This window comes from Burkholderia sp. AU17457 (assembly GCF_002223255.1).
Classification (GTDB): Bacteria; Pseudomonadota; Gammaproteobacteria; order Burkholderiales; family Burkholderiaceae; genus Burkholderia; species Burkholderia sola.
The window spans coordinates 170519-226883 of the sequence record NZ_NKFB01000001.1; the positions used below are offsets into that span (position 1 = coordinate 170519).

54 protein-coding genes and 1 riboswitch (2 of these 55 cut by a window edge) are annotated in these 56365 nt (G+C 67.9%); of the genes, 40 read left to right on the top strand and 14 right to left on the bottom strand.

The genetic code is table 11. From position 1 onward, the window contains the following. Positions 1-1918: the 3' portion of a tetratricopeptide repeat protein gene (locus tag CFB49_RS00775; protein WP_089490545.1), read on the top strand. The gene continues 569 nt to the left of window position 1, outside the view; only the last 1918 of its 2487 coding nucleotides appear in the window; its start codon lies beyond the left edge, outside the window; it ends in the stop codon at positions 1916-1918. A gap of 241 nt (positions 1919-2159) precedes the next feature. Here CFB49_RS00775 and CFB49_RS00780 read toward each other — a convergent pair whose 3' ends face one another. The 3 genes from CFB49_RS00780 to CFB49_RS00790 form a co-directional block, all read right to left on the bottom strand. After that, positions 2160-2456 (bottom strand): flagellar protein FliT, encoded by a 297-nt coding sequence (locus tag CFB49_RS00780; RefSeq protein ID WP_069618713.1) that lies wholly within the window; start codon positions 2454-2456, stop codon positions 2160-2162. A 30-nt stretch (positions 2457-2486) separates the two neighbouring features. Further along, positions 2487-3905, bottom strand: a complete 1419-nt coding sequence (gene fliD / locus CFB49_RS00785) for a flagellar filament capping protein FliD (protein WP_069618712.1) — start codon at positions 3903-3905, stop codon at positions 2487-2489. Positions 3906-4098: 193 nt separating this feature from the next. Beyond that, entirely contained in the window at positions 4099-4917 is an 819-nt protein-coding gene (locus CFB49_RS00790; RefSeq protein WP_027783219.1) for a flagellin domain-containing protein, read from the bottom strand. A 521-nt stretch (positions 4918-5438) separates the two neighbouring features. Here CFB49_RS00790 and rpsU point away from each other — a divergent pair. Next, complete coding sequence (rpsU, locus tag CFB49_RS00795) at positions 5439-5651, top strand: 30S ribosomal protein S21 (protein WP_006401410.1); 213 nt, start codon at positions 5439-5441, stop codon at positions 5649-5651. A 163-nt stretch (positions 5652-5814) separates the two neighbouring features. Here rpsU and CFB49_RS00800 read toward each other — a convergent pair whose 3' ends face one another. Continuing rightward, positions 5815-7938 (bottom strand): TonB-dependent siderophore receptor, encoded by a 2124-nt coding sequence (locus CFB49_RS00800; RefSeq protein ID WP_089490546.1) that lies wholly within the window; start codon positions 7936-7938, stop codon positions 5815-5817. Positions 7939-8168: 230 nt separating this feature from the next. On the opposite strand from CFB49_RS00800, the gene CFB49_RS00810 reads away from it, so the two are divergent. Beyond that, positions 8169-9410, top strand: coding sequence for a PepSY-associated TM helix domain-containing protein (locus CFB49_RS00810; protein ID WP_089490582.1), 1242 nt, complete (start codon positions 8169-8171; stop codon positions 9408-9410). 84 nt (positions 9411-9494) lie between these two features. Here the strand turns inward: CFB49_RS00810 and CFB49_RS00815 are convergent, their stop codons facing one another. Continuing rightward, entirely contained in the window at positions 9495-10097 is a 603-nt protein-coding gene (locus CFB49_RS00815) for a DNA-3-methyladenine glycosylase I (RefSeq protein WP_069618710.1), read from the bottom strand. 142 nt (positions 10098-10239) lie between these two features. On the opposite strand from CFB49_RS00815, the gene CFB49_RS00820 reads away from it, so the two are divergent. Together CFB49_RS00820 and CFB49_RS00825 are read left to right on the top strand one after the other, a co-directional pair. Then, the gene (locus CFB49_RS00820; RefSeq protein ID WP_089490547.1) at positions 10240-11121 is read left to right on the top strand and encodes a BadF/BadG/BcrA/BcrD ATPase family protein; all 882 of its coding nucleotides are present in this window, start codon (positions 10240-10242) and stop codon (positions 11119-11121) included. A 134-nt stretch (positions 11122-11255) separates the two neighbouring features. Beyond that, entirely contained in the window at positions 11256-12080 is an 825-nt protein-coding gene (locus CFB49_RS00825) for a Cof-type HAD-IIB family hydrolase (RefSeq protein ID WP_089434379.1), read from the top strand. Between the two features lie 133 nt (positions 12081-12213). Here the strand turns inward: CFB49_RS00825 and aqpZ are convergent, their stop codons facing one another. Further along, positions 12214-12957: an aquaporin Z gene (gene aqpZ, locus CFB49_RS00830; RefSeq protein WP_006489324.1), complete on the bottom strand. Its 744-nt coding sequence runs from the start codon at positions 12955-12957 to the stop codon at positions 12214-12216. A gap of 299 nt (positions 12958-13256) precedes the next feature. Between aqpZ and CFB49_RS00835 the strand changes: the two genes are divergently transcribed. Continuing rightward, positions 13257-13553 (top strand): H-NS histone family protein, encoded by a 297-nt coding sequence (locus tag CFB49_RS00835; protein ID WP_006489320.1) that lies wholly within the window; start codon positions 13257-13259, stop codon positions 13551-13553. Between the two features lie 102 nt (positions 13554-13655). On the opposite strand, the gene CFB49_RS00840 is transcribed toward CFB49_RS00835, so the two are convergent. Beyond that, positions 13656-14720 carry a glycosyltransferase family 4 protein gene (locus tag CFB49_RS00840; RefSeq protein WP_089490548.1) on the bottom strand — a complete coding sequence of 355 codons (1065 nt, stop codon included), beginning with the start codon at positions 14718-14720 and terminating at the stop codon, positions 13656-13658. A gap of 666 nt (positions 14721-15386) precedes the next feature. Here CFB49_RS00840 and flhD point away from each other — a divergent pair. The 25 genes from flhD to metF all read left to right on the top strand — a co-directional run bounded on the left by flhD (position 15387) and on the right by metF (position 41294). Next, on the top strand, positions 15387-15707 hold the full coding sequence (gene flhD / locus CFB49_RS00850; RefSeq protein WP_011350590.1) for a flagellar transcriptional regulator FlhD: 321 nt from the start codon (positions 15387-15389) through the stop codon (positions 15705-15707). A 92-nt stretch (positions 15708-15799) separates the two neighbouring features. After that, positions 15800-16354: a flagellar transcriptional regulator FlhC gene (flhC, locus tag CFB49_RS00855; protein WP_069618705.1), complete on the top strand. Its 555-nt coding sequence runs from the start codon at positions 15800-15802 to the stop codon at positions 16352-16354. A gap of 190 nt (positions 16355-16544) precedes the next feature. After that, on the top strand, positions 16545-17405 hold the full coding sequence (gene motA, locus CFB49_RS00860) for a flagellar motor stator protein MotA (protein ID WP_050015994.1): 861 nt from the start codon (positions 16545-16547) through the stop codon (positions 17403-17405). A 13-nt stretch (positions 17406-17418) separates the two neighbouring features. Next, positions 17419-18438: a flagellar motor protein MotB gene (gene motB / locus CFB49_RS00865; RefSeq protein ID WP_069618704.1), complete on the top strand. Its 1020-nt coding sequence runs from the start codon at positions 17419-17421 to the stop codon at positions 18436-18438. Positions 18439-18454: 16 nt separating this feature from the next. Beyond that, on the top strand, positions 18455-18832 hold the full coding sequence (locus tag CFB49_RS00870) for a response regulator (protein WP_050016002.1): 378 nt from the start codon (positions 18455-18457) through the stop codon (positions 18830-18832). 33 nt (positions 18833-18865) lie between these two features. Beyond that, positions 18866-21145, top strand: coding sequence for a chemotaxis protein CheA (cheA, locus tag CFB49_RS00875; protein WP_089490549.1), 2280 nt, complete (start codon positions 18866-18868; stop codon positions 21143-21145). 48 nt (positions 21146-21193) lie between these two features. Continuing rightward, positions 21194-21712 (top strand): chemotaxis protein CheW, encoded by a 519-nt coding sequence (gene cheW, locus CFB49_RS00880; protein ID WP_050016005.1) that lies wholly within the window; start codon positions 21194-21196, stop codon positions 21710-21712. Positions 21713-21749: 37 nt separating this feature from the next. Further along, positions 21750-23717, top strand: coding sequence for a methyl-accepting chemotaxis protein (locus tag CFB49_RS00885; protein ID WP_089490550.1), 1968 nt, complete (start codon positions 21750-21752; stop codon positions 23715-23717). Positions 23718-23720: 3 nt separating this feature from the next. Continuing rightward, entirely contained in the window at positions 23721-24713 is a 993-nt protein-coding gene (locus tag CFB49_RS00890) for a CheR family methyltransferase (RefSeq protein WP_069618701.1), read from the top strand. After that, entirely contained in the window at positions 24710-25447 is a 738-nt protein-coding gene (cheD, locus tag CFB49_RS00895; RefSeq protein WP_089490551.1) for a chemoreceptor glutamine deamidase CheD, read from the top strand. The genes CFB49_RS00890 and cheD overlap by 4 nt, the downstream gene beginning before the upstream one ends. Continuing rightward, a complete protein-coding gene (locus tag CFB49_RS00900; protein ID WP_069618699.1) occupies positions 25444-26535 on the top strand; it encodes a protein-glutamate methylesterase/protein-glutamine glutaminase in 1092 nt (363 codons plus the stop codon). The genes cheD and CFB49_RS00900 overlap by 4 nt, the downstream gene beginning before the upstream one ends. Before the next feature lie 67 nt (positions 26536-26602). Beyond that, entirely contained in the window at positions 26603-26998 is a 396-nt protein-coding gene (gene cheY / locus CFB49_RS00905) for a chemotaxis response regulator CheY (protein ID WP_006754880.1), read from the top strand. A 2-nt stretch (positions 26999-27000) separates the two neighbouring features. Then, positions 27001-27732: a protein phosphatase CheZ gene (gene cheZ / locus CFB49_RS00910; RefSeq protein ID WP_069618698.1), complete on the top strand. Its 732-nt coding sequence runs from the start codon at positions 27001-27003 to the stop codon at positions 27730-27732. A gap of 286 nt (positions 27733-28018) precedes the next feature. Then, the gene (locus tag CFB49_RS00915) at positions 28019-28522 is read left to right on the top strand and encodes a DUF2844 domain-containing protein (RefSeq protein WP_089490552.1); all 504 of its coding nucleotides are present in this window, start codon (positions 28019-28021) and stop codon (positions 28520-28522) included. 16 nt (positions 28523-28538) lie between these two features. Beyond that, complete coding sequence (locus CFB49_RS00920; RefSeq protein ID WP_089434384.1) at positions 28539-29768, top strand: DUF3443 family protein; 1230 nt, start codon at positions 28539-28541, stop codon at positions 29766-29768. Positions 29769-29938: 170 nt separating this feature from the next. Next, entirely contained in the window at positions 29939-30436 is a 498-nt protein-coding gene (locus tag CFB49_RS00925) for a VOC family protein (RefSeq protein ID WP_069618695.1), read from the top strand. Positions 30437-30874: 438 nt separating this feature from the next. Continuing rightward, positions 30875-31255 carry a DUF805 domain-containing protein gene (locus CFB49_RS00930; RefSeq protein WP_089490553.1) on the top strand — a complete coding sequence of 127 codons (381 nt, stop codon included), beginning with the start codon at positions 30875-30877 and terminating at the stop codon, positions 31253-31255. 380 nt (positions 31256-31635) lie between these two features. Continuing rightward, entirely contained in the window at positions 31636-32835 is a 1200-nt protein-coding gene (flhB, locus tag CFB49_RS00935; protein ID WP_089434385.1) for a flagellar biosynthesis protein FlhB, read from the top strand. After that, positions 32832-34934 carry a flagellar biosynthesis protein FlhA gene (gene flhA, locus CFB49_RS00940; RefSeq protein WP_089434386.1) on the top strand — a complete coding sequence of 701 codons (2103 nt, stop codon included), beginning with the start codon at positions 32832-32834 and terminating at the stop codon, positions 34932-34934. The genes flhB and flhA overlap by 4 nt, the downstream gene beginning before the upstream one ends. After that, entirely contained in the window at positions 34931-36718 is a 1788-nt protein-coding gene (gene flhF, locus CFB49_RS00945) for a flagellar biosynthesis protein FlhF (protein ID WP_089490554.1), read from the top strand. The genes flhA and flhF overlap by 4 nt, the downstream gene beginning before the upstream one ends. Then, positions 36711-37529, top strand: a complete 819-nt coding sequence (locus CFB49_RS00950; protein ID WP_069618690.1) for a nucleotide-binding protein — start codon at positions 36711-36713, stop codon at positions 37527-37529. The genes flhF and CFB49_RS00950 overlap by 8 nt, the downstream gene beginning before the upstream one ends. A gap of 22 nt (positions 37530-37551) precedes the next feature. Beyond that, positions 37552-38286: an RNA polymerase sigma factor FliA gene (locus CFB49_RS00955; RefSeq protein ID WP_006484033.1), complete on the top strand. Its 735-nt coding sequence runs from the start codon at positions 37552-37554 to the stop codon at positions 38284-38286. Positions 38287-38399: 113 nt separating this feature from the next. Continuing rightward, positions 38400-38528, top strand: a riboswitch (S-adenosyl-L-homocysteine riboswitch). Between the two features lie 32 nt (positions 38529-38560). After that, the gene (gene ahcY, locus CFB49_RS00960; RefSeq protein WP_069618689.1) at positions 38561-39979 is read left to right on the top strand and encodes an adenosylhomocysteinase; all 1419 of its coding nucleotides are present in this window, start codon (positions 38561-38563) and stop codon (positions 39977-39979) included. A 96-nt stretch (positions 39980-40075) separates the two neighbouring features. Next, positions 40076-40429 (top strand): phage holin family protein, encoded by a 354-nt coding sequence (locus CFB49_RS00965; RefSeq protein WP_011882923.1) that lies wholly within the window; start codon positions 40076-40078, stop codon positions 40427-40429. 34 nt (positions 40430-40463) lie between these two features. Continuing rightward, positions 40464-41294, top strand: a complete 831-nt coding sequence (gene metF, locus CFB49_RS00970; protein WP_050011827.1) for a methylenetetrahydrofolate reductase [NAD(P)H] — start codon at positions 40464-40466, stop codon at positions 41292-41294. A 105-nt stretch (positions 41295-41399) separates the two neighbouring features. On the opposite strand, the gene CFB49_RS00975 is transcribed toward metF, so the two are convergent. Together CFB49_RS00975 and CFB49_RS00980 are read right to left on the bottom strand one after the other, a co-directional pair. Further along, positions 41400-42878 (bottom strand): amidase, encoded by a 1479-nt coding sequence (locus tag CFB49_RS00975; RefSeq protein WP_069618833.1) that lies wholly within the window; start codon positions 42876-42878, stop codon positions 41400-41402. Between the two features lie 81 nt (positions 42879-42959). Next, positions 42960-43652: a dienelactone hydrolase family protein gene (locus CFB49_RS00980; protein ID WP_050011828.1), complete on the bottom strand. Its 693-nt coding sequence runs from the start codon at positions 43650-43652 to the stop codon at positions 42960-42962. A gap of 221 nt (positions 43653-43873) precedes the next feature. Here CFB49_RS00980 and CFB49_RS00985 point away from each other — a divergent pair, with 221 nt between their 5' ends. Both CFB49_RS00985 and CFB49_RS00990 read left to right on the top strand, forming a co-directional pair. Then, a complete protein-coding gene (locus CFB49_RS00985; protein WP_089490555.1) occupies positions 43874-44956 on the top strand; it encodes an NAD(P)H-dependent flavin oxidoreductase in 1083 nt (360 codons plus the stop codon). A 438-nt stretch (positions 44957-45394) separates the two neighbouring features. Then, complete coding sequence (locus CFB49_RS00990) at positions 45395-46537, top strand: branched-chain amino acid ABC transporter substrate-binding protein (RefSeq protein ID WP_069618687.1); 1143 nt, start codon at positions 45395-45397, stop codon at positions 46535-46537. A gap of 89 nt (positions 46538-46626) precedes the next feature. Here CFB49_RS00990 and CFB49_RS00995 read toward each other — a convergent pair whose 3' ends face one another. Continuing rightward, a complete protein-coding gene (locus CFB49_RS00995) occupies positions 46627-47739 on the bottom strand; it encodes an MFS transporter (protein ID WP_282983355.1) in 1113 nt (370 codons plus the stop codon). 344 nt (positions 47740-48083) lie between these two features. Here CFB49_RS00995 and CFB49_RS01000 point away from each other — a divergent pair, with 344 nt between their 5' ends. The 3 genes from CFB49_RS01000 to CFB49_RS01010 all read left to right on the top strand — a co-directional run bounded on the left by CFB49_RS01000 (position 48084) and on the right by CFB49_RS01010 (position 50797). After that, the gene (locus CFB49_RS01000) at positions 48084-48743 is read left to right on the top strand and encodes a HugZ family pyridoxamine 5'-phosphate oxidase (RefSeq protein WP_089490556.1); all 660 of its coding nucleotides are present in this window, start codon (positions 48084-48086) and stop codon (positions 48741-48743) included. Positions 48744-49102: 359 nt separating this feature from the next. Then, entirely contained in the window at positions 49103-49396 is a 294-nt protein-coding gene (locus tag CFB49_RS01005) for an H-NS histone family protein (RefSeq protein WP_034209561.1), read from the top strand. A gap of 243 nt (positions 49397-49639) precedes the next feature. Beyond that, complete coding sequence (locus CFB49_RS01010) at positions 49640-50797, top strand: cation diffusion facilitator family transporter (protein ID WP_069618684.1); 1158 nt, start codon at positions 49640-49642, stop codon at positions 50795-50797. Between the two features lie 39 nt (positions 50798-50836). On the opposite strand, the gene CFB49_RS01015 is transcribed toward CFB49_RS01010, so the two are convergent. The 3 genes from CFB49_RS01015 to CFB49_RS01025 form a co-directional block, all read right to left on the bottom strand. After that, positions 50837-51307 carry an Lrp/AsnC family transcriptional regulator gene (locus tag CFB49_RS01015; protein ID WP_006477376.1) on the bottom strand — a complete coding sequence of 157 codons (471 nt, stop codon included), beginning with the start codon at positions 51305-51307 and terminating at the stop codon, positions 50837-50839. Positions 51308-51386: 79 nt separating this feature from the next. Then, positions 51387-52046, bottom strand: a complete 660-nt coding sequence (locus CFB49_RS01020) for an exonuclease (RefSeq protein WP_069618683.1) — start codon at positions 52044-52046, stop codon at positions 51387-51389. Beyond that, complete coding sequence (locus CFB49_RS01025) at positions 52043-52687, bottom strand: MBL fold metallo-hydrolase (RefSeq protein WP_069618682.1); 645 nt, start codon at positions 52685-52687, stop codon at positions 52043-52045. Before CFB49_RS01025 ends, CFB49_RS01020 begins: the two co-directional genes overlap by 4 nt. Before the next feature lie 656 nt (positions 52688-53343). Between CFB49_RS01025 and CFB49_RS01030 the strand changes: the two genes are divergently transcribed. Continuing rightward, positions 53344-53955 (top strand): septal ring lytic transglycosylase RlpA family protein, encoded by a 612-nt coding sequence (locus CFB49_RS01030; RefSeq protein WP_069618681.1) that lies wholly within the window; start codon positions 53344-53346, stop codon positions 53953-53955. Between the two features lie 102 nt (positions 53956-54057). On the opposite strand, the gene rsmI is transcribed toward CFB49_RS01030, so the two are convergent. After that, complete coding sequence (gene rsmI / locus CFB49_RS01035; protein WP_089490557.1) at positions 54058-54945, bottom strand: 16S rRNA (cytidine(1402)-2'-O)-methyltransferase; 888 nt, start codon at positions 54943-54945, stop codon at positions 54058-54060. Between the two features lie 46 nt (positions 54946-54991). On the opposite strand from rsmI, the gene CFB49_RS01040 reads away from it, so the two are divergent. The 3 genes from CFB49_RS01040 to CFB49_RS01050 all read left to right on the top strand — a co-directional run. After that, complete coding sequence (locus CFB49_RS01040; RefSeq protein ID WP_179234847.1) at positions 54992-55420, top strand: YraN family protein; 429 nt, start codon at positions 54992-54994, stop codon at positions 55418-55420. Between the two features lie 126 nt (positions 55421-55546). Next, positions 55547-56131 (top strand): SIS domain-containing protein, encoded by a 585-nt coding sequence (locus CFB49_RS01045; RefSeq protein ID WP_050011838.1) that lies wholly within the window; start codon positions 55547-55549, stop codon positions 56129-56131. Positions 56132-56148: 17 nt separating this feature from the next. After that, a protein-coding gene (locus CFB49_RS01050) for a BON domain-containing protein (protein WP_089490583.1) crosses the window boundary here: on the top strand, positions 56149-56365 show its 5' portion. Its footprint extends 584 nt past the window's final position; only the first 217 of its 801 coding nucleotides appear in the window; its start codon is at positions 56149-56151; the stop codon falls past the right edge of the window.

Sequence of the window (56365 nt, forward strand, 5' to 3'; positions counted from 1 at the left end):
CGATGCTGCGGATGCCTATCGTCGCGCCATCGCGCTGCAACCGGGCTTCCGTGTCGCGCACCGGGGGCTGAGCGCGACGCTGCGCGCGGCCGGCGATCTGCAAGGCGCGATCGACCATGCGCGCGAGGGGCTCGATCCGGGCGACGCGGACGCGCACTGCGTGCTGGCAAGGTTGCTGCAGCGCATCGGCGATTTCGACAAGGCGCTCGAACTGCTCGAGCAGGCGGTCGCGATCGACCCCGCGCATGCACAGGCATGGGCGTGGCTCGGCGATTTGCGCAACCAGCAGGGCGAATACGGGCAGGCGGTGAAGGTGTGCCGGCGTGCGATCGAGCTCGATCCCGAACTGGCCGACGCATACAACTTCCTTGGCTTCGCGTATCACAACCTCAACTTGCTGGCCGCCGCGGAGTTGAGCCACCGGCATGCGATCGACTTGAACCCGGACGATGCCGACGCGCATCACAACCTCGCCGCCGCGCTGTTTCGGCTCGAGAAGCTCGACGAGGCGATGAAGCACACCGAGATCGCGAGGGCGCTCGGCATCGATCCGCTGAAGGTCCAGATGACGCTCGGCGACATCCTGTGGGCGAAAGGGGATCTCGCCGGCGCGCTGGATGCGTTCCGCTCGGCGATCCGGCACGACCTGCATCGCGCGTACTCGCGGATGCTGTTCAACATGTCGAGCTCACCCGCGTTCGAGCCGCAGGAGTGGGTCGCTGAAGCGCGCCGCTACGGCGAGCATCTCGAGCGCGACGCGCATCCGTTCGAGCACGACCGCGCGCAGCGCGTCGCGCAGGCGCAGGGGCGGCCGCTGCGCGTCGGCTTCGTGTCGGGCGACCTGCGGCAGCACCCGGTCGGCATCTTCCTTGAAAGCGTGCTCGCGCGGATCGACCGGTCGCGCATCGAGCCGCATGCCTATGTGACCTTCGTCGGCGAGGACGACGTGACCGCGCGGCTCAGGCCGAACTTCGCGAGCTGGAAGAAGGTGGTCAGCCTGGGCCGCGAGGAGGCCGCGCAACTGATTCGCGACGACGGCATCGACATCCTGATCGATATGGCAGGCCATACCAACTGGAGCGGCTTGCCGATCTTCGGGCACAAGCCCGCGCCGGTGCAGGCGAGCTGGCTCGGTTTCTTCGCGACGACCGGTTGCCGCGCGATCGACTATTTCATCGGCGATGCGCATACGCTACCGGCCGACGAGGCGCATCACTTCACCGAGCGGCCGTGGCGGCTGCCGGACAGCTACCTTTGCTTCACGCCGCCGCCGTACGATGTCGCGGTCGGCCCGCTGCCGATGGGGGCTCATGGCGGCGTCACGTTCGGCTGCTTCGGCAAGCTGATCAAGATCAGCGACGAGGTCGTCGCGCTGTGGTCGCGCATCCTGCACGCACTGCCGGACGCACGCCTGCTGCTGAAGGCCCATGAGCTCGGTGCCGGCGACGTGAACCAGGCGACGCTCGAGCGCTTCGCGCGGCACGGCATCGGCGCGGATCGGCTGATGCTCGAAGGCGGTTCGCCGCGTGCGGAGTACTTCGCCGCGTATAACCGCATCGACATCGCGCTGAGCCCGTTTCCGTACCCGGGCGGCACGACCACGGCCGAAGCGCTGTGGATGGGCGTGCCGGTGCTCGGGATGAAGGGCAGCCGGTTCGTCACGCACATTTGCGAAAGCCTGCTGCACGCGGCGGGCATGGGCGACTGGATCGCGGAAGACGAGGATGCGTACCTCGCGAAGGCCGTCGCGTTCGCGCGCGACCGCGACGGGCTCGCGACGCTGCGTGCAACGCTGCGCGAGCGCGCGCTGGCGTCGCCGCTGTGCGATGCGTCGCGCTTCGCACGCAACCTCGAGGACGCGCTGCACGGCATGTGGGCCCGCTACGTGGCCGGCGAGACGGCACCCCGGGACGCGTGACGAGCGGGATCGCGCCACGGCTGGAAGCCGCGCTCGCGCATCGTCGGGCCGGCCGCCCGAGATGATCGACGCGGCCGTCGAGCGGGCGACGCGGGCGTAGCCGGCGCGATCCGGCGCGCGCTCCCGCCTGCAGGCGAAAAAAAAGCCGCATTGAAGCGGCTCGACGGTACGGCGACAACGGACCGCTCGACTGGCGGCGTCTTTTAATTCGAAATGCGCGGCGGGCGAGACGCCCGGCCGGTCACAGCATGCCGGCTTTCTGGTACTGGCTCGCGGCCTCGATCCGCTCCCGGGACTGCGCAAATTCCGCGGCCAGGCGGTCACGGTCCGTCTGCGCATGCTCCGTGATCGACGCGTCGATCGCCATGATCTGCCGCACCTGGTCCAGCACGTCCGGGGTCTGCTCGCCGGACAGGTTCATCAGCAGCGGCGAGCGTTCGTCGGCGAGGGCCGCGACGCGCACCCAGTCGCGCGCATCGGCCGCCGACTGCATGGCACGGGTCAGGTCGAAGGCGCGGGACAGCGTGTCGTTCGTCATGGTTCTGCTCCGAAGGGGGGCGGCCAACGCTTACTTGTTGTTGGCCATCGCGCCGGCGCTGTTCTGGCCGCCGAACAGCTGGGTCAGGTAGCGGGTGTTGTTCGCCATCGTCGCCATCAGCGTGTTCAGCGCGGTGAACTGCGCATTGTATTGCTTGGTCAACTGGTCCGAGTAGCTCTGTAGCTGCGTCGCCTGACCCTGCACACTCTTCAGGTCGGCGTTGATCGCGTTGGTGCGCTGGTCGATCAGGCCGGACGTCTGCGTGTACGAGTTGATGTTCGCATTGAGCGCCTGGGCGATGCCGTTCGTCTGGTTGAAGATCGCCGTCACCGCGGAACTGTTCGACTTGAGCGCGGTGGTCAGCGCGGCGGTGTCGACCGACATCGCGCCGGTCGAGTCCACGTTGATGCCGATGCTGCCGAGCGCATAGGTCGTGCCGCCCGTCGTGACGCCGCTGCTGAGCGTCGTCGCGAGTGTGTTCCTGATCGTGTTCAGCATCGCGTCGCCGAGCAGCGGGCCGGCGGTCTTCGCGGTCGAGTCGTAGCTCGACAGCGATTTCGCGGTATTCACGAAGTTGGTATACGCGGTCGCGAAATTGTTGATCGCGGTCGTCGCCGCGGCCGTGTCTTGCGACAGCGTGATGGTTTGCGTCGTGCCGACCGCGGCCTGCGACAGCGCCAGCGTGACACCCGTCAGCGCGCCCGACACGTTGTTCGACGCGCTCGACACCGGCGTGCCGTCGATCGTCAGCTTCGCATCGGCGGCCGGCGTGACGGTCGTGTACCCCGACGTCAGTTTCGAGTTGACGCCTGTGCCCGTGATCGAGATCGTGCTGGCTGCACCGGTGAGGTTCGACTGCATCACGAGATGCTGGCCGTCCGAACCGGTGATGACCGACGCGGTGACGCCGGCATTGCCGGACGCGGAGTTGATCGACGACGCGATGTCGGACAGCGACGCGCCGGCCGCCACGTTGACGTTGAACGCGGGGTTGCTGCCGAAGGTGATGCTCAGCGAGCCGGCCGAGATCGTGTCCGCCGACGTCACGCCGGCCGACGACAGCTTGTTGGCGGTCGCGAGCTGCGTGACATTGACCGAATACGAACCGGCCACCGCGCCGCTGCCGCTCTTGATCGTCGTCGCGATGCCCGTGCCGCTCGCCGTCGCGGCCAGGCTGCCGAGCGCGGTGCCGTCCGAGAGGCCGGTGAGCGCGGTCTGCAGCGCGGACAGCGCGCCCTTCAGCTGGCCGATCGCGGACAGCTGCGTATTGTCGTTCGTCTGCCGGGTCTGCAGGGCCTGCAATTGCCCGGCCGTCTTCGCGTTCACCAGCGTCGTGACGAGCGTATTGACGTCGAGCGTCGAATTGGTCGCGCCGCTGATGATCGATTGACCTGCATTCGCCAGGATGGTGCTGATGTCCGTGCTGCTGACGGGGGTCGTGGTGGCCATGCCGTTGCTCCGGTCGTCCGCGCAATCAACGTGCGCGATGCGGCGGGGCGCCGCGGTTCAATGCAAAGAGGGAGGCGTGCCTCCCTGAAGAATTCCGGTCCGGGCGGTTTCGGCGGCGTCGCGATGCGTCGCATGGCGACGCCGCCGTGCCCGGAGGCGGGCGGGCACGTGGCCCGCCGCGGGTGCTGCTCGATTAGCCGAGGAGCTTCAGGACTTGCTGCGGCAGCGAGTTCGCTTGCGCCAGAACCGAGATACCAGCTTGTTGCAGCACTTGCGCCTTGCTCAGGTTCGCCGTTTCCGTCGCGAAGTCCGCGTCGGTGATCTGCGAGCGAGCGGCGGTCATGTTGGTTGCCTGGGTTTGCGTCGTCGAGATCGCAGCCTGGAACGTGTTCTGTGCTGCGCCCAGCGTTGCCTGGAACGTGTTGACTTGCTTCAGTGCCGCGTCGATCGCCGTGATCGCCGATTGCGCGCCCGACTGGGTGGCGACGCTCAGGCTGTTCACGCTCATGCCCGTGCTGTTCCAGTTCGCCGTGCCGAAGTCGACGGTAACGACCTGGTTTGCTGCTGCGCCGATCTGGAACGTGACGCTGCCGGCGCCGCCCAGGATGGTCTGGCTGTTGAACGTCGTTTGCGATGCGACACGGTCGATTTCGCTGAGACGCGTCGTCACTTCAGCTTGCAGGTTCGCGCGGGCGCTCGAATCCAGCGAGCCGTCGCCCGCTTGTTGTGCCAGCGTACGGATACGCTGCAGGTTGTCGACCGTCGATTGCAGCGCGCCGTTGGCGGTCTGGATCATCGAGATGCCGTTGTTCGCGTTTGCAACACCTTGCGTCAGCGCATTGATTGCCGCCGTTTGCGACGTCGAGATCGCCAGGCCTGCTGCATCGTCAGCAGCGGTGTTGATGCGCTTGCCCGACGACAGGCGGTTGATTGCTTGCGACAGTGCGCTTTGCGAGCCCGACAGATTCGTCTGCGTCGTCAGCGAAAGGATGTTGGTGTTGATGTTCAGCATTTGCTTCCTCGTTTTGGAAAATGCCTGAGATACAGACAGGTTCTGATTTCGGCGTGGCGCTTTTTTGCGTCTGGCGCTGCCCGCCTTTCCTGGTTGACGGCGGCACCCGGCGAAAACTTTAGAGGGATGTTCGAGGAAATTCGGGACGGAAGGACCGGTTTCGCCGGGAAGGCGCACGGGGCATGGCGGGCGGCGTGGCGGCCGTGGCGCGAGAATCGCGCGGTTGGGCGGAACGCTCGCCCGCGATCGACAAAAGGGTGGTTTTGTCTGTGATTCTCTGCTATGATGGCGGGCTGAATTGAGATTTTCTGTCACGCCTTTGCCGGTTTCGGCATGTCTGCTGGCAGTCAAACGCGGCGCTGCACGCGGTTGTGAAGCGTACTCGCGGTGCTTTCCGCCTCTCTTTTCCGGCCTCCGAGGCCGTATTTCCGCTCGTTTCGCCTGTTGTGGGGACGCTCGGATGGCCGGTGCGTGGCGCTTGGCCGCTACGTTTTTGACCGTTTAAGCAATTTAGGAACGACATGACGACGATTCTTCTGAAAGAAAACGAGCCGTTCGAAGTGGCGATTCGCCGCTTTCGTCGCGCTATCGAAAAAAATGGCCTGATCGCTGAACTGCGTGAGCGCCAGTCTTACGAAAAGCCGACCGCAGTCCGCAAGCGCAAGAAGGCAGCAGCCGTCAAGCGCCTGCACAAGCGTCTGCGCAGCCAGATGCTGCCGAAGAAGCTCCACTAAGCGCGTCTGACGGTTCGCCGCGAAACGGCGGAGTGTGCCTCGACAGAGGCCGCTCCGCCGTTTTGCTTTTGCGGGCCGGGAAAGCCCCGATGTCGCGACGGCCGAGGGGCCGCGCGATGGTTTCGGCCCACGTCCGGCGGTTTTCGACCGGCGGACGCGGCGTTCAGAAGTCGATCTTCGCGCTCAGGCTCACCGTGCGCGGGTCGCCCGGCTTCACGTAGTCCGCGTACTGGTATTCCCAGTAACGGCGGTTCAGCACGTTGTCGATCGACGCGCGCAGCGTCACGTCGTGGCGGCCGACCCGCGTCAGGTAGCGCGCGCCTGCGTTGACGACGAGAAAGCCCGGCGCGTCGAGGCCGCCGGCGGCGCGCAGCGGCGTCGCGCCGGTGAATTTCGCGTCGACGCCGAGCGTCAGCCCCGGCACGCCCGGCACCGCATAGCCGACGTCGCCGGCGAGCACGAAGCGCGGCGCGCCGGCAACACGGTTGCCGTTGTTGCCGATCCCGTTCGCGTACCACGCGTCGAGCAGCATCGCGTCGACGCCCGCGCTCCAGCGCGCGCCGAATTTCGCGCGCGCGCCCACCTCGATCCCCTGAATGACCGATTCGCCGTCCTGCACGTAGACGTTCGCGGCATTCGCATATTCGGCGCTGCGCTCGATGCGAAACAGCGCGGCCGTCGCGCTCCAGCGCGCGTGCCCGCTCTTGATCCCGAGCTCGTACTGCCTGCTGCGCAGCGGCTCGAGCACCTGGCCCGCGTTCGCGTAGACGTCGTTCACGCGGCTGCCGGGCTCGAGCGATTCGGCATAGCTCGCGTACGCGGTGGCCGTCGGCGCGAGCTTGAACATCACCGCGAAGGTCGGCGTCACCACGCCGTTCTGGCGATAGCCGGGATCCTCGGCGCCGCTCGCCTGGAACGCGCGCTGCGCGTAGTTCATGTAGCGCACGCCGGCCAGCACCGACCAGCGCTCGGTCAACTGCACGGTGTCGCTCGCGAACAGCGATTTCTGCACGATCTCGCTCGTGCGGTACTGGATGAAGCCGTGCGGACTCTCGTAGCGGTACGGATTCGGCGCATAGAGGTTGCCGGCGCCGAGCGGCACGAATACGCTGTTCGCCGAATAGTCGTTCGCCTGCTTCTGCCACGACGCGCCGAGCACGATCTGGTGGCCGAACGGGCCCGTGCGCACCTTGCCCTCGACCATCGCGCGCCACTGGCTGAAACGATGATCCTCCATGCCGACGTAGCGGCTGTCGGTGTAGTTGCCGGCCGCGTCCTGCAGGTATAGCGTGCTTTCGTTGCGGCGGCGCGTCGCCTTGCTGTAGCTGTACGCGACGTCGAGCTGCCAGTCGGGGGCGAGCTGGTATTGCAGCCCGGCCGTATAGAGCTGCAGGTTCGTGTTCAGGTACTGGTCCTTGCCGCCCAGGTTCGTCGACCCGCCGCTGATCGTGGCGGGCAGCGCGCCGCCCGGATAGCTGCCGGTGAAGATCGACGGCGTCTGGCCGGTCGTGCGGCGATCCTGGTACAGCGCGCCGAACGACACCGAGAGGTCGTGCGTCAGGTTCGCCTGCAGCGCGACCGACACGCTGTCGCGGCGGATGTTGCCGTCGTTGTACGTCTTGCCTTCCTCATGCGTCGCGTTCAGCCGCGCGCCGAACATGTTGTCTGGCCCGAAGCGCTGGCCGAGATCGACATGCTCGGTCCACACGCCGGTGCTGCGGTAGCCGATGTCGACGCCGCGTACCGGTTCGGCGCCCGGCTGCTTCGTCACGTAGTTGACGACGCCGCCCGGCGTCACGAAGCCGTACAGGAAGCCGCCGAGCCCCTTCAGCAGCTCGACGCGTTCCAGTTGCTCGTACGGCATCGTGATGCCGTACGTGACGAACGGCAGTCCGTCGATCTTGTAGCCGTTCTGCCAGTCGAGCTGCATGCCGCGCACGGTCATGTAGCTGGCCCACGCGCTGTACGCGCCGCTGTTGTCGGACACCGACGCGTCGTTCGCGAACACGTCGCCGAGCTTGTACGGCTGGCGCGCCTCGAGCTCTTCCGACGTGACGATCGTCGTCGAGAACGGCGTGTCGAGCTGACGGCGTGTGCCGAGCGCACCCGTCGAGATCGTGTCGGTCAAGTGTTGCGGCGAATCGTGCGCGGCCGTGATGTCGAGGGCGGGCAGCACCGCGGCGTCGCCGGGCGAATCGTCCGCATGCGCGAGCGACGCGGCAACGCAGGCGAGGGCGGCGGCCACGCGGCGTGGACGGACAGGAGGGCGGGCGAGGCTGACGGTCATGGCGAGCGAGCAAAAATGCGAGTAAGAATCATTCGCATTGAGTTAAAATGTCGCGCATCGTATCAAAACCTGCTGATCGCGCAACAATTCCACGCCGCGTACAAGGGCATCCGGCCTCGCCTGATCGGGCCGGACGACCGCCGCGCGGCGCCCGGACATCCAATGAACTGCATCCCGTCGAATCGGGGCCGCCGCTCGTGCCGGCCCGCTTTCCGTTCGCTGCGCACGCGATGAATGCGTTCGTGCGACCGTTTCTCGTGCGCCTGCACCGCTGGTTCGGGCTCGCCATCGCGCTGTTCCTGTTCGTCGCGGGGCTCACCGGCGCGCTGATCGCGTGGGACCACGAGCTCGACGCGGCGCTGAACCCGGATTTCTATACCGCGCGCAGCGGCGGGACGCCGCTTGCGCCGCTCGAACTCGCGACGCGCATCGAGGCCGCCGATCCGCGCGTGCAGGTGACCTATCTGCCGCTCGCGGTCGAACCGGGGCACACGCTGCAGGCGGGCGTGATGCCGCGCCTCGATCCGGCGACCGGCCAGCCGTACGCACTCGGTTTCAGCCAGATCGCCATCGATCCCGCGACCGGCGCGGTGCAGGGCCGCCGCGAATGGGGGGCGCCGTCGCTCGCGCGGCTCGACCTGATGCCGTTCATCTACCGGCTGCACTACTCGCTGTTCCTGCCCGTGTATGGCGGGATCAATTTCGGGTTCTGGGTGATGGGCGTCGTCGGCATCGTGTGGGCGATCGACAGCCTGATCGCGCTCGTGCTTGCGTTTCCGAACCTGAAAAGCTGGCACAAGTCGTTCGTGTTTCGCGTGCGGCGCGGCGGCTATCCGCTCGTGTTCGACCTGCACCGCTCGGGCGGCGTGTGGGTGTGGGGGCTGCTGCTCGTCGTCGCGGTCACGTCGATCTCGATGAACCTCGCCGTTCCGGTCGTGCGCCCGCTGGTGTCGCTGGTTTCGCCGCTCGCCGAAACGCCGTATACGAATCCCGAACATTTCCCGCCGGCCCGGCCGGGCAGCCAGGTGCTGCCGCGCGAACGGATCGTCGAGATCGCGCGCTCGGCCGGCCGCGACGCGGGGATCGTCGCGCCGCCGGGCGCGCTGCTGTTCGCGCCGGCGATGAACGCCTATGCGGTCGGGTTCTTCACGCCGGGCAACGACCATGGCGACGTCGGGCTCGGCAATGCGTGGCTGTACTGGAATGCGGTGACCGGCAAGCCCGTCGCGGCACAGGTGCCGGGCCGCGGTTCGGCCGGCGACCTGTTCATGCAGGCGCAATTCCCGCTGCACTCGGGGCGCATCGCCGGGGTCGCCGGACGGGTCGCCGTCAGCATGCTCGGCATCGTGATCGCGATGCTGAGCGTGACGGGCGTCTGCATCTGGGTGAAGAAGCGCAGCGCACGCGTGCGGGCCGGGCGGAGCGCGCGACCGGTCGTGCCGGCGGCGTCTTCGTCGCGCGCCGCGCGGTAAAGGTCAGGCGGCAAGCGGCAAGCGGACGGCGCCGCCGCCGCGGGGCAGCAGCGCGGCGCCGATGCCACGTTTGGGCCGGCGCCGTCAGCCCGCCTTGCGCCGGCGTGCCGGCTGCTTGCCGCCGAGCGCCGCGCACTGCGCGTGGCACGGGCAGCCGGCTTCGTGATCGTTGACCATACCGGTTGCCTGCATCAGCGCATAGCAGATCGTCGAGCCGACGAACTTGCAACCGTACGCTTTCAGCGCCTTGCTGAGCGCGTCGGACTGCTCGGTCGATGCGGGCGCGTCGCGGTACGACTGCCACGCATTCTGGATCGGCGTGTCGCCGACGAACGACCACAGGAACGCGGCGAGCGACCCATGCTCCTCGCGAATGCGCTGCACCGCGCGCGCGTTGGTCACCGCCGATTCGACCTTCGCGCGGTTGCGTACGATGCCCGGGTTCTCCAGCAATTTCTCGATGCGCTTGGGCGTGAAGCGCGCGACGGCATCGACGTCGAAATCGGCGAACGCTTCGCGATAGCCCGCGCGCTTGTTCAGGATCGTCGACCACGACAGCCCGGCCTGCGCGCCTTCCAGGATCAGCATTTCGAACAGGTGGCGATCGTCGTGCGACGGCACGCCCCACTCGGTATCGTGGTAGTGAGCGTCCGCTTCCGTCTTCACCCAGTTGCACCGCTGCGACATCGTCTGCCTCGTTTTCAGTATCGATTCGATCGCGCCAGCATAGCGGAAGCCCTTTTGGCGGAATAGTCGGCCGAACGGCAGATGGGCGCGCGGCGCCGATCCGGTTAAGCTTGGCGCCTGTTCGAATCAGCGGGATGAAGGCATGGCGGCATTACTTTTTGCGATCGGCATCGACGGCGGCGGCACGGGCACGCGCGCGGTGCTGGCCGATCGGCACGGGCGCGAGCTCGCGCAGGGGCGCGGCGGCCCGTCCGGGCTCGGTCTCGGCATCGAGCGCGCATGGGCGTCGATCGGGGCGGCGTGCGCGGACGCGTTCATGCACGCCGGCCTCGCGTTCGACTGGTCGCAGTGCGCGCTCGGCTGCGGGCTCGCCGGCGTCAACAACGCGGCATGGCTCGCCGCATTCCGCGCGCAGGCGCCGCTCGGCGCGCTCGCGATCGAGAGCGACGCGTATACGACCGTCGTCGGTGCGCATGGCGGCGCGCCGGGGCTCATCGTCGCGCTCGGCACCGGCAGCATCGCGGCGGCGCTCGATGCGGACGGCGCGTGCCGGATCGCGGGCGGTTTCGGCTTTCCGTCCGGCGACGAGGCGAGCGGCGCGTGGCTCGGCGTGCGCGCGCTCGCCTATGCGCAACAGGCGCTCGACGGCCGCGTGCCGCGCGACGCGTTCGCCACGGCCCTGCTCGCGGAAACGGGCGCGCAGGATCGCGACGCGCTCGTCCAGTGGTCGTGCGACGCGAACCAGACGATCTACGCGCGTCTCGCGCCGATCGTGTTCGCGCACCGCACGCATCCGGTCGCGAGCGCGCTGATCGCGCAGGCCGGCGACGAGATCGGCAAGATGATCGACGCGCTCGATCCTCAGCAGGCGCTGCCGGTCGCGCTGTGCGGCGGGCTGGCGGACGCGCTTGCGCCCGCCGTGCCGGCGCGGCACGCCGCCCGGCTGCGCGCGCCGCTCGACGATTCGGCACATGGTGCGCTGCGGCTCGCGCTGCGTGCGTTGCGGACGACGGAGGGTGGCTGAGCTGAGCGCGAGCGGGATGGATGCCGCGCCGCAGCAGCACCTCGGGCCGCGTGGCCGGCAACCGTCCGGCGCGCGGCGGGGCACGACGTTAAAATGACGCTTCCTCCGTGCCGCGAGCGCCGCTCTCCCGTCCCATGTACAAAGTCATCGCCACCGATCTCGACGGTACGCTGCTGAACAGCGACCACCAGCTCGACCCGTACACGATCGACACCGTTCGCCGGCTCGACCGCGACGGCGTGCAGTTCGTGATCGCCACGGGGCGCCACTATGCGGACGTCGCCGGCATTCGCGACGTGCTGGGCATCCGGCCGTACCTGATCACGTCGAACGGCGCGCGCGTGCATGCGCCGGACGACACGACGATCCATTCGCAGGACGTCGACGCAGCGATCGTTCGCCGCCTCGTGCAGCCGGAAGTCGTTGGCGCGCATGGCCGCGTGATCGTCAACCTGTTCACCAACGACGGCTGGCTGATCGACCGCGAAGCGCCGCACCTGCTCGAATTCCACCAGGATTCGGGCTTCCGGTACGACGTGATCGACATGGCCGCGCACGACGGCGCGAATATCGCGAAGGTGCTGTATATCGGCGAACCGGCCGATCTGGCGGTCGTCGCCGAGCAGATGCGCGTGCGGTTCGGCGATACGCTGTACGTCACGTACTCGCTGCCCGACTGCCTCGAAGTGATGACCGCGAACGTGTCGAAGGGGCGCGCGCTGCGCACCGTGCTCGCGCGGCTCGGCGTCGATACCGGCCACTGCATCGCGTTCGGCGACAACATGAACGACATCGACCTGCTCGAAACCGCCGGTCATGCATTCATGATGAACAACGCGAACCCCGACCTGGTGGCGCGGCTGCCGCACGTCCCGCGGATCGGCAACAACTTCGACGCGGGCGTCGCCCGCCACCTGCGCACGCTGTTCTCGCTCGAAGACGACGTCGTCGCGTCCTGAGCGCCCGCCCCGGCGCTGTTTCCGTACGCGGAAATGAAAAACGGGCGCCGCAGGGGCGCCCGTCGAAATGACTTGCCTCGTGTTCTTCGACAGCGTGAGGCTCGCTGCTCTGCTCGCTTGACCCCGTAGTGTTTTATTCGCTTGTGCGAGCGGATGCGGGCAGCAGGTCGACGGCGTCGTCACGTCCGGCGACCAGCGGGTAGATGATTCCGGCGAGTACCGCGCCGATCAGCGGCGCGACCCAGAACAGCCAGAGCTGGCCGATCGCGTCGCCGCCGACGAACAGCGCCGGGCCGGTCGAGCGCGCCGGGTTCACCGACGTGTTGGTGACCGGGATCGAGATCAGGTGAATCAGCGTCAGGCACAGCCCGATCGCGATCGGCGCGAAGCCGGCCGGCACGCCGCGCTTGTCGGTCGCACCGAGGATCACGAACAGGAAGAAGCCCGTCATCACGACCTCGCAGATGAACGATGCGGCGAGCGAGTAGTGGCCGGGCGAGCGATCGCCGAAGCCGTTCGTCGCAAAGCCGCTGCCGACCACGTCGAAACCCGGCTTGCCGGTTGCGATCAGGTACAGCACGAATGCGCCGAGCGTGGCGCCGACGACCTGCGCGACGATGTACGGCGCGAGATCGCGTGCCGGGAAGCGGCCGGCGACCGTCAGGCCGACGCTGACCGCCGGATTCAGGTGGCAACCCGAGATGTGGCCGATTGCGAATGCCATCGTCAGCACGGTCAGGCCGAAGGCGAGTGCGACGCCGGCAAAGCCGATGCCGAGGCCCGGAAAGGCGGCGGCCAGCACGGCGCTTCCGCACCCGCCGAGCACCAGCCAGAACGTGCCGAATACCTCTGCAGCGAGACGCTGAGAAAGATTCATGTAAGGACCTCGTCCAAGTGGATTGAAGACCCGGGGCGGCGCACCGAATTTATTGCGCTACCGGGAATTGGTCTGGATTATAGGAAATGAATCGGGCGCGGGAGGGTAAACGATTGTTAAATTTGAATGGCTGACGAATGCCTTTTATTAGAATAAGTCCGCATTCTCGATATAGGCGATTCGGTTAAAGATGGCAGCATTAATTTCGAAGGGCAGGGCGGCAGTGCGGATGACGTAACGGATGTTGGTGTCCCGGCCGGATTCGCCGGGGCCGCATCATCGAAAAGGGGAGTCGAAAAATGTCTCAATACGCGAAACTCAAGGCGCAGATCGCCGATCTGCAAGCGCAGGCGGACGACGTGCGGCGCCAGGAAGTGGCGGCGGTGATCGCCGATGTCCAGCGAATGATTGCCGAATATGGCCTGACGGCCCAGGATCTGGGCTTCGCGGAGCGAGCGCGGCGCGGGCGTCCGCCGAAGAAGGCGCCGCTGCCGCCGAAATACCGCGATCCGAAGTCGGGGGCAACCTGGAGCGGGCGCGGCAAGCCGCCGAATTGGATCGTCGGCAAAAACCGCGATCGTTTCCTGATCGAGTGACGGAAAGCCAAATGGAAAGAGCCGCATCGACGATGCTGCTCTTTTGTTTTGCGCGTCGATTTCCGCGCGGATTTACCACCGATTTCCGCGCGGATTTCCGTGTCAGGCGCCCGCGACCCGGCGCAATGCCGGTTGCTTGGTTGCCGCGCAAAGCGATTCGTAGGTCTCGACGTAGCGCTGCGCCATTGCCTTCGAGCTGAACCGCGTGTCGAAACGCGCGCGGATCGCGGGGCGCGACAGGCTGTCGATCCGGTGCAGCGCGCCGACCGCGCCCTGCACGTCCTCGACGATGAAGCCGGTCACGCCGTCCTCGATCACTTCCGGCACCGAGCCGCGGTTGAACGCGACGACCGGCGTGCCGCAGGCCATCGCCTCGATCATCACCAGGCCGAACGGCTCCGGCCAGTCGATCGGGAACAGGAGCGCCTTCGCGCCGGACAGGAACGCGGGCTTTTGCGCTTCGTTGATCTCGCCGATGAATTCGACATGCGCCTGGCCGAGCAGCGGCTCGATCACTTCCTTGAAGTAGTCGGCGTCGGCCTTGTCGACCTTCGCGGCGATCTTCAGCGGCAGCCCGCTTTGCGCGGCGATCCGGATCGCGGTGTCGACACGCTTTTCGGGACAGATCCGGCCGAGGAACGCGAGGTATTCGGGCTTCACGTCCGGCTGCGGCGTGAGCAGGGTGTCGGGCAGCCCGTGGTACACGGTGCCGGCCCACGCGGCCTGCGGGAGCGGCTTGCGCTGGTTGTTCGAGATCGACACGACGGGCGAATCCGGGAACGCGTCGAACACCGGCTGCAGCTCCGGCAGGTCGAGACGGCCGTGCAGCGTCGTCACGTACGGCGTGTCGAGGCGCGACATCAGCGGGAACGGCAGGTAGTCGAGGTGGAAGTGCAGCACGTCGAATTCGTGCGCGGCCCGGGCGACCTGCTCGAGCAGCCGCATATGGGGCGCCATCGAATCGCGGACCGACGGGTCGAGCCGCAGTGCGCGCGGCCACGCCGCCTCGAGACGGGCCGACGTGACGGAGTCGCCGCTGGCGAACAGCGTCACGTCATGGCCGAGTTCGACGAGCGCCTCGGTGAGGTAGGACACGACTCGCTCGGTGCCGCCGTAGAGTTTCGGCGGAACGGCTTCGTAAAGCGGCGCGATCTGGGCAATTCGCATGGGTGTTCTCCTGTGTCGATCCGAGCGCGCGACGGCGCCGATGCGGATCCCGTACAAGGTTGCGGAACTTGCCGACGCACGCGGTTCGCGCTACGTGGCCGGGCCCTGGGCGGGGTGCGCGGAGCGCCGGACGGCAAGCTGCGGGGCGGGCCGGCACGGCTCGCGCCGCCGCCCATTGGAGTCCATTATCGATATCGCCCTGAGGGGTTCGAGTGTTTTTTCAAACACTTAAGGCTTGTTACACGATGAAATACGCAAAAACCCCGAGAAAAAGGGCACGGAATCGTGAATCGCGACAGCCATAACTATTGTTGCGCTATCGTGAAAAACCACTATAATTTTTACCGATCCGATTGCCGGCGCCTTGCCGGCAAGCCTTCCGCCACCGGCGCGGCGGCGATCGGGCTCCCCTCGCAACCGAATCCGCGTTGCACCCCGTTTTTCCGATGGCCCCTTTCAATTCGCCTTGTCGGAAAAATTCCTACACGGTTTACAGACAAATCCTGCATGGCATACGCCACTTCGCTGATACCGACATAAATCCCGTTTGGCCAAAATTCGCCCTGTAAGACTATAAACGAGCCGACTGAGCGCCCGGTGCGCGCTGATCGAGCAAACGTTTTCATAACATGAATGGCCAAAGCACAGCTTTTTAACGGGGGAATCATGAGCGCTACCAGTGAAATGCTCAGTGAGATCAAAGAGGTCAACCTGTCGTACCTCCTCCTCGCGCAGCGACTGCTGCGGGAAGACAAGGCGATGGGCATGTTTCGCATGGGCATTTCCCAGGAACTCGCCGACGTGCTCGCCAACCTCACGCTCGCGCAGACCGTGAAGCTGGCCGCGTCGAACCAGATGCTGTGCCGCTTCCGCTTCGACGATCACGCGCTGCTCTCGTCGCTCGCCGACAAGGGCCGCAGCGATGTCGTCGCGCACGCCCACTCGGCCATCCTGATGGCCGGGCAGCAGGTCGAAGGCGTCCGCTGATCCATCCCGCCTTGCGTGTGTCCCGGCGTGCCGCGCCGGCCGGCAGCGTATTGGCCATTCATTCGCATAACGTCAAGCGGACGGTTATCACCATGGCAAGCAAAAGCGTCGTGATCGAGGTGAAGGAAATCACTCTCGCCATCGAACTCATCGAACTGGGCGCCCGGCTGCAGCTGCTGGAGGCGGAGACGAGCCTGTCGCGGGACCGTCTGATCAAGCTGTACAAGGAACTGAAGGGCGTGTCGCCGCCGAAGGGGATGCTGCCGTTCTCGACCGACTGGTTCATGACGTGGCAGCCGAACATCCACTCGTCGCTGTTCTACAACATGTACCGGTTCATGCAGGACCACGGCCGCTGCGAGCCGATCCAGTCGATCGTGAAGGCGTACCGGCTGTATCTGGAGCACGTGAACCTGTCCGGCGACGAGGCCGCGCTGAGCCTCACGCGGGCATGGACGCTGGTGCGCTTCTTCGATTCGGGGATGCTGCAGATGACGCCGTGCACGCGCTGCGGCGGCCACTTCGTCGCCCACGCGCATGATCCGCATCAAGGTTTCGTGTGCGGCCTGTGCCAGCCGCCGTCGCGCGCCGGCAAGACCCGCAAGGCCGCCGCCGCGCGCGCCGAACTGGCCGCCGCCGTGGCCTGAGCGCCGGCCCGGCAGGGCCGGACGGGCCGCGAGCGGCGCGCGAGCGACGTCCGCGGGCCGCGCGAATCGTCCGCGCATTGCTGGTAAACACCGTCGGGCCGCCGCCGGGCGGCCGCGAAAGTTTTCCTGCCGACTGCCGTAAACCTGTTTAACGGCGGTCTTCCCGCCGGTCTTTCGTGAGGGACAGGCAGTGCTGATTATCGTGGGAACACTCGTGACGCTGTTGTCCGTCTTCGGCGGTTATGCGCTGGCAGGCGGGCATCTGGGCGCCCTGATCCAGCCCATCGAGATCCTGATGATCGTGGGTGCCGGCGTCGGCGCGTTCATCCTCGGCAACGGCGGCAAGACCATCAAGGCCACGCTGCGCGTGCTGCCGACGCTCTTCAAGGGCTCGAAATACACGAAGGACGTCTATATGGAGCTGATGGCGCTTCTTTACGTGCTGCTCGCGAAGGCACGCAAGGAAGGCACGCTGACGCTCGAGGCCGACATCGACGATCCGGAAAAGAGCCCGATCTTCACGCAATACCCGAAGATCCTCGCCGATCACCATATCGTCGAATTCCTGACCGACTACCTGCGACTGATGGTGGGCGGCAACATGAACGCGTTCGAGATCGAAAGCCTGATGGACGAGGAGATCGAGACGCACCACACGGAAGGCGAAGGCCCGGCGCACGCGCTGATGCGCGTCGGCGACGCGATGCCGGCGTTCGGGATCGTCGCGGCCGTGATGGGCGTCGTGCACACGATGGCCTCGGCCGACAAGCCGCCCGCGGTGCTCGGCGCGATGATCGCGCAGGCGCTGGTCGGCACGTTCCTCGGGATCCTGCTGTCGTACGGGCTGATCGGGCCGCTCGCGAGCCTCGCGGAGCAGCGCGTGGCCGAGTCGACCAAGATGTTCCAGTGCATCAAGGTGACGATCCTCGCGACGCTGAACGGCTATGCGCCGGCGATCGCGGTCGAGTTCGGCCGCAAGGTGCTGTTCTCGACCGAGCGTCCGTCGTTCTCCGAGCTCGAAGAGCACGTGCGCCGCGTGAAGGCGAAGTGATGCGGAGCCACTGATGAGCAAGAGCAAGGATCGCGCGATCGTCGTCAAGCGGGTGGCCCCGGCGAAGAAGGGCCACCACGGCGGCGCATGGAAGCTCGCGTACGCGGACTTCATGACCGCGATGATGGCGTTCTTCCTGCTGATGTGGCTGCTGAGCTCGGTCACGCCGGTGCAGCTGAAGGGGATCGCCGAATACTTCAACATGCCGCTGAAGGCCGCGATTCTCGGCAGCGGCGACCGCAGCTCGCAGGATTCCAGCATCATCAACGGCGGCGGCCGCGACCTGTCGAGCACGGATGCCGGCACGCTGCGCCGCACCGACGGCACGACGTCGCTCGCCGAGCGCCTCGCGAAGGCGGGCGACGAGCATTCGCGGTCGCAGGCACAGGGCGCGCAGGACCGGCTCGAGCAGACGCGCCTGCACGACCTGCAGATCAAGCTGATGGCCGCGATCGAGGCCAATCCGACGCTGCGCCAGTTCAAGCAGCAGATCCGCATCGATTCGACGCTGATGGGGCTGCGCATCGAGATCGTCGATTCGCAGAAGCGACCGATGTTCGCGATGTCGAGCGACCACGTCGAGCCGTACATGCGCGACATCCTGCGCGAGATCGGCAAGACGCTGAACGACGTGCCGAACCGGATCATCGTCCAGGGCCACACCGACGCCGTGCCGTACGCGGGCGGCGAGGGCGGCTACAGCAACTGGGAGCTGTCGGCCGATCGCGCGAACGCATCGCGCCGCGAACTGATCTCCGGCGGCATGGACGAGGCGAAAGTGCTGCGCGTGCTGGGCCTCGCGTCGACGCAGAACCTGAACAAGGCCGATCCGCTCGATCCGGAAAACCGCCGGATCAGCGTGATCGTGCTGAATCGCAAATCCGAAGAAGCGCTGATGCGCGACGACGCGACGACGACGACGCTGTCCGCCGACGCGGCCGGTTCGAAGCTGCTCGCGCAGCAGCTCGGCGGCCCGACGCCGGCGGCGCGTCCGGTCGTGGCGAGCGCCGTCGCCGTGGCGCCGAAACCCTGACGTTTCCGAGACAGACATGATCCGAACCATTCTCGCCATCGACGACTCCGCGACCATGCGTGCGCTGCTGCAGGCCACGCTCGCGCAGGCCGGCTACGACGTGACGGTGGCGCCGGACGGCGAAGCCGGCTTCGACATGGCGGCCACGACGCCGTACGACCTGGTCCTGACCGACCAGAACATGCCGCGCAAGAGCGGGCTCGAGGTGATCGCCGCGCTGCGCAAGCTGACCGCGTACGCGGACACGCCGATCCTCATCCTGACGACCGAAGGCAGCGACGCGTTCAAGGACGCCGCACGCGACGCGGGCGCGACCGGCTGGATCGAAAAGCCGATCGACCCGGGCGTGCTGGTCGACCTGGTCGCCACGCTGTCCGAGCCGGCTGCCTCCTGACATGAACGCGACGATTTCAACCGGTGACCGGGCATGACTCTCGACATCACTCAGTTCTACCAGACCTTTTTCGACGAAGCGGACGAGCTGCTCGCGCAGATGGAGCAGCTGCTGCTGAACCTCGACGTCGATTCGCCCGATCCCGAGGATCTGGCGGCGATCTTCCGCGCCGCGCATTCGATCAAGGGCGGCGCGGCGACGTTCGGCTTTTCCGCGCTGACCGATACGACGCACATCCTCGAATCGCTGCTCGACCGTGCGCGCAACCATGAGCTGACGCTGACCAAGGAGATGGTCGACGCGTTCCTGGAAACCAAGGACGTGCTGTCCGACCAGCTCGTCGACTACCGCGCGAGCGCCGAGCCGGACGCGGCCGCCGCCGCGGCGATCTGCGCGAAGCTCGAACGGCTGAAGGCCGAAAGCGGCGCAGGCGCGCCTGCCGCCGCCGCGCCTGCGCCGGCCGCACCTACGCCGGCCGCGCCGGTTGCCGCCGCCGTCGCGCCGGCTGCCGCGCCCGCCGTCGGCGGCGACCGTGCGCCCGACCATGTGGTCGAGCAGGCCGTCGCGGCCGCGCATCCGGCGGCCGACGCCGATGCCGATGCCGACGGCCCGCATCTGAAGATCACGCTGGTCGGCATCGACGCGAAGGACCAGGCGCTGCTCACCGAGGAACTCGGCAACCTCGGCCGGATCGTCGGCCGCGAGGAAGTGGGCGCGGACCTGACGCTGTGGGTCGAATCGGACGTGCCTTCCGACGACATCGTCGCGGTGTGCTGCTTCGTGATCGACGAAAGCCAGATCCGCGTCGCGCGCGGCACGGCGCCGGCTGCCCAGGCGGCGCCGGCCGTCGCGCCGGCCGCCGCAGCCGTGGCGGCCGAAGCTCCTGAACCGGCCGCCGCCCCGCAGCCCGCGCGCGTCGAGGTGTTCGCGCCGCAGGCAGCCGCGCCGCAACCGGCTGCCGCGGCGCCCGCCCCGGCGCCGGCCGCCGCAGCGCAGCCGCAGCCGCAACCACCCGCTCAGCCGCAGCCGGCCGAACACGCGGCGCCGGCCGCCGCCGCGCATCACGACGACAAGCGCGCGCGCCCGGCCGCCGCGGCGGCAGGCGGCGCCGAAGGCAGCTCGATCCGCGTCGGCGTCGAGAAGGTCGACCAGCTGATCAACCTCGTCGGCGAACTGGTGATCACGCAGGCGATGCTGGCCGAGACGGCCAGCGCGTTCGATCCGGCGCTGCACGACCGCCTGTTCAACGGGATGGCGCAGCTCGAGCGCAATGCGCGCGACCTGCAGGAAGCGGTGATGTCGATCCGCATGATGCCGATGGACTACGTGTTCAGCCGCTTCCCGCGGCTCGTGCGCGACCTCGCCGGCAAGCTCGGCAAGCAGGTCGAGCTCGTGACGTTCGGCCAGGCGACCGAGCTCGACAAGAGCCTGATCGAACGGATCATCGATCCGCTCACGCACCTGGTGCGCAACAGCCTCGACCACGGGATCGAAACCGTCGACAAGCGCGTCGCCGCCGGCAAGGACGCGGTCGGCCAGCTCGTGCTGTCGGCCGCGCATCACGGCGGCAACATCGTGATCGAGGTGAGCGACGACGGCGCGGGCCTGAACCGCGAGCGGATTCTCGCGAAGGCCGCGAAGCAGGGCATGCAGATCTCCGAGAACATCAGCGACGACGAAGTGTGGCAACTGATCTTCGCGCCGGGCTTCTCGACCGCCGAGACGGTGACCGACGTGTCGGGCCGCGGCGTCGGGATGGACGTCGTGAAGCGCAACATCCAGTCGATGGGCGGCCACGTCGAGATCTCGTCGCAGGCCGGCCGCGGCACGACCACGCGGATCGTGCTGCCGCTCACGCTCGCGATCCTCGACGGGATGTCCGTCAAGGTCGGCAGCGAGATCTTCATCCTGCCGCTGAACTTCGTGATGGAGTCGCTGCAGCCGTCGAACGACGACATCTACACGGTCGGCAACGGCGAGCGCGTGGTGCGCGTGCGCGGCGAATACCTGCCGCTCGTCGCGCTGCACGAGGTGTTCTCGGTCGACGACGCGCGCACCGACCCGACCCAGGGGATCGTCACGATCATGGAAACCGAGGGGCGCCGCTTCGCGATGCTGATCGACGAGCTGGTCGGCCAGCAGCAGGTGGTCGTGAAGAACCTCGAAACCAACTACCGCAAGGTGCACGGCATCTCGGCGGCGACCATCCTGGGCGACGGCAGCGTCGCGCTGATCGTCGACGTCGCGGCGCTGAACCGCGAAACCCGTGCGACGCACGGCGCCCGAGCGGGCGCCGAGCTCGCCGTCTTCTGACTCTCGCCATTCAACCGATTGGGGGCAAACGTGTCTGCTGAAGTCCAAATGATCAATACGGCCGCGGCGAACGCGGCGGCGACCAGCCGCCGTGACGCCGAACACGGCGATGCGACGGGCCAGGAATTTCTCGTCTTCACGCTTGGCGACGAGGAATACGGGATCGACATCCTGAAAGTGCAGGAAATCCGCGGCTACGACAGCGTCACGCGGATCGCGAACGCGCCCGAGTTCATCAAGGGCGTGATCAACCTGCGCGGGATCATCGTGCCGATCGTCGACATGCGGATCAAGTTCCACCTCGGCCGCGTCGAATACGACCACCAGACGGTCGTGATCATCCTGAACGTGTCGAACCGCGTGGTCGGGATGGTGGTCGACGGCGTGTCGGACGTGCTGACGCTGCAGACCGACCAGATCATGCCGGCGCCGGAATTCGGCGCGACGCTGACGACCGAGTACCTGACGGGCCTCGGCACGGTCGATGGCCGGATGCTGATCCTGATGGACATCGAGAAGCTGATGTCGAGCCGTGAAATGGCGCTGATCGAGACGCTCGGCGGGTAAGCGCGCCGCGCGCGCAGCAATTTCGGGAGAATCTGCAATGTTGCATAACTGGTCGATCCGCACGACGCTCACGGCGGTCGGACTCATCCTCGTGTGCCTGACCGCCGCGGTCGGCGGGCTCGGCCTCTACGCGCTCGATCACGCGAGCCGCTCGCTCGACGAGATCGCGCACGTCGACCTGCCGGCGATCCACACGCTCGACGACACGGCCGCGCAGCTGCTGCGCTCGCGCGTCGCGCTCGATCGCTTTCGCACGCTGACCGAAGGCGGCAATGCGGCCGACGCGACGAAGGTGCTCGACCGCGCGCAGGAGCTGTATGCGAAGTCGAACCAGAACTGGCAGGCGTTCCAGTCGACGCCGAAGCTCGGTGTCGATCAGGCGCTGCTCGACGAACTCGCCGCACGGTACACGACGATCGTGAAGGAAGGCGTCGAGCCCGAGTTCGCCGCGGCGCGCGCGGGCGACATGGCCGCGTACCACGCGGTCGCGGACACGAAGATCAGCCCGATGTTCGTCGCGTTCGACCAGACGGCGGCGGCCGTGATCGCCGCGCTGCAGAAGCGCGCGCAAGACCGTCAGACCGAGACGCAGTCGCAGATCTCGATGATGATCGCGCTGATCGCGGCCGGCATCGCGATCGCGTTCGTCGTCGTGATCGCGATCCGCTTCGTGCTGCGCGGGCTGATCGTCCAGCCGATCGAGGACGCGATCGCGCATTTCGAGCGCATTGCCGGCGGCGACCTCACGCAGCCGGTCAACGTTTCCAGCACGAACGAGATCGGCCGCCTGTTCGGCGGCATCAAGCGGATGCAGGACGCCGTCACGACGATGGTGCAGGCCGTGCATCGCGGCACCGAATCGATCGACGTCGGCGCGCGCGAGATCGCGACCGGCAACATCGACCTGTCGCAGCGCACTGAGGAGCAGGCCGCGTCGCTGCAGGAAACCGCGTCGAGCATGGAGCAGCTGACGGGCACCGTGCGGCAGAACGCGGAGAACGCGCGGCAGGCGAGCCAGCTCGCGGTGAACGCGTCGGACATCGCGACGCAGGGCGGCGACGTGGTCGGCCAGGTCGTGTCGACGATGCAGGACATCGCGGCGAGCTCGGGCAAGGTCGTCGACATCATCGGCACGATCGAAGGCATCGCGTTCCAGACCAACATCCTCGCGCTGAACGCGGCCGTCGAGGCGGCGCGGGCCGGCGAGCAGGGCCGCGGCTTCGCGGTGGTCGCGGGCGAGGTGCGCTCGCTCGCGCAGCGCAGCGCGAGCGCCGCGAAGGAAATCAAGCAGCTGATCGGCGATTCGGCCGAGAAGGTCGACAGCGGGTCGGCGCTCGTCGCGCGCGCCGGCTCGACGATGGAAGAGATCGTGCAGGCCGTGCGCCGCGTGACCGACATCATGGGCGAGATCAGCGCCGCGTCCGACGAGCAGTCGACCGGCATCGAGCAGGTCAATCGCGCGGTCGGCCAGATGGATGCGGTCACGCAGCAGAACGCGGCGCTCGTCGAGCAGGCGGCGGCCGCGGCCGCGTCGCTCGAGGAGCAGACGCGCCAGATGAAGGCGATCGTGTCGGGCTGGCGCGTCGCGGGCGGCATCGCGCTCGCGCCGGCGCGCAGCGTCGCGCGGCCGGTCGCGCACGAACCGGCGGCGCTGCCGTCGGCGTCGCGCCACGATGCGCCGGTCGCCGCGCTGCCGGCGCCGCAGCCTGCGGCCCAACCGGCGGCACGGCGCGCCGCGCCGGCGTCGCGTGCGGCTGCCTCGGGCGCCGCGGCCGCCGCGTCCGAACCGACGCGTGCGACCGATGCCGCCGCGCGGACGCAGAAGGATGCACCGGCCGCCCGTGGCGGCACCGCCGCGGGCGGCTACGGCCCGCGTCTCGCGAAGACGGCCGCGCCGGCGGACAAGCCGGCCGCGAAGCCCGCGCTCGTGCGCCCGGCGCTGAACGGCGAGAAGCCGGCGCCGGCGACCGCCGGCGCGTCCGACGACGACTGGGAGACCTTCTAAGCCATGCAGCACGCGCGCGCGCCGTTTCGACCCGATGCACCGGATGCCTCGCCTCGCGCGGGCGAGCCGGGGCGCGACTTCGCGTTCACCGGCGCGGATTTCGCACGCATCCGCGCGCTGATCCATCAACGCGCGGGCATCTCGCTGTCCGAGCACAAGCGCGACATGGCCTACAGCCGGCTCGCGCGGCGGTTGCGGGCGCGCGGCCTCGACACGTTCCGCGACTACCTCGACCTGCTCGAGCAGGAAGACGACCCGCTCGAGTGGGAAGCGTTCACCAATGCGCTGACGACCAACCTGACCGCGTTTTTCCGCGAGTCGCACCATTTCCCGATCCTGGCGGAATTCGTGAAATCGCGGCCGGCGCCGGTCTCGGTCTGGTGCTCGGCGGCGTCGACCGGCGAGGAGCCGTACTCGATCGCGATCACGCTGATCGAGGCGCTCGGCGAAACGGCAGCGCGCAACGCGACGATCCTCGCGACCGATCTCGACACGCAAGTGCTCGCGAAGGCCGAAGCCGGCATCTACACGTACGACCAGGTCAAGCACCTGTCGCCGGAGCGGCTCAAGCGCTTCTTCCTGAAGGGCACGGGCGCGCAGGCCGGCCGCGTGAAGGTGCGCCCCGAGCTGCGCGCGATGATCCGCTTCGAGCAGCTGAACCTGACCGATGCGGACTACGGGATCGCGAAGCCGTTCGACGCGATCTTCTGCCGCAACGTGATGATCTATTTCGACAAGCCGACGCAGGGGCAGGTGCTGTCGCGCTTCGAGCCGCTCGTGAAGCCGGGCGGGCTGCTGTTCGCCGGCCATTCGGAGAACTTCACGTACGTGACGCAGGCGTTCCGGCTGCGCGGGCAGACGGTGTACGAACTGACGCGCGACGCCGAACAGGGTGCGCGCTCGCGCGGCGCGCAGGCGAGCGCGGCGGCCGCGATGCCGTCGCCCGGCCGCGCGCGGGCCGTGGGCGGCGCGCCCGCCTATGGAGAGCGCGGATGAGCGCACTGCCGATCGCGACCAATCGCTACTTCGACAATCACTTCGAGCGCCCCGGCGTGAAGCTGTTGCCGAACGAGTTCTACACGACCGCCGAGGACATGGTGCTGATGACCGTGCTCGGCTCGTGCGTCGCCGCGTGCCTGCACGACCCGTACGCGGGCATCGGCGGGATGAACCATTTCATGCTGCCGGACGACGGCGCCGACCCGGGCGCGGCCGCGTCGGAATCGATGCGCTATGGCGCGTATGCGATGGAAGTGCTGATCAACGAGTTGATCAAGGCCGGCGGGCGCCGCGAGCGCTTCGAGGCGAAGGTGTTCGGCGGCGCGGCCGTGCTGGCCGGGATGACGACGATCAACATCGGCGATCGCAACGCGGATTTCGTGCGCCGCTACCTCGCGCTCGAGCGCATCCGCATCACCGCGGAAGACCTGCAGGGCGTGCATCCGCGCAAGGTCGCGTTCATGCCGCGCAGCGGGCGCGCGATGGTGAAGAAGTTGCGGCTGCAGGTGCCGGGCGTGACCGAGCGCGAGGCCGCGCTCGCACGCGAGGCCGAGCGCGAGCGCCGCGCGCACGTCGAGCTGTTTGCCGCGAAGCGGCCTGCCGCGCCGCAGCCGGCGCGCCCGCGCATCGAGCTGTTCGGCGGGCGCGGTGCCGCGCCGGCCGGCAGCGGTAGCGCGGCGCTCGCCGGCGCCGCGCGGACGGCGAACCTATCAAGAAAGCAGGAGGCATGACCGCAGTGCAGAAGATCAAAGTGTTGTGCGTCGACGATTCGGCGCTGATCCGCAGCCTGATGACCGAGATCATCAACAGCCAGCCCGACATGACGGTGGTCGCGACCGCGCCCGATCCGCTCGTCGCGCGCGAGCTCATCAAGCAGCACAACCCCGACGTGCTCACGCTCGACGTCGAAATGCCGCGCATGGACGGGCTCGACTTCCTCGAGAAGCTGATGCGCCTGCGGCCGATGCCGGTCGTGATGGTGTCGTCGCTGACCGAGCGCGGCTCGGAAATCACGCTGCGCGCGCTCGAACTCGGCGCGGTGGATTTCGTCACGAAGCCGCGCGTCGGGATTCGCGACGGGATGCTCGACTACGCGGAGAAGCTCGCGGACAAGATCCGCGCGGCGTCGCGCGCGCGCGTGCGCCAGGCGCCGCAGCCGCAGGCCGTTGCCCGCACGGCGGACAGCGCCGCGGCCGCGCCGATGATCAACAACCCGCTCGTCAGTACCGAGAAGCTGATCATCATCGGCGCGTCGACGGGCGGCACCGAGGCGATCCGCGAAGTGCTGACGCCGCTGCCGCCGGACGCGCCGGCCGTGCTGATCGCGCAGCACATGCCGCCGGGCTTCACGAAATCGTTCGCGCAGCGGCTGAACGGCCTGTGCCGGATCGCGGTGAAGGAAGCCGAGCACGGCGAACGCGTGCTGCCGGGCCATGCGTACATCGCGCCGGGTCATGCGCACCTGTTGCTCGCGAGAAGCGGCGCGAACTATATTGCGCAACTGTCGGACGAGCCGCCGGTGAACCGGCACCGCCCGTCGGTCGACGTGCTGTTCCGCTCGGCGGCGACGCACGCGGGCAAGAACGCGATCGGGGTGATCCTCACCGGGATGGGCCGCGACGGTGCGGCCGGCCTGCTGGAAATGAAACGCGCGGGCGCTTACACGTTCGCGCAGGACGAGGCGAGCTGCATCGTGTTCGGAATGCCGCGCGAGGCGATCGCGCTCGGCGGTGCGGACGAGGTCGTGCCGCTCGCCGACATGAGCCGCCGCGTGATGGCGCGCCTGGCGACGATGGGCGACCGCGTGCAGCGCGTGTGAATGGACTGTCACGGGGCGCGTGCCACGATACGCGTCCCGACGGAAACGAATCTGGAAAGGAACGACGATGGACAAGAGCATGAAAATCCTGGTGGTGGACGATTTCCCGACGATGCGCCGGATCGTCCGCAACCTGCTCAAGGAACTGGGCTACACGAACGTCGATGAGGCCGAGGACGGCGCGGCCGGCCTCGCGCGGCTGCGCGGCGGCGGCTTCGACTTCGTGATCTCGGACTGGAACATGCCGAACCTCGACGGTCTCGCGATGCTCAAGGAAATCCGCGCGGACGCGACGCTCACGCACCTGCCGGTGCTGATGGTCACGGCCGAGTCGAAGAAGGAGAACATCATCGCGGCCGCGCAGGCCGGCGCGAGCGGCTACGTCGTGAAACCGTTCACGGCCGCGACGCTCGACGAGAAGCTGAACAAGATCATCGACAAGATGGCCAAGGCCGGGAGCTGAACGTGAACGAGCCGATCCATGCGGCGCTCGCCGGCGCGGCGGTCAATGCCGACGGCCATGCCGAAGGCGCCGATTACGCGAGCGACCGGATCCTCGCGCGCATCGGCCACGTCACGCGCACGCTGCGCGATTCGATGCGCGAACTCGGGCTCGACAAGCATGTCGAGCGCGCGGCGGAAGCCGTGCCCGATGCGCGCGACCGGCTGCGCTACGTCGCGACGATGACCGAACAGGCCGCGGTGCGCGTGCTGAATGCGATCGAGATCGCGAAGCCGATGCAGGAGCGCGTGCAGAACGAGGCCGAGGCGCTTGACGCGCGCTGGGCGCAGTGGTACGCCGCGCCGATCGAGCACGCGGAAGTGCGCGAGCTGATGGACGACACGCGCGCGTTCCTGCGCACGCTGCCCGAATCGACGGCGGCGACCCGCGCGCAACTGCTCGAGATCATGCTCGCGCAGGATTTCCAGGATCTGACCGGGCAGGTGATCAAGAAGATCATGGACATGGTCTACCTGATCGAGCAGCAGCTCCTCACCGTGCTCGTCGAGAACATCGCGCCGGAGCGGCGCGAGCAGTTCGCGGCCACCGCGGCGGCATTCGCGGCCGAAGCGATGAGCGCGACCGGCAGCCCCGAGTCGTTGCTGAACGGCCCGCAGATCGCGCCGGAAGGCAAATCCGACGTCGTTCAGGACCAGGGGCAGGTCGACGACCTGCTCGCGAGCCTCGGCTTCTGATCCTGCCGCCGCGCATCCGCGCGCCCGTTGCCGGGTGCCCCATTGCCGGGCGCCCCGTTCCGCGGGGCAGCCCGATGCGCGCATCCCCGTCGCGGTCTCGTTTCCTCCGCCCGCCGCCGCTGCGCGGCGCAGCGTGATCCTGCGCCGAATTGACACTTCGACACACTCCGCAGGCATACTACGCGTCAGCAGCAATGTAGCGTCATTCGTACGATTCATAAGTGGGCAGGCGGCGCGGGCCGATGGCGGCGCCGTCGGCACCGAAGCCAGTCCCTTGGGGGGGAACGTGAAGCTGAAACGCTTGGGCTGGACCGTCGCGCAGGCGACGGCTGCAATGGGTGTGCTGTGGGCCGTCCACGCACACGCGGAACTGGGCGGCGCGCCGATGTCGCCGCCGGCGGACGATCAGGCCGCCACCGTGCGCGCGCTGCAGCGCGCGATGCGCTCGGCGCACGGCGTGCAGGCGAGCACGGCCGCCTATACCGTGCGCGAGATCACGCTCGGATCGGGCACCGTCATCCACGAATACACGTCGGCCGCCGGCAGCGTGTTCGGCCTCGCGTGGCGCGGGCCGACGATGCCGGATCTCGCGTCGCTGCTCGGCAGCTATTTCCCGCAGTACACCGCCGGGGTCCAGGCGGCGCACCGGGCGCGCGGCTGGCGTGCGCCGGTGGCCGTCGAGACGAGCGGCCTCGTGATCCGGACGGGCGGCCACATGGGCGCCTTCTCCGGCCAGGCATGGCTGCCGTCGGCGCTGCCGGCCGGCGTGGCCGGCACCGATATCCAGTGACAGCGGGAGAGCGATCTTGAGCATGACTCGTACATTCAAGCGCTGGTTCGGCGTGCTGGGCCTCCTGGCCGCGACGGCCGTGCTCGTGACGGCCTGCGGCGGCGGCGATGACGGCGGCAGCAGTTCGGGCAACGGCGGCAACAACGGCTCGGGCGGATCCGACGGCAACAGCGGCAACACGGCCGTCGTCACGGTCGCCGCCGGCGCCGCGAACGTGATCAACATCCCGACCATCAGCGTGAAGGTTTGCGTGCCGGGCACGTCGAACTGCCAGATCGTCAACAACGTGCTCGTCGATACCGCGTCCTACGGGCTGCGGCTCGTCGGCAGCGCGGTGGCCGGCGTGCACGACAGCCTGCCGCAGGTGAAGAGCGGCGGCGCGCCGGTCGCCGAATGCGGCAAGTTCGTGTCGAGCTACACGTGGGGATCGGTGCGCACCGTCGACCTGTCGATCGGCACCGAGCAGGCTGCGTCGCTGCCCGTGCAGATCATCGGCGACCTCGGCACGACGAACGTGCCGAGCTCGTGCACGAACGGCGGCGCATCGGCCAACTCGACGAGCGCGCTCGGCGCGAACGGGATCCTCGGCATCGGGCCGGCGCCGTACGACTGCGGCACGACCTGCGCGACGTCGACGTCGACGAGCAACAACTACTACGCGTGCCCGAACGGCGATAACGCGAGCTGCACGGTGGCGCTCGTGCCGCTGGCGCAGCAGGTGGCCAACCCGGTGCACCGGTTCGCGAACAGCGACGGCGTGAGCGTGCAGATGCCGGCCATCTCGAACAACGGGCAGGCAAGCGCGACCGGCACGCTGACGTTCGGCCTGCCGAACCTGAGCGGCAAGACCGTGCTGACGTCGACCACGACCGGCGACGTCAGCGCGACGTTCCAGGGGCGCAACGTGACCGCGTTCTTCGACACGGGCTCGAACGCGTATTTCTTCAACGATTCGGCGCAGACGGTCTGTTCGAGGAATACGGAGTTCTACTGCCCGTCGGCGACGACGACCTACTCGGCCACGCTGAGCGGCCAGAACGGCGCGTCGGGCACCGTGTCGCTGCCGGTCGCGAACGCGGATTCGCTGTTCTCGAACTCGTCGACGTTCGCGTTCAACGACATCGCGGGGCCGTTCGGCTCGTCCAACTGGCTCGACATCGGCATGCCGCACTTCTACGGCAAGACGATCTACTTCGGGATGGACAAGACCGCGAGCGGCGGCGCGCAGCCGTTCGTCGCGTTCTGACGCGGCGTCGCCGGACGCCGGACGCGGGAGCGAGGGGGCGAGCGATCGCCCCCTTTTTTATTCCGGCGCGCCATGCGCGCGCGACGGACCGGATCGCTGCCACGCGCCGGCATAGCGCCTACGATGTAAGACCGGCACCGGTGCCGGCACGACATCGAAGGAGACAGCGCATGAACCCGCGTATCCAGCGCATCACGCCGTTCCTGTGGTTCGACCGCGACGCCGAGGCGGCGGCCGGTTTCTACGTATCGGTGTTCGACAACGCGCGCATCGTGCACGTCGCGCGCTACGGCAAGACCGGCGCGCACGCGTCCGGCAACGCCGAGGGCGCGGTGATGACCGTTGCGTTCGAGCTCGACGGGCAGGCGTTCGTCGCGCTGAACGGCGGCCCCGTGTTCCAGATGACGCCGGCCGTGTCGTTCGTCGTCAACTGCCGCGACCAGGACGAGATCGACCATTACTGGGCGCGCCTGTCCGAAGGCGGCGACGAGCGCGCGCAGCAGTGCGGCTGGCTGCGCGACCGCTTCGGCGTGTCGTGGCAGGTCGTACCCGTGCAGATGGCCGAACTGATGACGGGCGACCCGGCCCGCGCCGAGCGCGTGATGGCGCAGGTGATGACGATGAAGAAGCTCGACCTCGGCGCGTTGCAGCGGGCGGCGGCCGGCTAGGTCGCCGGACGGTCGGGCCATTCGGGCCGGCGAGGGTCGGCCGGCCCGTCCCGACGCCGGAGCGTGCGATTCGGATGGAATGGCGATGCCGACAGGCGCCGCGGCCGGCGCGCCTGCGTATCGCCGGCCGGTTGGTTAATCGAATGCCGGACACTCGAGTCGATTATCGATTCGTGCGATTTCATTCGGGTGTAATCAAGGCCGGATTATTCGCGGCTGTCGTTTCTGTCAGATCTTCACGATTATTAAAATGACGCGGCATGCAAGTCGGGCACGCCGAAATCCGTTCTTGCAGCCGTTCCTGCGTCATATGGGCGCTTGCTGCGGCCACCTGCGCGTATTGTCCGGTCTGCGAAAAGAGATGGAGTCCGCCGAAATTCAATCATATAATTCCGGCGTTGTTTCCGGGGCGTCAATATAAAACAGGAGGGTAATAAAATGAATTTTTCCGAAGCCGTTCGTGCCGCACTGAATAAATACGCGACATTCGAAGGCCGTGCGCGTCGTGCCGAATACTGGTATTTCGCGCTGCTGACCTCCGTGCTGTCGGTCGCCGGTCAGATCGTCGGCGCGGCCGGCCGCGATGCGGGCCTGATCACGCTGCTGCTGCTCGGCGTGATCTTCCTGGTGTCGCTCGCGCTGATCATTCCGGGCATCGCGGTCAGCGTGCGCCGCCTGCACGATACGGGCCGCTCGGGCTGGTTCCTGCTGCTCGCGCTGATTCCGATCGTCGGCGGCATCCTGCTGCTCGTGTGGATGTGCTCGCGCGGCACCGAAGGCCCGAACCGTTTCGGCGCGGACCCGATCCCGGCGGCCTGACCGCCGCCTGCCCCGACCGACGCGCGACGTCGTTGCGTCGGGGCCTGCTTGCCCCGCTTCTCGCGTTTCTCCCGCCGCTCGCGCTTCTCCCGCTTTTCGCGTTTCTCCCGTCTTTCCCGCCCGTCGTTTCACCGTTCCCCGCGCATGCCGCCGCTGCCGTCCCGCTTGCGGCCGCCGTCTCGCCAATGCGCCGGCCGGCCCCGTATTTCGCCACGCCGCGTGTCGTTCCGCCCCCGTTCCAGCCGCGTTCGCGGGCGCTCGCCCGATTCCCCGAAATACCCCCCTTTCCCGGCTTTGCTCGACCGATCGGCGTTTGACGCCTCCATGAATAATCGGTGTCACTGGAAAGCGGCATTCCGCCGTACCCGACTGGAGGCCCCGTGGCAGACGAGAGCGATCTCGACAAGACCGAAGCCGCCACTCCCAGGCGCCGCGAGAAGGCGCGCGAGGAGGGGCAGGTCGCGCGTTCGCGCGAGCTGGCTTCGTTCGCGCTGCTCGCGGCGGGTTTCTACGGCGCGTGGCTGCTCGCGGGCCCGTCCGGCGGGCATCTGCAGGCGATGCTGCGGGGCGCGTTCACGTTCGATCGCGCGACCGCGTTCGACACCCACCGGATGCTGTCGGCGGCCGGCAGCGCGAGCCTCGAAGGCTTCGCCGCGCTGCTGCCGCTCCTCGCGCTCACCGGCGTCGCCGCGCTGCTCGCGCCGATGGCGCTCGGCGGCTGGCTGATTTCGCAGAAGACGTTCGAGCTGAAGTTCGACCGCCTGAACCCGATCTCGGGCCTCGGCCGGATCTTCTCGATCCAGGGGCCGATCCAGCTCGGGATGTCGATCGCGAAGACGCTGGTCGTCGGCGGGATCGGCGGCATCGCGATCTGGCGCAGCAAGGACGAACTGCTCGGCCTCGCGACGCAGCCGCTCGGTGCCGCGCTGCCCGATGCGCTGCATCTGGTCGCCGTGTGCTGCGGCACGACGGTCGCCGGGATGCTGGTGGTCGCCGGGCTCGACGTGCCTTACCAACTCTGGCAGTACAACAAGAAGTTGCGCATGACGAAGGAAGAAGTGAAGCGCGAGCATCGCGAGAACGAAGGCGATCCGCACGTGAAGGGGCGGATCCGCCAGCAGCAGCGCGCGATCGCACGCCGCCGGATGATGGCGGCCGTGCCGAAGGCCGACGTGGTCGTCACGAACCCGACGCACTTCGCGGTCGCGCTGCAATACACGGACGGCGAGATGCGCGCGCCGAAGGTCGTCGCGAAGGGCGTGAACCTCGTCGCCGCGCGCATCCGCGAACTCGCGGCCGAACACAACGTGCCGCTGCTCGAAGCGCCGCCGCTCGCGCGTGCGCTGTATCACAACGTCGAACTCGAGCGCGAGATCCCCGGCTCGCTGTACTCGGCCGTGGCCGAAGTGCTCGCGTGGGTCTACCAGCTCAAGCGCTTCCGCTCGGAAGGCGGCGCGTTCCCGGCGATGCCGGTCGATCTCGACGTGCCGGCCGAACTCGACAAGGGCACGTCGGTCGCCGCCGACGACGAACGTGAAGAAGCCGAGGACGCCCTCGGCCAGCAAGGGAACGCAGCATGAGCACCCCGACCACCGGCCTGTTCGCGAAGCGCCCGAACCTGCTGGCAGGCACGAACCTGCGCGCGCTCGCGGGCCCGATCCTCATCTGCATGATCCTGGGGATGATGATCCTGCCGCTGCCGCCGATGCTGCTGGATCTGCTGTTCACGTTCAACATCGCGCTGTCCGTGATGGTGCTGCTCGTCAGTATGTACACGATGAAGCCGCTCGACTTCGCGGCGTTCCCGAGCGTGCTGCTGTTCTCGACGCTGCTGCGCCTGTCGCTGAACGTCGCGTCGACGCGCGTCGTGCTGCTCGAAGGCCACACCGGGCCCGACGCGGCCGGTCAGGTGATCGAGGCGTTCGGCCACTTCCTCGTCGGCGGCAACTTCGCGGTCGGCATCGTCGTGTTCGTGATCCTGATGATCATCAACTTCATGGTGATCACGAAGGGCGCGGGGCGGATCGCCGAAGTGTCCGCGCGCTTCACGCTCGACGCGATGCCCGGCAAGCAGATGGCGATCGACGCCGACCTGAACGCGGGCCTCATCAACGAGGAACAGGCGCGCAAGCGCCGCCTCGCCGTCTCGCAGGAAGCCGAGTTCTACGGGTCGATGGACGGCGCGTCGAAGTTCGTGCGCGGCGACGCGATCGCCGGCCTGATCATCATGGCGATCAACGTGATCGGCGGGCTGATCGTCGGGATGGTCCAGCACGACATGAGCTTCGCCGCGGCCGGCACCAACTACACGCTGCTGACGATCGGCGACGGCCTCGTCGCGCAGATCCCGTCGCTCGTGATCTCGACCGCGGCCGGCGTGATCGTGTCGCGCGTCGCGACCGACGAGGACATCGGCACGCAGATCACCGGCCAGCTGTTCACGAATCCGCGCGTGCTGAACATCACCGGCGCGATCATCGTGCTGATGGGGCTGATCCCGGGCATGCCGCACTTCGCGTTCCTCGCGCTCGGCGGCGGCGCGATCTGGCTCGCGCGCACGCAGACCAAGCGCGCGGCGGCCCGCAAGGCGGCCGGCGACGTGACCGACATCGCGCCGCCCGCCGTGCTGCCGGCCGACAGCCACGAAGCGACCTGGGACGACGTGCAGCTGATCGACCCGCTCGGCCTCGAAGTCGGCTACCGGCTGATCCCGCTCGTCGACAAGAACAGCGACGGCGAGCTGCTCAAGCGCATCAAGAGCATCCGCAAGAAATTCGCGCAGGAAATCGGCTTCCTGCCGCCGGTGATCCATATCCGCGACAACCTCGAACTGCGGCCGAACGCGTACCGGATCGCGCTGAAGGGCGTCGAGGTCGGCTTCGGCGAAGTGTTCCCGGGCCAGTGGCTCGCGATCAACCCGGGCCAGGTGACGGCCGCGCTGCCGGGCGCCGTCACGCAGGATCCGGCGTTCGGGCTGCCGGCCGTGTGGATCGACGTCGCGCTGCGCGAGCAGGCGCAAGTTTACGGCTACACGGTGGTCGACGCGAGCACGGTCGTCGCGACGCACCTGAACCATCTCGTCGTCCAGCATGCGGCCGAGCTGCTCGGCCGCCAGGAAGTGCAGGCACTCGTCGAGCGTACCGGCAAGGACGCGCCGTCGCTCGTCGAGGACCTGGTGCCGAAGACGATCTCGCTCACCACGCTGCAGAAGGTGCTGCAGAACCTGCTCGAGGAAGGCGTGCCGATCCGCGACATGCGCACGATCCTCGAGGCCGTGTCCGAGCATGCGGGCCGCGGCGACGCGTTCGAGATCACGGCCGCGGTGCGGCTCTCGCTCGGCCGCGCGATCACGCAGCAGTGGTATCCGGGCAACGGCGAAATGCAGGTGATGGGCCTCGACGCGAACCTGGAGCGCGTGCTGTCGCAAGCGCTCGCCACCGGCGCGAACCCGGGCCTCGAACCCGGCCTCGCGCACAACCTTCTGACCGGCACGCAGCAAGCGATGCTGCGTCAACAGAATCTCGGGCTGCCGCCCGTGCTGCTCGTGCAGCACGCGCTGCGCGCGATGCTCGCGCGTTTCCTGCGCCGCAGCCTGCCGCAACTGAAAGTGCTGTCGTACGCCGAAGTGCCGGACACACGCACGATCAAAGTCGTTAACGTCATCGGGGGTTCCGCTTGAACATTCGCAAATTCACCGGCGCAACGAGCCGCGACGCACTTCGTCTCGTGCGCGAGGCGCTCGGCGCCGACGCGGTCGTGCTGTCGAACCGCACGCTCGATGACGGCAGCGTCGAAATCGTTGCACTCGCCGACTCGGATCTCGCCGCGGTGGCGCCGCCGGCCGCGCGTTCGCGCCTTGCCACGTCGCGCGTGCCGGAATCCGTGCCGGCCGCCGCCGTGCCGGGCATCGTGTCGCGCCCGGGCATCGCTTCGCGCCCGGCCGTCAATCCATATGCGGCGGACGAAGGCGGGCTGCCTGACGTGTTCTCGTCCGTGTTCGGCGCGAGCGCCGACACGCAAGATGCGGATGCGCACGCTGCGTCGCTCGATGCGGACGCGCCCGCGGCGGCAGCGCCGTCGAGCGCGGCATCCGTCGCAGTGGGATCGCGTGCCGCCGGGTCGCCGGCCGCCGGTTCGCCGGCCGCCACTTCCGAACCCGCGCCGTGGCTGGTCGAGCACGCGAAGCGCCTGACGCAGCAGCGCGACGCGCTGATCGCCCGTGCGCAGGCACCCGCCGAGCCGCAGGCGGCCGCGCCCGCGCCGCAAGCCGCCGCCCGCGCGACGCCGCCCGAATGGGCGCGCGACATCGTGCGCGACGCCGAACGCCGGATGCCGGCCGCCGCAGCGCCGGCCGCGGCGAAGCGCGCAGCCGACACGGGCGCCGCGTACGGCGCCAGGGCGACCGAACGCACGCGCCTGTCCGCCGACGCGGCCGCCGTGGTGGCCGATGCGGTGAAGTCGCGCATCGAGCGGATCGTCAACGACACGGTGATGCAGGAGCTGGGCGAGCTGCGCGGGATGATGGAAGAGCAGTTCGACAGCCTGATGTGGCACGACCGCCAGCGTCGCAGCCCCGTCCACGGCGCGCTGACGAAACACCTGTTCGCGGCCGGCTTCTCCGCGCAGCTCGTGCGGATGCTGGTCGACAACCTGCCGTCCGGCGACGGCGCGCAGACGTTCGAGCAGGCCGCCGAATGGGCGCAGTCGGTGCTCGCATCGAACCTGCCGGTGCTCGACAGCGAGGACGCGCTGATGGAGCGCGGCGGCGTGTTCGCGCTGATGGGGCCGACGGGCGTCGGCAAGACGACCACCACCGCGAAGCTGGCCGCGCGCTGCGTGATGCGCTTCGGCGCGAGCAAGGTCGCGCTGCTGACCACCGACAGCTACCGGATCGGCGGCCACGAGCAACTGCGCATCTTCGGCAAGATCCTCGGCGTGCCGGTTCACGCGGTGAAGGATGCGGGCGATCTCGCGCTCGCGCTGTCCGAGCTGCGCAACAAGCACATCGTGCTGATCGACACGATCGGCATGAGCCAGCGCGACCGCGCGGTGTCCGACCAGATCGCGATGCTGCACGGCGCGAACGCGCCGGTGCAGCGCCTGCTGCTGCTGAACGCGACGAGCCACGGCGACACGCTGAACGAAGTCGTGCAGGCGTACCGCAGCGCGGGCGAGCACCCTGATCTCGCGGGCTGCATCCTCACGAAGCTCGACGAGGCGACCCACCTCGGCAGCGTGCTCGACACGGTGATCCGCTACAAGCTGCCGGTCCACTACGTGTCGACCGGCCAGAAGGTGCCGGAGAACCTGTACGTCGCGTCGACCAAATTCCTGCTGAAGAGCGCGTTCTGTGTGCCGCGCGACGGCTCGCCCTTCGTGCCGCAAGACGAGGACATGCCGACGCTGCTTTCCGCACTGACCGCACGTTCCACCGCCGAGCTGCACGAGGTGCGATTTGGATAAACGGATCATCGACCAGGCCGAAGGGTTGCGGCGCCTGCTGGCCGGGCGCGCGTCGCGCATCGTCGCGGTGACGGGCGGGCCGGCCGGCGTCGGCTGCACGTCCACCGTGGTGAACCTCGCGGCGGCGCTCGCGTCGCTCGGCAAGGACGTGCTCGTCGTCGACGAGCGCGCCGACGTGCATTCGGCCAGCGCGACGCTCGCCGGCGCGTGGCTGCGCGACGGCGAACGCACGCGGGTGGCGGCCGGCTTCGGGCTGTGCGGCGCCGCGCGGCTCGCGCGCGCCGGCTACAGCGACGCGCAGCTGAGCGACTTCATCGACGGCCCGGCCGACATCGTCCTCGTCGACGCGCAGCTCGGCGCCGACGGATCGTTCTCGGCGCTCGCGCGCGAAGCGCACGACGTGCTGATCGTCACGCGGGTCGCCGTGCAGGCGATCACCGAGGCGTATGCGTGCATGAAGCGGCTGCATTTCGCGCACGCGTTCGCGCAGTTTCGCGTGCTGACCAATCAGGTCGGCAGCCATGCGGACGCGAAGACGGCCTTCGACAACCTCGCGGGCGTCGCGAGCCGCTACCTGACCGTGTCGATCGCCGACGCGGGCTGCGTGAGCGCCGATCCGCTCGTCGAGCACGCCCGCGAACTGATGCATGCGGTGGTCGACGCGTTTCCGTCGTCGGCTGCCGCGCGCGACTACCGGCAGATTGCCGCCGACCTGTTGTACTGGCCGATGCGCCCGGGTTCGGGCGCGGGCCGCGCGGTCCATGCCGGCGGCAAGCCGTCGTATGAGGCGGGCGCGGCACACGCCGCGTGAGCGCCACCCGAAGGAGGGAGCCATGATGTACAACGCTCAAGGAAAGATGTCCCAGGCCGACGTGCTCGCGCAATATGCGCCGCTCGTGCGCCGCCTCGGGCTGCAGCTCGTCGCGAAGATGCCGGCGAGCGTCGATCTCGACGACTTGATCCAGGCCGGCATGATCGGCCTGATGGACGCGGCCGGTCGCTACAAGGAAGACCAGGGCGCGCAGTTCGAGACCTACGCGACGCAGCGCATCCGCGGCGCGATGCTCGACGAGCTGCGCAGCAACGACTGGCTGCCCCGCAGCCTGCGCAAGACGTCGCGCGAGGTCGAGCACGCGGTGCACCAGGTCGAGCAGCACCTCGGCCGCTCGGCGAGCGAGACCGAGATCGCGCAGCACCTGAACATGCCGCTCGACGAATACCAGGGGATGCTGCAGGACCTGCACGGCAGCCAGCTCATCTACTACGAGGATTTCGATCGCGCGGCCGACGACGAGCCGTTCCTCGACCGCTATCGCGTCGATCATGCCGATCCGTTGTCGGCGCTGCTCGACGAGCACCTGCGCGAGGCGCTCGTCGAGGCGATCGAGCGGCTGCCGGAGCGCGAGAAGCTGCTGATGTCGCTGTACTACGAACGGGGTCTGAATCTGCGCGAGATCGGCGCGGTGCTCGAGGTGAGCGAATCGCGTGTGTGCCAGCTCCACAGCCAGGCCGTCGCGCGCCTGCGCGCGCGGCTGCGCGAACAGGCGTGGGTCGGCGCGGAGTCCTGACCCCGACGTCCTGCCCCTTCGGCCACGGCCCGCCCGCGACCGCGCCGCGCGCGTCTCGGGCCGACGCGTCGTCGTTGCGCATTTCGCGCGCCGATTTGCTACAATCCCCTCCGTTTTCCGAGGAGCGTTGCGACGGACCGTCTGCGTCCGCCAGGCTCGGAAGGCTTCACCAAGCAGCCGTGCGTCGATCGTTTTTAGCGACCGTCGCGCCGGCCCCGCTTCCTGAACGGCGCTCACGTCACCAATCTAGAAACTTTTTAGAAAGGAGGGCGTGATGAACGCCATTATCGATTCCAAGGCTTCCCGCGATTACGTCGTCGCCGACATGGCGCTGGCCGGCTGGGGCCGCAAGGAACTGAACATCGCCGAGACCGAAATGCCGGGCCTCGTGCAGATCCGCGACGAATACAAGGCGCAGCAGCCGCTGAAGGGCGCGCGCATTGCCGGTTCGCTGCACATGACGATCCAGACGGGCGTGCTGATCGAGACGCTGAAGGCGCTCGGCGCGGACGTCCGCTGGGCGTCGTGCAACATCTTCTCGACGCAGGACCACGCGGCGGCCGCGATCGTCGAAGCCGGCACGCCGGTGTTCGCGTTCAAGGGCGAGTCGCTCGACGAGTACTGGGAGTTCTCGCACCGCATCTTCGAATGGCCGAACGGCGAATTCGCGAACATGATCCTGGACGACGGCGGCGACGCCACGCTGCTGCTGATCCTCGGCTCGAAGGCCGAGAAGGACCGTTCGGTGATCGCGAAGCCGACCAACGAGGAAGAAGTCGCGCTGTACAAGTCGATCGCGGCGCACCTCGACGTCGACGCGAACTGGTACTCGAAGCGCCTCGCGCACATCAAGGGCGTGACCGAAGAAACCACGACCGGCGTGCACCGCCTGTACCAGATGGAAAAGGACGGCCGCCTGCCGTTCCCGGCGTTCAACGTGAACGATTCGGTCACGAAGTCGAAGTTCGACAACCTGTACGGCTGTCGTGAATCGCTGGTCGACGGCATCAAGCGCGCGACCGACGTGATGATCGCGGGCAAGGTCGCGGTCGTCGCGGGCTACGGCGACGTGGGCAAGGGTTGCGCGCAGTCGCTGCGCGGCCTGGGCGCGACCGTGTGGGTCACCGAAATCGATCCGATCTGCGCGCTGCAGGCGGCGATGGAAGGCTACCGCGTCGTGACGATGGAATACGCGGCCGACAAGGCCGACATCTTCGTGACGGCGACCGGCAACTACCACGTGATCAACCACGATCACATGAAGGCGATGCGCCACAACGCGATCGTCTGCAACATCGGTCACTTCGACTCGGAAATCGATGTCGCGTCGACGCGCCAGTACCAGTGGGAAAACATCAAGCCGCAGGTCGACCACATCATCTTCCCGGACGGCAAGCGCGTGATCCTGCTGGCCGAAGGCCGCCTGGTGAACCTCGGCTGCGCGACCGGCCACCCGTCGTTCGTGATGTCGAATTCGTTCGCGAACCAGACGCTCGCGCAGATCGAGCTGTTCACGCGCGGCGAGCAGTACGAGAACAAGGTGTACGTGCTGCCGAAGCATCTCGATGAAAAGGTCGCGCGCCTGCACCTCGCGCGCATCGGCGCGAACCTGTCGGTGCTGTCGGACGAGCAGGCTGCGTACATCGGCGTGCAGAAGGACGGCCCGTTCAAGCCGAACCACTACCGCTATTGATGCGCGGCCGCCGCCGCACCGTGCGCGCCCGTTGCGCTCGCACGGCGCGGCGGCGCTCACCGATCGTACCGATCGACAACCGAACCGGAGCCCTCCATGAGCGTCATCCTCACCTGGGTCATCAACGCGCTCGCGCTGCTGATCATCACGTACCTCGTGCCGTCGATCCACATCAAGAGCTTCGGCACCGCGCTGATCGTCGCGGTCGTGCTCGGGCTGATCAACACGGTGATCCGGCCGGTGCTGATCCTGCTGACGCTGCCCGTCACGATCGTCACGCTCGGGGTGTTCATCCTCGTCGTGAACGCGCTGTGCTTCTGGTTCGCGTCGTCGCTGCTGAAGGGCTTCGAGGTGTCGGGGTTCTGGTCCGCGTTCTTCGGTTCGATCCTGTACAGCATCGTGTCGTGGCTGCTGTCCGCCCTGATCTTCGGCCAGCGCGACATCGGCTGAACGCGGGCGGGCGCGGGCCCAACCCCATCGAATCATGAAACCGATCGAACTCTCGTTTGAATTCTTCCCGCCGAAGACGGCGGACGGCGTCGAAAAGCTGCGCGCCACGCGCGCGCAGCTGCTGCCGCTGAAGCCGAAATTCGTCTCCGTGACGTTCGGCGCCGGCGGCTCGACGCAGCAGGGCACGCTCGATACCGTGCTCGACATGCAGAAGGACGGCCTCGAGGCCGCGCCGCACCTGTCGTGCATCGGCTCGTCGCGCGACAGCCTGCGCGCGATCCTCGACCAGTACCGCTCGCACGGCATCCGGCACATCGTCGCGCTGCGCGGCGACCTGCCGTCGGGGATGGGCGAGGTCGGCGAGCTGCGCTATGCGTCCGAGCTCGTCAGCTTCATCCGCGCCGAGCATGGCGACTGGTTCCACATCGAAGTCGCCGGCTACCCGGAGTACCACCCGCAATCGCGCTCGCCGAAGGCCGATCTCGAGAACTTCGCGCGCAAGGTGAAGGCCGGCGCGAATTCCGCGATCACGCAGTACTTCTTCAACGCGGATGCGTATTTCCGCTTCGTCGACGACACGCGCAAGCTGGGCGTGGACGTGCCGATCGTGCCGGGCATCATGCCGATCACGAACTTCTCGCAGCTGATGCGCTTCTCCGAGATGTGCGGCGCCGAAGTGCCGCGCTGGGTCGCGCGCCGGCTCGAGAGCTTCGGCGATGATCGCGAGTCGATCCGCGCGTTCGGCGCGGACGTCGTCACGAGCCTGTGCCAGCGCCTGATCGACGCGGGCGTGCCGGGGCTGCACTTCTACACGCTGAACGCAGCGGTCGCGACGCGGACGATCTGCGAACGGCTCGCGGTGTAACGAGCGCCGTCACGCGGTTGCATGCGTGAAAGCCCCGCCGGTTTGCGCCGGCGGGGCTTTTTTATCGTGAAGCGCCGCGCATGCCGCGTGGCGCAAGCCGCCGAATCAGCGCTGCGCCTGCATCAGCGGCGGGCGGCGGTCGAACCACGGCCGCGCCTGTTCGAGCTGCCGCGCGAGCCGCAGCAGCAACGCGTCGTCGGCGTGGCGCGCGGCGAACTGCACGCCGATCGGCAGCCCGCGCGCATTCCAGTACAGCGGCACCGACATCGCCGGCTGGCCGGTCAGGTTGAACAGCTCGGTGCAGCCGGCCCACGCGAATGCCTTCTCCGACGATTTCGCGAGCATTTCCTTCAGCAGCGGCTTCACCGGCAGCGCGGCGAGCAGCTTCATCTGCGCGGATTCGAACGGCGTCGGCTGCAGTTCGCCGATCTTCACCGGCGGCCCCGCGAGCGATGCGCACAGGATCGCGTCGTAACGCGACACGAGACCGGCGACCTGCACGGTGAGCTGGCGCTGCCATTCGAGCACGTCCGGCAGCCGCGTGCGCGCGAGACGCCGGCCGACCACCGCCATCGCCCACGTCGCCGCCTCGAATTCGCCGCGCCGCGGCGTGCGGCCGGTCAGCGCGCGCGCGCCGAGCACCATGTCCTCGGCGATCGTCGCCCACAGCGTCAGGAAGGTTTCGGCCGCGCGCGCGTAGTCGATCGGCAGCGTCGCCGGCTCGACGTGATGGCCGAGCGATTCGAGCAGCGCGGCCGCGTCGTCGAGTGCCGCGCGCGTGTCGTCGGCGAGCGCCGGCGCGAGCATCGGATCGACGACGAGGCCGATCCGCAGCGGGCCGGGTGGCGTATCGAGCGCGCCGAGGAAGGTGCCGGGCGCGCCGGGCGGCAGTGTCTGGCCGGTCGTCACGTCGAGCAGCAGCGCACTGTCGCGCACGCTGCGCGACACCGCGTGCTGGACGACGAGTTCGCCGTTCGACGGCAGGTCGACGAGCACCGGGTTGCGGCTCGGCTTCAGCCCGAACAGCCCGCAGCACGACGCCGGAATGCGAATGGAGCCGCCGCCGTCGGATGCATGCGCGAGCGGCACGATGCCGGCCGCGACGGCCGCCGCCGCGCCGCCGCTCGACCCGCCGGGCGTGTGGTCGAGATTCCACGGGTTGCGGCACGCGCCGAACAGTTCCGGTTCCGTGTACGGCATCTGGCCGATCTCGGGCGTGTTGGTCTTGCCGAATACGTTCAGGCCAGCCGCGCGGCTGCGCGCGATCACCGGCGAATCGTCGGCCGGCACGAAGTACCGGTAGTGCCGGCTGCCCATCGACAGCGGCAGCCCGGCGACCGCCGCGCCGAGATCCTTGACGAGATACGGCACGCCCGCGAACGGCGCGTCGGCGCCGGGTTGGGGCGCGGCCGCCGCACGCGCGCGCGCGGCTTCGTAGTCCTGCAGCACGATCGCGTTGATCGCGCCGTTCACCGCTTCGGCCTGGCCGATCGCGGCGTCCAGCAGTTCGCGCGGGCTGGCGTGGCGGTCGCGCACGAGCGCGGCGAGGCCGATTGCGTCATGCGCGAGATAGTCCGAGTGCATCGCGGTCACCCCCGTTGTGACTCGTGGCGATGGTGCGAGCATAACGCGGGCCCGGCGTGGCGGGCCCGCGGCAGGGCCTGTTTAGAGATGCTCGGCGAGGAAGGTCAGCGTGCGGCCGTGCGCGAGCGCCGCGGCGCGCTGGTTGTACGAGGCGCGATCCGTGCAGTTGAAGCCGTGCTCGGCGCCCGGGTACACGTGGAACGACGCGTTGCCGCGGCCGGCGAATGCGGCTTTCACCTGGTCGACGGCCGTGAGCGGAATGCCGTGGTCGTTTTCCGCGTAGTGGAACAGGATCGGCTGCGTGACCTGGCCGGCGAGGTCCAGCGCGTTCTGGATGCCGCCGCCGTAATAGGCCACCGCCGCGTCCAGCTTGCCGGTCGCGGCCGCGCGATACGCGAGCTGGCCGCCGAAGCAGTAGCCGATCGCGGCGAGCTTGCCGGCCACTTCGGGGCGCGCGCGCAACGCGTCGGCCGCCGCGACGATGTCCGCGACCGCGAGACCCACGTCGGTCTTCTTCAGCAGCTCGATGCCCTTGTCGCGATCCGCGCCCTCGTAGGTCAGCTCGACGCGCGGCTGCGTGCGCCAGAACACGTCCGGCGCGAGCGCGACGAAGCCGTCGGCCGCGTACTGGTCGGCGACCGCGCGGATGTGCGCGTTCACGCCGAAGATCTCCTGGATGATGATGACGGCAGGGCCCTTGCCGCGCTTGGGCAGTGCGAGATAGCCGCCGAAGCTGTCGTTACCGGTCGGGATGTCGATCCATTGGGCAGTCACGTTCTGAACTCCTGGCGTGCGGGGTGCGCGAGGCGCCCCGAGGTGAAAAGAGGCGGCCTAGTGTGCCACCAATCGCCCGCTGCTGCAGCGCACGCGGGCACTTCTCGCGCAGCGATCGTTTCGATCTCGATTTTTCATTTTTCGGCGCCGCGCCGCTTCGATAGAGTCGATGCGTCGGCCTTTACAAAGCGCTTTCGCGCATCGTCATCGAAGGATTCGCCATGTCTGCCCGCTCGTTTTCCACCCCCTTTTCCGAACGCTTCGGCCTGCGCCTGCCGCTCGTGCAGGCGCCGATGGTCGGCGCGACCACGACCGCGATGGTCGCCGCCGCGTCGAATGCCGGTGCGCTCGGCAGCCTCGGCGCCGGCGCGCTCGCGCCCGAACGTATCGAGGCCGAAGTCGCCGCGATCCGCGCGGCGACCGGTCGTCCGTTCGCGATCAACCTGTTCGTGTTGCCCGATGAAGCCGCGCCCGACGCGGCGACCGTCGCGCGCGCGCTGGCGGCGATCGACCCGCTGAATGCCACGCTCGGCTTGCCGCCGGGCACGGCGCCCGCGCGCTACGCACCCGATTTCCGCGCGCAACTCGATGCGCTCGTCGCGCTGCGCGTGCCGGTCGCGAGCTTCACGTTCGGCGTGCTCGACGCGGCCGACGTCGCACGCCTGAAAGCCGCCGGCACCTATGTGATCGGCACCGCGACGCACGTGGCCGAAGGGCTCGCGTGGCAGGCGGCCGGCGCCGACGCGATCTCCGCGCAGGGCGCCGAGGCGGGCGGCCATCGCGGCACCTTCATCGGTGCCGCCGACGACGCGCTGATCGGCACGCTCGCGCTCGTTCCGCAGCTCGTCGACGCGACGGGCCTTCCGGTGCTGGCCGCGGGCGGCATCATGGACGGCCGCGGGATCGCGGCCGCGCTCGCGCTCGGCGCGCAGGCCGCGCAACTCGGTACCGCGTTCCTCACGTGCGCGGAAAGCGCGATCGCGGCGGACTGGAAGGCGCGCCTGCTCGCGAGCGCCGATACGTCGACGCAAGTGACGCGCGCGATCACCGGCCGTCACGCACGCGGGCTGCGCAACACGCTGATGGCGCGGCTCGGCGAGCACGCGGCCGACGTCCCACCGTATCCGGTGCAGAATGCACTGACCCAGCCGCTGCGCCAGGCGGCCGCGCGCGCGAACGACGGCGACTACCTGTCGCTGTGGGCCGGCCAGGGCGCGCCGCTCGCGCGGCGGCGCGGCGATGCGCTGACGACGTCGCAGCTGGTCGCCGCGCTCGATGCGGAATGGCGCGCATCGGCTGCCTGAACACCGTGTCCGCCGCTTGAACCGTCCATGTCGGGCGACGAAACGCGCGGGGGTGTCACGCGCGTTTCATTCAATGATCCAGGTCACAAAATACCGAATCGAAATACCCGCGCGAATCGATTGAGACAACCTTTCGACAGTGTGTCGAAATTAGCGGAAACCCTTATCCGCCGGGGCTTACAGCGCGATTCGAGACATCCTTCCAGCGCGCGCATATCGGTAGTGTTACCACTATCCTAAAAAAGTCCCACAAATTAATTTGATCACCTACACTTGCGCGCAAGTACGAGCGGGCGGCTGCTAAAAGCGGCGGTTTTCACGTGCTTGAGGCCAAGTGCATGAAGGATGCAACCGGCGAATCGTCCAGTGATTGCAAACACGGGGATGGCAGCGGGGCACCGGGCGATGGCGTTTTTTGGGACCGAACTGGAGACTTACATGAATATCAAGATGCAAAAGCTGTTGCCGATCACCGCAGCGGCAATGCTGTGCGCTGCAGCTGCAAGCAACGCGTCCGCCGATCAAGTCGTCAAGATCGGCCACGTCGCGCCGTTGACGGGCGGCATTGCACACCTGGGCAAGGACAACGAAAACGGCGCGCGTCTCGCAGTCGAGGAGATCAACGCCAAGGGTCTCACGATCGGCGGCCAGAAGATCACGCTGCAACTCGACCCGCAGGATGACGCCGCCGACCCGCGGCAGGCGACGCAGGTTGCGCAGAAGCTCGTCGACGACAAGGTCGTCGCGGTGGTCGGCCACCTGAACTCGGGCACGTCGATCCCGGCCTCGAAGATCTACAGCGACGCGGGCATCGTGCAGATCTCGCCGTCGGCGACCAACCCGGCCTACACGCAGCAAGGCTTCAAGACCACGTACCGCGTGGTGGCGACCGATGCGCAGCAGGGCCCGGCACTGGCGAACTACGCGCACTCGAAGGGCATCAAGAGCGTGGCGGTGGTCGACGATTCGACCGCGTACGGCCAGGGTCTCGCGAACGAGTTCGAGAAGAAGGCGAAGGCGCTCGGCCTGAAGGTGATGTCGCATGACGCGACGAACGACAAGGCGGTCGACTTCCGCGCGATTCTGACGAAGATCAAGGGCGAAAACCCGGACGCGATCATGTACGGCGGCATGGACGCCACCGGCGGCCCGTTCGCGAAACAGGCGAAGCAGCTCGGCCTGCGCGCGAAGATCTTCGCGGGCGACGGCGTGTGCACGGAAAAGCTGGCCGACCTGGCCGGCGACGCGACCGACAACATCGTGTGCTCGGAAGCCGGTGCCTCGCTCGAGAAGATGCCGGGCGGCGCAGCGTTCAAGGCGAAGTACGAGAAGCGCTTCGGCCAGCCGATCCAGATCTACGCACCGTTCACGTATGACGCCGTGTACATCATCGCCGACGCGATGAAGCGCGCGAACTCGACCGACACGGCGAAGATCCTCGCGGCGATGCCGGCGACGAAGTACACGGGCGTGATCGGCACGACGACCTTCGACTCGAAGGGCGACCTGCAGCACGGCGTGATTTCGCTGTACAACTACAAGAGCGGCAAGAAGTCGCTGCTCGACGAAGTGAAGATGTAACGCACCAGCGGTCGACAGAAGGGGTGAAAGCGCGCATGCGGCAACGCATGCGCGCTTTCTTTTTGGGCCCGGCTTGTGCCGCCGCGCCGTCAGATCTTCAGGTGTGCGAGCACCCGGGGTGCGACGAGCGCGACGAGCGCCGCGCACAGCGCGACGACCGACAGGCCGATCGTCAGGTTCGCGGCCTGTGCGACCGCGCCGATCACGACCGGACCGAACAGCAGTCCGAAATACGCGAGCCCGGCCACGTGCGCGAGCCCTTCGGCCGCGTGGATGCCCTTCACGCGCGCGGCGGCCGCGAACAGTACCGGCATCATGTTGGCCAGCCCGAGGCCCATCAGCGTGAAACCGGTCAGCACCGCGACCGGATTCGGCAGCAGCAGCGCGCCGATCATCCCCGCGCAGGCGAGCGACGCGCTCGCGAACACGAGCTGCGGCGCGCCGAAGCGGGCGCGCACCGCGTCGCCCGCGAAGCGCGCGATGGCCATCCCGCCGGAGAACGCCGCGTACGCGGCGCTCGCGAGCGCGGGGCTCGCCGCGACGACGTCGCGCATGTAGACGGTCGCCCAGTCGTACATCGCGCCTTCGGCGATCAGCGCGATCAGCGCGATGCCGCCGAGCATCCACAACGCGGGCGAGCGCCAGCGGTTGCCGCCGCCGTGCGCCTGTTCGTGGTGCGGCACGTGCGGCAGCACGGCCGGGCTCGCGGCCACGAGCACCGCGGCGCTCGCCGCCGCCGCGAGCGCGAGATGCGCGACCGGCGCCATGCCGGCCGACAGCAGCGCGCCGCCGGCCGCCGCGCCGGCCATCCCGCCGATGCTGAACATCCCGTGCAGCGACGACATGATCGGCTTGCCGAGCGCGATCTCGACCGCGCTGGCCTCGGCGTTCATCGCGACGTCGAGCGTCGCCATCGAGAAGCCGAACAGCGCGAGCACCACGAGCAGCATCCAGTAGTCGGGCACGACGAGGATCAGCGCCGCGCACGCGGACATCACGAGCCCGCCGGCGAGGCACGCGGTGCGCGAGCCGACGCGCGCGATCCAGCGCGCGATGGTCAGCATCGCGGCGATCGACCCGCCGGCGACCGCGAACAGCGCGATCGACAGCAACCCGGGGCTCAGCGCGAACTTGTCGCGCACGGTCGGCACGTGCACGCCCCACGACGCGTACATCATGCCGGCGACGAAGAACAGCGCCATCGACGCCGTGCGCGCGCGCTGGCGGGCCGGCAGCGGCAGCACGCGATGCGCGTCGGGCGGCGCGGCGAACGGGGACGGCGATTCGGAGGAAGAGGATTCGGACACGGGAAGGCTCGTCAGGAAAATGCGCGGGCGCACGCGGCGCCGTCGGATTTGTCCGATTCTATCGAACCGCTTACGATCCTGCCGGGCGATGGCCGTTCGGCCGATGCGCGAGCGATCGGGCCGTCCCGCGGCAGCGGCCCCGTGGCGCATTGGCCGTTTGGCCGATGCGCGGCGTGCGGCGCCCGCGGGTAACATCGAAACCCTGGCCGACGCGCCGCCTTTCGACCGCAGGAGTCACCTTGAACATCGATCCCGCCCTCGCCCTGCATCTGCTGCACCGCTGCACGTTCGGCACGCTCGCCACCCATGCGCGCGAACCGCAGGGCTTTCCGTATCCGACGGTCGTGCCGTTTGCACCCGATGCAAGCCATCGGCCGGTGATCCTGGTGAGCGGCCTGGCCGAGCACACGCGCAATCTCGCCGCCGATCCGCGTGCGGGTTTCCTCGTCGTCGACGCCAGCGACGGCGATGTGCTGAACGCCGAGCGCGCGACGCTGCTGGGCCGGTTCGCGCCGCTCGGCGACGATCCGCACGTCACCGCGCGTTACCTGCGCTACGAACCGGACGCCGCGCGCTATCTCGCGCTCGGCGATTTCGCGTTCTGGGCGCTCGAAATCGAGCGGCTGCGCCATATCGTCGGGTTCGGGCGGATGGGCTGGGTCGACGGCGCGCAGCTCGATGCGCTGCCGCCGCTCGCGTTCGACGACGAACGGGCGCTGTGGGCGGCATACGACGCGGGCGACGCACGCCGCGACGGGCTCGACCTGCTTGGCGTGGATCGCCATGGCGCGGACTGGCGATGCAACGGCCGCCGCGTGCGCACGCCGTTCGACGCGCCGTCGGCCGACATCGGTGCGCTGCGCGAACAACTGATCGCCGGCGCAACGGATGTGACGTGACGTCACGGGTCAGTGATTTGTTCGTTTAGCAAACCGCGTCATGCGGTTTTCGCGAAACTATCGTCCGATGAAAGCTTTGTTTTTTTGAATGCAGGGTAATTGCGTATGTTGAAAGACCTAATAGCCAATCGCTAATGTCCTAATCTCTATGGAGGAGCGTAAAAATTTGAGAAAAGGCCGCGGCCGGTCAAAATGACATGTACGAATTTCAATTGACCTCGGGATTTTCATGAATCCCGCTTCTATCAAATCTTTTTTGTGCTAATCTCTGCCTTCAAAAATCCGAGGCACATATATTTCATGAATGGTGAGCTGGCTGCAGACCGGCGCCATTGGTCAGATAGATAGAAAGGGAAACTATGTCTTCTTACAAGGACCTGCTGGCCCAGCGGGAGAAGCTGGAGAAGCAAATCGAAGAAGCGAAGTCGCGTGAATACGCTGAAGTGCTGAATGACGTGAAGCAGAAAATTGCCGACTACGGCTTTTCGCTCGCCGAACTCGGCCTCAGCCGCGCGAAGGCCGGCAAGGTCGGTCGTCCGCGCGCAGGCGTGGCGGCCAAGTACCGCGATCCGGAAACGGGCGCGACGTGGTCGGGGCGTGGCAAGCCGCCGCGCTGGATCGCCGGCAAGAACCGCGACCAGTTTGCGATTTAAACGTTCGTTTAGGTTGCCCGCTCTTCGAAAGAGCCGCGTGTCCGTCGAGGAGCGCGGCTTTTTTGTTTTCCGGACACCGGCGGGCCCGGCCGCGCCGTCATGAAACTGTAAGCATGTCGAGTGAATGAAAATGCGACACGTTCGCATAAGCGATTGATTTAAATGAGAAATTTGTGGGTATTGGAAGGGCTTGCGGGGCGCCTTTGATAGAATTGCGTACCGCACACCGATATCTCATATTTCATGTCCACGTTTTCCGGCGACGCGCAGAGCGCAGATAAGCACGCTGTTGCGCGCAAGAGCACGCTCGTCAGTATTGTCCTCAATGTCGTACTTGCGACATTTCAGATCGTCGTCGGTGTGATTGCGCATTCGCAAGCATTGATTGCGGACGGTGTGCATTCGATTTCCGATTTGATCTCGGATTTTGTCGTGCTGGTTGCGAATCGGCACAGCGGCGCATCGCCGGATGCCGACCACAATTACGGCCATAGCCGCTACGAGACGGTCGCATCGCTGTTTCTCGGCGCGATCCTGATCGCGGTCGGGATCGGCATGCTCTGGCGTGCCGGCGACCGCCTCGTTAATCTCGAAAACATTCCGGCCGTGCATTTTTCCGCGCTGATCGTTGCGCTGACGGTGCTCGTGTCGAAGGAAGCGCTGTTTCGCTACATGCTGCGCGAAGCGCGGCGCGTGCGCTCCGCGATGCTCGTCGCCAACGCATGGCATGCGCGTTCGGATGCGGCGTCGTCGCTCGTCGTCGCGATCGGCATCGTCGGCAGCCTGGCCGGTGTGCGGCTGCTCGACCCGATCGCGGCGGCGATCGTCGGCTTCATGGTCGCGCGCATGGGCTGGACGTTCGGCTATGACGCGTTGCAGGACCTCTCCGACCGCGCGCTCGACACGGCCGACACGGCCGAGATTCGCGCGTTGCTCGTCGCGACGCCCGGCGTGCGCGACGTGCACGACCTGCGCACGCGCAAGATGGGCGATGCCGCGCTCGTGGACGCGCACATCCTCGTCGATCCGAAGATCTCCGTCTCCGAAGGGCACTACATCGCCGAGACCGCGCGGGCGCGCGTGCTGTCCGACCCGCGCGTGCTCGATGCGCTGATCCATGTCGATCCGGAGAACGATGCGGCGCGCCGTCCGGCGCTCGCGCTGCCGCCGCGCGGGGAGCTCGCGGCACGGCTCGAGGCCGCGCTCGCGCAGCGCGGGCTGCATGCGGCGGCGATCAACCTGCATTACCTGAGTACCGGGCTCGAGGTCGACGTGACGCTCGACGGCGACCCGCGCGACACCGATGCGGCGCTCGCCGGCCGGCTCGACATCGACACGCTGAAGCGTGAGTTCGGCGCGCGCCGGATCGGCTTCACGCGCACGCTGCCCGTGCAGACGTGACGGCCGCGAACGCGGCCCGCCGCAGGGCAGGTCCGCGCGTTACAGCGGCAGTTGCGTGTCGAACTTGATTTCGCGCAGCACGACGCTCGTGCGCACCTGCGACACGGCGGGGATCTTGAAGATGCGTTCGTGCAGGAACACGTCGTAGGCCTTGATGTCCGGCGCGACGATCTTGAGGATGTAATCGGCTTCGCCGGTCGTGCTGTAGCACTCGGTGACTTCCGGGCAGGTCGCGATCTCGCGCTCGAACTGCTCGACGCCGCCTTCGTTGTGCCGCGTCAGGTGCACATGCGCGAGCGCGCAGACGTGCAGGCCGAGTTTCTCTCGATCGAGCAGCGCGGTGTAGCGCTGGATCACGCCCGACTGTTCCATGTCCTTGATGCGGCGCCAGCACGGCGTGCTCGACAGCCCGACCTGGTCGGAGATTTCCTGAACGGAGCGGCGCGCGTCGAGCTGCAACAGGCGAAGGATTTTTTGCGAAAAGGAATCGAGCGTCACCTGCGCCTCCATGCGGCAGCTACAACACGCTGAATGTTAGAGGGCCGGGGAAGGAAAGGCAATCTGGCGACGCGCCGTTGAGCGAGATTCGCTAATTTGCTCGCGGATCCGTGGGATTTTGTCCCGCCCCCGCGCTTTCCGACCGATCGGTATCCGACACCGCCAGGCCCGCCAGCGCGGCCTGCTGCCGACGCAGGTCGGCGAGCATGTTGCAGAACAGCGCGCCTTGCTCGATCGCGTCGTCGAGCGCGACGTGCGTGTGCGGATGATCGTCGAACCAGTGCTTCGGAAAGCGCGGCTTGATCGCCTTGCGGTACGGCAGGCCCGTCATCGCGAACGCGAGCGTCTTGATGTCGAGCGCCGACCACGAGAACGGGCAGCGCCCCGCGAACCGCATCATGTACCAGAACATGAACGTGAAATCGAAGCCGGCCGGCATCGCGACGAACACCGGCTTGCCGGGCAGCGCCTCGACCCATTCGACGTAGGCGACCAGCGCCGCGTCGGGCGCCTGCAGGTCGCGCCGGCAGGCGGCCCAGGCTTCCGGCTCGGTCTTCCACCACGCTTCCTGCACCGGGTGCGCGTGCGCGCCCGGCAGCGTCTCGAGGTTCGCGGAGAACGTCGCGATCAGCTGCTTGTCCTCGGTATAGGCGGCCGACGCGAAGCTCAGCATCGAATGCGGGCCGGGAATCGGGCCGTCGGCTTCGACGTCGGTGCTGACGTAAATCTCCGGGATGGCGGTCTGGTTCATCCGAACACCTTGTCGGACACGAACGGGTTCGTGCGGCGCTCGTCGCCGAACGTCGACACCGGGCCGTGACCGGGCACGAACGTGACGTCGTCGCCGAGCGGCCACAGCTTTTCCTTGATCGAACGGACGAGATCCTCGTGATTGCCGCGCGGGAAATCGGTCCGGCCGATCGAGCCCGCGAACAGCACGTCGCCGACGATCGCGAGGCGATGCGCGCGGCTGAAGAACACGACGTGGCCGGGCGTGTGGCCCGGGCAGTGATAGACCTCGAGCGTCTCGTCGCCGAACCGCACGGTGTCGCCGTCGTTCAGCCAGTGGTCGGGCTCGAACACGTCGGCGGCCGGAAAGCCGAAGCGCTCGCTCTGCGTCGGCAGCTTCTCGATCCAGAAGCGCTCTTCTTCCTGCGGCCCCTCGATCGGCACGCCGTAGCGCGTCGCGAGCGTCTTCGCGCCCGCGCAGTGATCGATGTGCCCGTGCGTGAGCAGCACCTTCTCGACCTGCACGTTCTGCCGCGCGACTTCCTGTTCGATCCGGTCGAGATCGCCGCCCGGATCGACGACGGCGGCGCGGCCCGTCTTCTCGCAGACGAGCAGCGAGCAGTTCTGCTGGAACGGCGTGACCGGAATGAGCGTGACTTTCATGGAGGCACCGGCGGCTAAAAGGAGCGATTGTACCGGTCGCGCGCGCGGCCTGCCGGGCGTGCGATGCATGCCGCGGCACGCGGATCAGGGCATTCCCGGAGCATGCCGATTGTTACAACCATAGCGAGAATCAATGGCCCGCCGGGGGCCCTTTTCGAGACAAGGTTTTGATTTATGTATAATGCGCCCCATTGCGCGTGAATTTCACGCCATTCGCTGGTGTATCGGCCCCGTTAAACGAGGCGTCCGATTCACCGTCAAGCATCAGCCGCCGGGGAGTCCGGCGGTGTATCCAGCACCGAGCAGTCGGTGCTCACGTCTTGTCCGGCCGGGTGCTGCGCGCCCGCCTGCGGCCCTGCTGCCGCGCCGCCGGATGAGGCCTGTGCCGCCGTTCCTGTGCGTTGGTCGTAGCGACGCGCGCGAACGTGGAGCCATGTTCGATGGCGGCATGTGGGGTCTGGTCAGGCTGTTGGGGACAGGTTGCGCCAGACGTGAAAGCTAATCAGGACGGTTGCGGCCTAGACGAACGCCGCGCCCATGCTAGCCGCCTGCTCGCATTCGAGCGGGGCGTGCACGCATTTGCCGTCCGGGCCGCTGTGTCTGCGTTGTGAAGCAGCGTTGTATCGATGCGGCCCGAACCAGAAGGCGACACGTCGATGAATTTACGTTTTCCGAGCCGATTCGGAACCATTGCATTGTTTTTTGCGCTGACGGGCTGTGCGGTGCCATCCAGCCAGACCACCGGCAGCGTGAGCCAGAAGAAGGCGGTCGACAAGACCGCCGCTGCCGCGAAGGCGGACGACGACAAGCAGCCGCTCAATTTCGATTCCGCGCTGGCATCGATGCCGGCTGCCGACAGCAAGGACGCGAAGAAGTCGTCGCTGGCGGACGCCGAGCCGATCGACGGCAAGGATGTGTCCGATTTCCGCCAGAGCGGCCGCGCATCGTGGTACGGGCGGGATTTCCACGGCCGCCGCACCGCGAACGGCGAACGCTTCAACATGAACGCGTTCACCGCCGCGCACCGCACGCTGCCGCTGTCGTCGTACATCAAGGTGACGAACGCATCGACCGGCAAGTGGGTCGTCGTGAAGGTCAACGATCGCGGGCCGTTCAAGCGCGGCCGCGTGCTCGACCTGTCGTATGCGGCGGCCAAGGTGATCGGCCTCGTGCACGCCGGCACGGGCCGCGTGAAGATCGAAGGGCTGTCGCCGCGGGAAGCGCGCGAGGCGCGTGACGAAATGTTCGCGTCGATCTCGGCGAAGTAACGCGGCGCAACAATCCGGCGTAACCACCCGGCGGCTCGTCCGCTCATGCGCAAAGGGCTGCCTTCCGGCAGCCCTTTGTCGTTTCCGCGCGGTGTCGTCGCGTCAGTCTTCCTTGCCTTCCTTCAGCACGAGCGCACGTGCATACAGCATGTTGCGCGATGCGCCCGTCAGCGCGGCCGCGAGCTTGGCCGCGCTCTTTACCGGCACCTCTTCCAGCAACAGCCTGAGCAATGCGTCGTGCGCGGTGTCGTCGGCTTCGCCGCTTGTCGCCGGCGCGCCTTCGACGACCAGCACGAACTCGCCGCGCTGCCGGTTCGCATCGCCGGCGAGCCAGCTCTGTCCTTCGGCCAGGGTGCCCTGGAACAACTGCTCGTGTAGCTTGGTGAGTTCGCGCGCGATCAGCAGCCGGCGCGCGGGGCCGAATGCGTCGGCGAGCGCGTCGACCGTTTCGGCGATCCGGTGCGGCGCTTCGTAGAACACCAGCGCGTACGGGTGCGACGCCAGCGCCTGCAGCGCGGTCGCGCGCTGTTTCGCCTTCGGCGGCAGGAAGCCCGCGAACGTGAACGCGCCGGCCCAGTCGCCGGCCACGCTCAGCGCGGCCACGGCCGCGCTCGCGCCCGGCAGCGGAATCACCGCGAACCCGGCCGCGCGCACGGCGTCGACGAGCCGCGCGCCGGGGTCCGAGATGCCCGGCGTGCCGGCGTCCGACACGTAGGCCACGCGTTCGCCGCCACGCAGCAGTTCGATCACGCGCTGCGCGGCCTCGCGTTCGTTGTGCTCGTGCACGGCCACGAGCGGTTTCGAGATCCCGTAGCGGGCGAGCAGCTGGCCCGTGTTGCGGGTGTCTTCGGCCGCGATGCGGTCGGCGAGGCCGAGCACGTGCAGCGCGCGCAGCGTGATGTCGGCCGTATTGCCGATCGGCGTGGCGACCACGTAGAGCGCGGCGTCCGGGTAGTGCTGCGTACGCGCGAGTTCGAGGAGGGCAGTCATGGCAGGCAATGCACGCAATCGCGGCACGAGCGGAACAAGGACGGCATTGTGCCACGCGGCGCCGGCGCGGCCGGATGGCGCGCGCGGTCGGCCGCGTTCGGGCGACAACTTTTCCGGCGCGGCGCGATCCAAACCGGTCGGCGCCGCGTTCGAGCAGCGCGCGCGGCAGTTTCTCGAGCGCCGCGGCCTCGCGTTCGTCGCCGCGAACGTGACGATGCGCGGCGGCGAGCTCGATCTCGTGATGCGCGAGCCCGACGGCATGCTCGTGTTCGTCGAAGTGCGCGCGCGGCGCAGCACCCGGCATGGCGGCGCGGCCGCGAGCGTCGGCTGGCGCAAGCGGCGGCGTCTGGTCGCGGCCGCGCTGCAGTTCTGGTCGCGGCACGGCGGCGGCGCCGCGTGCCGTTTCGACGTCGTCGCGTTCGAGGCCGGACGGCTTGCGTGGCTGCGCGACGCATTTCGTACCGACGATGCATAGCCGCGAGCTGTGACGAGATGTAAAGAGTTCTCGCCGGACCCCCGGAGAGGGCGCCGGAGTACGGTAAACTCGCCGCACCCACGATGTCGCGCGCGTGGTGCCGCGCGCCCAGTTCACCAGGAATCGATGTCAGTCGAACGTATTCAGCAACAATTCCGCGACAGCGCCGCGCTTCACGCCGAAGCGGCCGACGCGTTGTCGCTGCCGATCGCAGCCGCGGTCGATGCGATGTTCGCCGCACTGGCGAACGGCAACAAGATCGTCGCGTGCGGTGACGGCCCGTCGGCCGCCGCCGCGCAGTACCTCGCCGCGTCGCTCGTCGGCGGTTTCGAGCGCGAGCGTCCGGGCCTGCCCGCGATCGCGCTGGCCACCGACGCATCGCAGGCCGGCCTCGCGGGCGCGGCGGCGGCCGAGCAGTTGTTCGCGCAGCAGGTGCGCGTGCTGGGCCAGACGGGCGACATCCTGCTGGTGCTCGACGCGCTCGGCGCATCGCCGCGCGTGCTCGCGGCGATCGACGAGGCGCACGAGCGCGAGATGACCGTCGTCGCATTGACGGGCGGCAACGACCACACGGTCGCGGCCGCGCTGTCCGATACCGATATTCCGATCAGCGTGCCCGCCGTTCGCGCGGCGCGCATCCACGAAGTCCATCTGCTGACCATCCACTGCCTGTGCGACGGCATCGACGCGATGCTGCTGGGTGAGGATTGAACGAAGGAGAGCCGTCGATGAATCAAAGCCGCGTCAAACAGACGCTCGTCAGAACCACGCTGCTCGCCGCGCTGACGGCGGGCCTCGCCGTGTCGCTGCAGGGTTGTGTGCTCGGGGTCGTGGGCGCAGCGGCCGGCGGCGGCGCGCTGATCGCGACCGATCGCCGCACGCTCGGCGCGCAGACCGAGGATCGCGAGATCCAGGTCAAGTCGCTCACGCAGATCAACAACGGGC

Excerpts from the sequence above, each read along its gene's own strand:
- cheD (WP_089490551.1), top strand. The coding sequence starts at position 24,710 with ATGAGCGCACTGCCGATCGCGACCAATCGCTACTTCGACAATCACTTC.
- CFB49_RS00985 (WP_089490555.1), top strand. The coding sequence starts at position 43,874 with ATGTCTGCCCGCTCGTTTTCCACCCCCTTTTCCGAACGCTTCGGCCTG.
- ahcY (WP_069618689.1), top strand. The coding sequence starts at position 38,561 with ATGAACGCCATTATCGATTCCAAGGCTTCCCGCGATTACGTCGTCGCC.
- CFB49_RS01025 (WP_069618682.1), bottom strand. The coding sequence starts at position 52,687 with ATGAAAGTCACGCTCATTCCGGTCACGCCGTTCCAGCAGAACTGCTCG.
- CFB49_RS01045 (WP_050011838.1), top strand. The coding sequence starts at position 55,547 with ATGTCAGTCGAACGTATTCAGCAACAATTCCGCGACAGCGCCGCGCTT.
- CFB49_RS00995 (WP_282983355.1), bottom strand. The coding sequence starts at position 47,739 with ATGGCGCTGTTCTTCGTCGCCGGCATGATGTACGCGTCGTGGGGCGTG.
- CFB49_RS01005 (WP_034209561.1), top strand. The coding sequence starts at position 49,103 with ATGTCTTCTTACAAGGACCTGCTGGCCCAGCGGGAGAAGCTGGAGAAG.
- CFB49_RS00820 (WP_089490547.1), top strand. The coding sequence starts at position 10,240 with ATGGCGGCATTACTTTTTGCGATCGGCATCGACGGCGGCGGCACGGGC.
- CFB49_RS00890 (WP_069618701.1), top strand. The coding sequence starts at position 23,721 with ATGCAGCACGCGCGCGCGCCGTTTCGACCCGATGCACCGGATGCCTCG.
- CFB49_RS01015 (WP_006477376.1), bottom strand. The coding sequence starts at position 51,307 with ATGGAGGCGCAGGTGACGCTCGATTCCTTTTCGCAAAAAATCCTTCGC.
- cheA (WP_089490549.1), top strand. The coding sequence starts at position 18,866 with ATGACTCTCGACATCACTCAGTTCTACCAGACCTTTTTCGACGAAGCG.
- cheY (WP_006754880.1), top strand. The coding sequence starts at position 26,603 with ATGGACAAGAGCATGAAAATCCTGGTGGTGGACGATTTCCCGACGATG.
- CFB49_RS00870 (WP_050016002.1), top strand. The coding sequence starts at position 18,455 with ATGATCCGAACCATTCTCGCCATCGACGACTCCGCGACCATGCGTGCG.
- CFB49_RS00885 (WP_089490550.1), top strand. The coding sequence starts at position 21,750 with ATGTTGCATAACTGGTCGATCCGCACGACGCTCACGGCGGTCGGACTC.
- CFB49_RS00815 (WP_069618710.1), bottom strand. The coding sequence starts at position 10,097 with ATGTCGCAGCGGTGCAACTGGGTGAAGACGGAAGCGGACGCTCACTAC.
- rsmI (WP_089490557.1), bottom strand. The coding sequence starts at position 54,945 with ATGACTGCCCTCCTCGAACTCGCGCGTACGCAGCACTACCCGGACGCC.
- flhA (WP_089434386.1), top strand. The coding sequence starts at position 32,832 with ATGAGCACCCCGACCACCGGCCTGTTCGCGAAGCGCCCGAACCTGCTG.
- CFB49_RS00925 (WP_069618695.1), top strand. The coding sequence starts at position 29,939 with ATGAACCCGCGTATCCAGCGCATCACGCCGTTCCTGTGGTTCGACCGC.
- CFB49_RS00955 (WP_006484033.1), top strand. The coding sequence starts at position 37,552 with ATGATGTACAACGCTCAAGGAAAGATGTCCCAGGCCGACGTGCTCGCG.
- CFB49_RS01030 (WP_069618681.1), top strand. The coding sequence starts at position 53,344 with ATGAATTTACGTTTTCCGAGCCGATTCGGAACCATTGCATTGTTTTTT.
- CFB49_RS00900 (WP_069618699.1), top strand. The coding sequence starts at position 25,444 with ATGACCGCAGTGCAGAAGATCAAAGTGTTGTGCGTCGACGATTCGGCG.
- CFB49_RS00965 (WP_011882923.1), top strand. The coding sequence starts at position 40,076 with ATGAGCGTCATCCTCACCTGGGTCATCAACGCGCTCGCGCTGCTGATC.
- cheW (WP_050016005.1), top strand. The coding sequence starts at position 21,194 with ATGATCAATACGGCCGCGGCGAACGCGGCGGCGACCAGCCGCCGTGAC.
- aqpZ (WP_006489324.1), bottom strand. The coding sequence starts at position 12,957 with ATGAATCTTTCTCAGCGTCTCGCTGCAGAGGTATTCGGCACGTTCTGG.
- CFB49_RS00810 (WP_089490582.1), top strand. The coding sequence starts at position 8,169 with ATGAATGCGTTCGTGCGACCGTTTCTCGTGCGCCTGCACCGCTGGTTC.
- CFB49_RS00800 (WP_089490546.1), bottom strand. The coding sequence starts at position 7,938 with ATGACCGTCAGCCTCGCCCGCCCTCCTGTCCGTCCACGCCGCGTGGCC.
- CFB49_RS00990 (WP_069618687.1), top strand. The coding sequence starts at position 45,395 with ATGAATATCAAGATGCAAAAGCTGTTGCCGATCACCGCAGCGGCAATG.
- CFB49_RS00840 (WP_089490548.1), bottom strand. The coding sequence starts at position 14,720 with ATGCGAATTGCCCAGATCGCGCCGCTTTACGAAGCCGTTCCGCCGAAA.
- CFB49_RS00825 (WP_089434379.1), top strand. The coding sequence starts at position 11,256 with ATGTACAAAGTCATCGCCACCGATCTCGACGGTACGCTGCTGAACAGC.
- flhC (WP_069618705.1), top strand. The coding sequence starts at position 15,800 with ATGGCAAGCAAAAGCGTCGTGATCGAGGTGAAGGAAATCACTCTCGCC.
- motB (WP_069618704.1), top strand. The coding sequence starts at position 17,419 with ATGAGCAAGAGCAAGGATCGCGCGATCGTCGTCAAGCGGGTGGCCCCG.
- CFB49_RS00780 (WP_069618713.1), bottom strand. The coding sequence starts at position 2,456 with ATGACGAACGACACGCTGTCCCGCGCCTTCGACCTGACCCGTGCCATG.
- rpsU (WP_006401410.1), top strand. The coding sequence starts at position 5,439 with ATGACGACGATTCTTCTGAAAGAAAACGAGCCGTTCGAAGTGGCGATT.
- fliD (WP_069618712.1), bottom strand. The coding sequence starts at position 3,905 with ATGGCCACCACGACCCCCGTCAGCAGCACGGACATCAGCACCATCCTG.
- CFB49_RS00975 (WP_069618833.1), bottom strand. The coding sequence starts at position 42,878 with ATGCACTCGGACTATCTCGCGCATGACGCAATCGGCCTCGCCGCGCTC.
- CFB49_RS01020 (WP_069618683.1), bottom strand. The coding sequence starts at position 52,046 with ATGAACCAGACCGCCATCCCGGAGATTTACGTCAGCACCGACGTCGAA.
- CFB49_RS00790 (WP_027783219.1), bottom strand. The coding sequence starts at position 4,917 with ATGCTGAACATCAACACCAACATCCTTTCGCTGACGACGCAGACGAAT.
- CFB49_RS01010 (WP_069618684.1), top strand. The coding sequence starts at position 49,640 with ATGTCCACGTTTTCCGGCGACGCGCAGAGCGCAGATAAGCACGCTGTT.
- metF (WP_050011827.1), top strand. The coding sequence starts at position 40,464 with ATGAAACCGATCGAACTCTCGTTTGAATTCTTCCCGCCGAAGACGGCG.
- CFB49_RS00930 (WP_089490553.1), top strand. The coding sequence starts at position 30,875 with ATGAATTTTTCCGAAGCCGTTCGTGCCGCACTGAATAAATACGCGACA.
- CFB49_RS00835 (WP_006489320.1), top strand. The coding sequence starts at position 13,257 with ATGTCTCAATACGCGAAACTCAAGGCGCAGATCGCCGATCTGCAAGCG.
- flhD (WP_011350590.1), top strand. The coding sequence starts at position 15,387 with ATGAGCGCTACCAGTGAAATGCTCAGTGAGATCAAAGAGGTCAACCTG.